Below are 55745 nucleotides of genomic sequence, written 5' to 3'. Positions count from 1 at the left end.
GCCGGATCCGCTGGAACCAGCCGGCCCCGGGTGTGTCCACCACGGCCTCCCAGGCGACCCCGGCGCTGAACGCCCTCTGGTACGACGGCCCGCACACCTCGGCCGGCGGGCGCTTCCTCTTCCTGTCCGACCACCTCTACGCGCTGGAGCCCGACACCGGCCAGGTGGCCTGGCAGTCCGCCGACACGACGCTCCACCAGGCCGTGGTGGCCGCCCCGGACGGTGCCACCGTCTACGCCGCCGGGTTCGACACCGCGAACCTGGGCATGAACCTGGACGTCCGCGCCTACGACGCCGCCACCGGTCGGCCGGGGTGGACCGCCCGGATGCCCCGGGAACCGACCGCGCTGAAGCCGCCCGCCCTGCACTGCGCGGACGGCAACGTCTACCTCTACATCGGCACCACGGTCTACGCGCTGGACGCGGCCACCGGCGCCACCCGGTGGACGTTCCGGTTCGGCGGTTCGCCGAGCGGCTTCGGCCCGGTCGCGCTCTGGGCGGGCGGCGGACTCCTGCTCGGCAACACCGATCAGGGCCTGGTCGCGATCCCCGCGGACGGGAAGCCCCGGGGTTGACCGAGCGTCAGGGATCCTCAGGGATCGCCCGGTGGTCCGCCGGCGGTCCGTCAGTGGTCCGTCAGTGGTCCGCCGGCGGTGCGTACGGGGCGTCGAGCACGGCCAGCAGGCGGGGGTGGACGAGTGCTCCGGGCAGGCGGGGGTGCGGGGCGAGGATCCCGGCGCTCCGCAGGCGGGCGAGGGCCGGGCGCGGGTCCTCCGGAAGCAGCTCGCGCAGGGACTCGGCCGAGACGGCGGGGGCGGCGCGGAGCGCGTCCAGCACCGCGACCGCCGCCGGATCGTCGGCGACGCGGGCGGTGGCGGCGGCGAGGATCCGCCGGTGCTCGGCGAGGGTCGCGGTCCGGTGTCGCGCGGTCTCGGTGACTGCGCGGGCGAACAGCGCCCCCCACAGCGGCAGATCGCCCTCGGCGGCCGCGACCACGGCCCGGTCGTGGGCGTCCCGGTTGGCGTCGACCCAGCCGTCCAGGTCGAGCAGCAGTCCGGGCAGCAGTCCGGCGCCCACCAGGTCGCACTGGGCCAGCAGTCGGGCGATCCGGCCGTTCCCGTCGGGGAAGGGGTGGACGGTGAACAACCGCAGCACCTGGAGGGCGGCCAGGTCCAGCGCGGGGGAGGTGGTGCGGGCGCCCCAGCGGTACCAGCGTTCCATCTGCCCGAGCAGGGGCCGGCCCGGGGCGACGGCGATGACGAAGCGCTGCCCGTCGGGCCAGCTGATCCTGGCGGTGGTGCGGCGGAATCCGCCGCCGCCGGGGATGTTGGGGTCGGCGGCGACCAGCAGCCGGTGCAGTTCGGCGATCGCGTCCGGGGTGAAGTGCGGGCGCTCGAGCGGTTGTTCGGCGAGTTCGGCGCGGACCGAACGGACGGCGAGCAGCCCTGCCGCGACCCGGTTCTCCGCCGCCGAGGCCAACTGTCCGGCGAGCAGCCGGGGATCGGTCGCCCCGACGTGGCGCAGGTGCAGCCGGGCGCGGGCCCGGGGCCGGTGGAAGAGGTCGGGGTCGCCGAGGTGCGCCGCGGCGGCGGTCAGCGCGGCCAGGGCCTCGAGCGCCCGGGCGCGGTCCTCGGCCGGTACCGCCCGGGCGCCGGGCGGCGGCACGACGGGCTTGATCCGTCGTGCCGCCACGGAGAGTGTGCCGGTCACTGGCAGGCGTGGTCGATGATGGTGTTGGTCGGCACCTGCACGTCGACCAGCTGGGTCTGACCACCGGGCAGGGTGATCGAGTAGGTGACCGTCTGGTACTGGGCGAACACCCCGAAGCTCTGGCCCGGCTGGAGCGTGACGTCCACGCTGTGGGTGGTCGTGACGGTGGAGTTGACCTCGGCGCCGATGGCGGCCTTGAGGGCGCCCAGCGCCTCGGCCGAGAGGCTCGCCGTCACCTTGTACCCGGTCGCCACCTGGACCGTGACGTTGAGCTTCTCCGGATTGGGGGTGCCGTTCCTCCGGCAGAACTGCTTGTCCTCGAACTTCTCGCCGTACGCCTGGACGTGCGCGGAGGCCGCGCCACCACCGCCGCCGTGCCAGGGGAAGGGCCAGCCCTCGCTGGGCGGCGGGGGGTTGTGGCCGATGACGACGATCGGGTCGTTGACGTAGTTCGGGTCGTCCCAGGGGTCGCAGCTGGTGTAGCAGTCGGCGGCGGCGGCCATCTGCGGCACCACCAGGGCGGGCACGGCGGTCAGGACGGTGACGCCGAGGGCGACGGCCCCGAGGGCCTTCTTGAGCTGCACGGTCTCTCCACGGTCGGGGGGTCGAGGGTGAGGGGAACGCGGGGCGTCCGGCGTGCGGTGTCCCGCCCCCGTCGCGGACGAGTCTCGCGGCCGCTCCCGTACCGGGGCATCGGTAGAACTGCGCAAGTTGCCTACCTAATCGGGTCCCGACCTGCCGGATCGCCGGGGCCGTGCAGCAGCCGGGCGAGGGCGGAGCGGGAGGAGACGCCGAGCTTGCGGTAGATGCTGCCGAGATGGGCGTCTACCGTGCGGGGGCTGAGCACCAGGCGCTCGGCGATCCGGCGGGACGGCAGGCCGTCGGCGGCGAGTTCGGCCACCTCGCGTTCCCGGGCGCTGAGCAGGGAGCCGAGCAGGGCGGCCGGCTCGGACGGGTCGGGGACCGGGTCGGCGGGGGAGCCGCCGGCGCCGCCGGACGTCAGGGCGGCCCGCACCCGGGCCCCGTCCTCGCACAACCGCAGCGCGCCGCAGGCACGGGCCGCGTCGAGTGCCTCGTCGAGCTCGCCCAGGGCGGCCGCGGGGCCGTGCGCCTGGGCGAGCACGGGGGCGGCGGCGATCACCGTCCAGGCGTACTGGACGGGCATCCGCAGCCCCCGGAGCACCCGGGCGGCCCCCAGGGCGAGTTCGGCCGCGCGCGCCGGGTCGCCGTCGACGAACGCCATCGCGGCGGCCGCGCGGTCGGCCTGCGACTGCTGGAACGGCAGCCGCCCGAGCCGCTCGGCGGCCGCGTCCGCCGCGCGGGCGCTGCGGCGGGCGGTGTCGAGGTCGCCGCACAGCAGTGCGGCCGTGGTCATCAGGGCGAACAGCGAGGGGTGGGCGGCCGGTTGGAGCAGGTGCAGGTCCTCGCCGCCGCTCTCCTCCAGCAGGGTGCGCAGGCAGGCGGCCGGGTCGCCGCCGACCAGCCGGGCCTGGGCGAGCAGTCCGACGGCGGAACCCGCCCACCAGCCGCTGCCGGGCACGGTGCGCCGCAGGCCCTGCTCGGCCAGCGCCACCACCTCGGCGGTCCGGCGCCGGGGCGCCGCCCACAGGAGCGCGCTGGCGCGCATCGCCATGGCCAGGCCGACGACGTCGGGGGCGCCGATCTCGGTGCCCAGCCGTTCGGCCTCGCGGGCGTGCCGCTGCGCCAGGTCGAGCCGGCCGGCCCACTGGTCCAGGATCGACAGGCCGAGCAGGTGGTTGACGGCGAGGTGTTTGTGGGCGCCGCCGCTGGCGGTGGCGAGGCCGCGGCTGAGGTGCCGGTGGGCGTCGGTGAAGCGCTCCACGTACAGCTCGGCGCAGCCGAGCAGGGCCAGGACGTCGGGGGCGCGTCCGGCGACGGTGTCCGGGCGGGCGTCGACGAGCCGGCCGCAGCGTTCGACCTCGGGGGCGGCGAGCGCGAAGTCGCCGGCGTAGCTGTCGCAGAAGGCGGCGAGGACGCGGAGCGCGGTGCGGCCGTCCTCGGCGCCGGGGGTGGCCGCGGCGGCGGCGGCGCCTTCGTGCGCGAGCGCGCGGACCTCGGCCGCCGTGCCGCGGACGGCGTGCAGCAGGCCGTAGTCGAGGACCAGGTCGGCGGTCGCGGCGGGCAGCGGGGCGGGCAGCGGGCGGGGCAGCCGGTCGACGACGGTGCGGGCCATCGCGTCGGCCTCGGCGTACCGGCCGAGCAGCCGTTCGACACCGACGCAGACCGCCAGGGCCTGGACGTCGAGCGGCTCCGGCAGGCCGCCGGGCGTGCGCAGGATCTCGTGGCCGAGCGCCCGGGCCTGCTCCAGCCGGCCGGCGGCGGTGAGGGCCCGGCAGCGGTCCAGGGCCAGGGCGACCCTGGTCCGGGCGTCGTGGGTGTCGGCGGGCGCGGACTCCAGCGCGGCCCGCAGCCAGCGGGCGGCGGTGGCGGGTGAGCGGACGACGACCTCGGCCGCGCCCTCGACGAGTACCGGCACGGCCTCGGCGGGGCCTCCGCCGAGCAGCAGTTGCTCGGCGTGCCGGGCGCGGGCGGCGGCCGGGGCGCCGCGTGCCTCGAGCAGGGCGAGGGCCCGGCGGTGGGCGTTCAGTCGCAGGCCGGGGTTGAGCCGGTGGTGGACCAGGCGGCCGAGTGCGGGGTGCCGGAAGGCCAGGTCGCGGCCCGGGCCGAGGGAGCGGACCAGGTCGGCCCGGCCGAGTTCGGCGAGCGCGTCGGCGGTGCGGTCGGTGTGCTCCCCGGCGACCCGGGCGACGTCGCCGAGCCGGAACGGTTCGCCGAGCACGGCGGCGGCCGCCAGGACGTCCGCGACCGCCGGGGGGAGGGTGTCGAGTTCGGCGATCAGGGGAGCGGCGGCGCGCAGCAGCGGTCCGGCGGCGGCGTCGGAGCGCTCGGGCCAGTGGTCGGGGTCGGGGCCGGCGGCCAGCAGCAGGTGCAGGATCCGGGGGTTGCCGCCGGAGGCCGCGTGCAGCCGCTCGGCGCGGTGCTCGTCGGCCGCCGGGAGCAGGGCGGCGACGGCGGCGGCGGTGAGCGGCGCGGGTTCGACGCGCAGGACGGCGCCCGCCTGTTTGGCGGCGTCGAGCGCGGCGAGCAGGGCGGGCGGGGTCTGCCGGGGGCGGTGGGCGAGGACCAGCAGCAGCCGGTCCGGCGGCGGTTCGCCGAGGAGGCGCTCGGTGAGCCGGGCGGAGGCCGGGTCGCAGTGGTGGAAGTCGTCGAGCAGGAGCACGGTGCCGGCCGGGTCCGCGCACCGGTCGCGCAGGGCGCGGAGGAGGTCGCGGTCGGCGCCGGTGTCCCAGGGGATGCCGTCGGCGCTGCCCGGCGGCGGGACGTCGCCGCCCAGGGCGTCGCGGTACACCTGGTACGGCTTGGCGTCGGGGCCCTCGGCGCGGGCCCGCAGGACGGTGGCGCCGCGGTCGGCGGCCAGCCGGGCGAGCAGGTGCAGCAGGCCGGTCTTGCCGAGGCCGGGATCGGCCGCGAGGTCGAGCACCGCGCCGTGCCCGGCGCACAGCCCGTCCACGGCCCGGGCCAGCAGGGCGCGCTCCTCGTCCCGTCCGGGTAACGCCGACAGCCCTGCCACGGTCCGCCCTTCTCCGGCGCTCCCCGGGGCCGCTCCACGAGGCCGCTCGGCGCATGTTAGCGATCTTCACAACCGGGCCACAAGGTTCCTCCGGCGGGCCGGTCCGGGCCGGGGTCAGACCGTGTCGCCGGCCCGGAGTTCCTTGGCGACCTGGCGGCGCCCGGCGATCAGGGCCTGCGCGAGCACCCCGACGGTGACCAGCGCGGTCAGCGCCAGCGCAGGGGGGAGGACCGCGCCCGGGCGCAGCGGCAGGCCCGGCGGCACGTCGGTGCCGAGCAGGGCGGACAGGTCGAGCGCCGGGCCGAGCAGGACGACGGCGGCGAGCGAGGCCAGCAGGCCGCCGGCCGCCGCGAGCAGCGTCTGCGGCAGGGTCTCGACCAGGATCAGCGCCAGCCCCTGACGGGGGCGCAGCCCCATGGTGCGCAGCCGGGCCAGCGCGGCGGACCGGTCGGGGGCGGCGCGGACGAGTGTGAGCAGGGCGGCGATCAGGGCGAACGCGCCGGCCCCGGCGGTCCCGACCCGGAACACCAGGACCGCGGCCTGCCGCAGCGGGTCCTCGGTGAGTTCGGCGGTGAGCGCGGCGCTGGTCTTCACCAGGTAGCCGTCCGGGATGTCGTCCGGGTCCGGGCCGACCACCGGGACGCCGGTCCGCCGCGCGGTGTCCGCGACGATCGGGTGCACGGGCAGGTCGCGGGTCAGCGAGCGGACGGCCGTCGCGTCGATGTCGCCGACGGCGAACCAGTGGCCGTGGTCCGCGAGTCCGGGCACCCGGGCGGTGGCGGGCCCGGCCGGGAGCACGACGAACGGGTGGGTGGAGTCGCGCAGCGCCGGGGTGGCGTCGATCGTGCCCGCGTACTGGGCGCGCAGTTCGCCGGTGCTGGTCAGGTAGATCCGCTCCGCCCCGGCCCGGCCGCCGAGCTGCTCGACCAGCCCGCGCGAGTACAGGGCGGGGACGGGGACCTCGCGCGCGTCCGGTCCGGTCGGGCCGTCGGGCGCGGCCAGCAGCGCCGGGTCGAAGGCGCCGCGTCCGAGGGAGCGGGAGATCTCCGCGTAGGCCGTCGGCTCGACGACCACCAGGCTGATGGTGAGGTGGGGCCGGTCCGGGCGCAGCACCGCCGCGTCGGTGAGCAGGGTGACCTCGGTGGCGGCCCGGACGCCGGGCAGCCGGCCGGCCCGCTCGGCGAAGGAACCGGCCAGGCCGAAGCCCTTGGGGGCGCTCACCATGACGTCGCCGCCGGTGGCGAGGCGGGCCTCGCGGGTCCGGCCGGAGTCGACCGCCCCGATCACGTCGGCGCCGAACCCGGCCGTGGTGACGGCGAGCAGCAGCGCGAGCGTCGGCAGCACGGCCGGGCGCGGTCGGCCGCCGGCGCCGCGCGCCGCGCCGGCCAGTCCGAGGAAGCCGACCGCGCCGCGCCGCCGGCCGACCGCCCGGGCCAGGGCACCGATCAGCGGCGGCTGGATCCGGGCCAGCAGCAGGCCGGTGCAGAGGGCGATCAGCAGCGGGGCGGCGACCAGCAGCGGGTCGATCCCGGCGCCGGGCGGGGCGGCGCCGCGCCGGCGGACCTCGACCACCGCGGCGGCCGTCAGCAGGAGCAGGCCGAGTTCCCCGACGAGCCGGCGCGCACCGCCGCGCCGGACGGCACGACGGGGGGTCAGCAGCACCAGGGCGCGGGCCGGGAAGGCCAGCAGCGCGCACAGGGTGGCCGCCACCGCGGCGGACAGCGCGGGGCCCCAGCGGGGGGTGGGCAGCAGCAGGAGGGCGAGCAGGGTCCCGAGGGCGGCGCCGGGCAGGACCACCGCGGCACCCTCGCCGAGCAGCCTCCGCAGCAGGCCCCGGCGGGAGCCGCCGCGGGCCTGGAGCAGCAGGAGTTCGGGGCCGCGCCGGTCGGCGGCCAGCGCGGCGGCCAGGCACAGGACGACGGTGACGACGCCGGCCAGCCCGGCCGGACCGAGCGCCGCCAGCGGGGCGGCGGCGTCCCGGCGGGCGGTGGCGAGCGCGAAGAGGTCCGGCAGCGTGGAGAAGGTGCGCAGGTCGGAGCGGCCGGTGGCGGCCGCCAGCTCGGCGCCGGTGGGGCCGCTCAGGTAGCTCGCGAGTTCGTGGGCGGCCTCGGGCAGCCGGTCGGCGCGCAGCGAGTCCGGGTCGACGGGCAGCCGCCAGGAGAGTTCACCGCCCTTGGCCCACTCCATCAGCCGGGGCAGGTCGTCGCCGCCGGTCAGGCCGACCGCCTTCCAGAGCCGGAGCCACTCGAAGGTCTCCGGGATCTCCAGACAGGGCCAGCGCAGGCAGTAGAGGTCGGTCCAGTACGGGTCGTGGTCGTCGTTCACCCGGAAGGTGCCGACCACCTCGGTGTCCGGCGACGGCCTGCCGCCGGGCAGGTGTTCCTCCGTCAGCACGTCGCCGACCCGGATGTTCAGCTTCTCGGCCGCCTGCTCCGCGATCACGATCGCCAGCGGCCGGCCGGGGGTGGCGCTCGGCCAGCGGCCCTCGACCAGGGTGGCGTGTTCGGCGAGCCCGGCCAGGTGGCGCAGTTCCAGGCGCGGGGACGGGCCGTCGGGCCGGGACAGCTGCGGATTGCCGAGGATCTTCGAGCTGATGCCGCGGACGCCGAACACCGGTCCGCTCGCCGAGACGCGGAACTCCCCGCCGGTGCGGGCGGTCAGGTGCGCGGCGACCGAGGCCAGGGTGGCGGAGTCGTCGTCGTGGCGGAGGTCGGAGCGGCTGACCAGGCTGGTCGCGCCGATGCCGCGGTCGCGCAGGAAGTCGTGCAGGGCGGCGTCCTCGCCCCGGTCGACACCCCGGGGGAGCCCGGCGCAGAGCAGCACCACCACGAACACCAGCACGCCGTTGAGCAGCGCCGTCCAGGGCGCGGCCCGCAGCCGGACGCGGACCCAGCGGGCGGGCCGGTGCCCGGTGCGCGCCCGGGGTGGGGTGGTCGCCGTCGCCGGGCTGCCCTGCATCCGCGTTCTCCCGCCCCCTGCGCCCGTCCCTGCGGGCGGGCGGTCGCCGATCCCGGCCCCTGGTGACCGGAGCGGACGATGCTGTCAGAGCGGGTGGCGCGGCGGAAGGTCCGTTCGGGCAGACCGCGGGGGGCGTCCGGGCGGTGCGGGGGCGGGTGGTTCGTCGCCGTCCGGTGCGGTCCGGCCCGCGCCGCCGACGGGGGCCCGGGACGGGGGAGGGGCCCGCGGGGGCCCTGTCGGTGCCGGGGGCTAGGTTCTGAGGTGTCGCCGGGCACCGCGCCCGCAGCGCCGAAGCAACCCGTCACGCCCGTGCCCGGAAGGGGCCCACGCCATGTCAGCCACTGCCACCGACACGCAGTCGACGTACCTGGAGCTGTCCGAGGACAGCGGCAGCGCGCACAAGTTCTACGAGGTCCTGGTGGCCGGCGTGGACGTCACCATCACCTACGGGCGGATCGGCGAGAGCGGCCAGACGAAGACCACCGCCTACCCCACGCCGGAGAAGGCCGCGGCGGCGGCCGCCAAGAAGATCGGCGAGAAGGTCCGCAAGGGCTACGCCCCGGCGGTGCGCGGCGTGCGCGAGCGGCGGGCGGTGACGCGGCGGGCGATCGTCAGCACCCGTTCGACGGCCCGGCAGGCGCCGGTGCTGTGGCGGTTCAGCTCCGGCGCGGCGGCGTTCGGCATCTTCGTCGGCGAGGAGCACGCCTGGGTGGGCAACGAGCGCGGCGACGTCTACACGCTGACCCACGACGGCGCGGTGACCGGCCGCTTCGGGCTGCCGGACGGCGTCAAGTGCATCGTCGCGGACGACTGGTGGATCTACGCGGGCTGTGACAACGGCAAGGTGTACGACCTGGGCGGCAAGGTGCCGCGGGTGGCGTACGAGATAGCCGAGGACGTCGACATCTACTGGCTGGACATCCACGACGGCGTGCTCGGCGTGGCCGACGCGCGCGGCGGGATCACCACCGTCGACCACGAGGACGAGTTCCAGTGGCGGCGCTCGGCCGAGGGCACCGACGGCTGGATGGTGCGCTGCGACAACGACGGCGTCTACCACGGCCATTCGCGCGGCGTGAGCCGGTACGCGGCGCGCGGCGGCGCCCCGGTCTGGCACACCCGCACCGAGGGTGAGGTGCTGTTCGGCTGGCAGGAGCGGGAGGAGGTGTTCGCCGGTACGGGGCGCGGCTGGGTGCACCGGCTGCGCAAGGCGGACGGTTCGGAGGTGGCCCGCTACCGCTGCGACGCCGCGGTGTTCTCCTGCGCCGCCTCGCCCGACGGCCGGTACGTGTTCGCGGGGGACAACCACTCCTCGGTGTACTGCTTCGACGCCGACGGCACCCGGTTGTGGAAGCTCGGCACCGGCTCCGGCTCGGCGTACAGCATGCAGTACCGGGACGGCCGGCTGTACCTGGTGACCACGGACGGTTCGCTGGTCTGCCTGGACGCGAGCGAGGGGGCGGTGCGCGCGGCCGAGGAGGGCCGGCTGCCGGAGGCCGCCGAGGTGGACGGCAGCGGCTGGACGGCGGCGGTGGCCGGCGCGGAGATCGAGTCGGTGGCGGTCGGTTCGGTCGGCGCCGCGGGCGGCATCGAGGTGGAGTGCGTGCAGGACGGCACCCGGCTGCGGGTGCGGGTGGTCTCGCCGGGCTACGACGCGACCCGCCGGGTGCAGTTCCCGAAGGACATCCGGGTGCCCGGCGCGCGCTACCTGGTGGCCGAGGTGCTGGAGTCCGGCAGCGGCTCGTTCTACCGGGCGCGGGGGGACATCAAGCGGCTGCTCTGAGTTCTCCTGACGGACTTTCCGTCCCCGTCGGGAGACCGTTGACAGCCCGTCACGGGCCTCGGTGTAATGCGGGTGCAATACGCACGCACGGCACACCGACCGACCGTTTCGGGCTGTTCCCGGGGAAAGCAGGGCGTCATGAGCGTGGACACCGTGGCCGTCGAGGATTCGGCGGGGGCGGCGGATTCGGCGGGGGCGCCGGACTCGCCGGGTGCGGCCGGGGCCGCGGTGCCGAATTCCCGGATGGCCGCCCTGTACGAGCGCGACCTGGCCTGCCAGGGCCTGGGGATCACGCTCGAGGAGGTGTCCACCGGGCGGGCGTCGATGCGGATGACGGTGGCCCCGGCGATGGTGAACGGGCACGGCATCGCGCACGGCGGCTACCTGTTCCTGCTCGCCGACGCGGCCTTCTCCTACGCCTGCAACAGCTACGGCCCGGTGACGGTGGCGCAGGCCGCGCAGGTGACTTTCCTGGCACCGGCGGCGGTCGGGGACGAACTGGTGGCGGAGGCGGTGGAACGCACGCGTTCCGGGCGCACCGGCATTTACGACGTGACGGTGCGGAATGCGGCCGAAAAGGTGATCGCGGAATTCCGGGGCCAGAGCGTGATGCTGGCAGGACAGCCGCACACGGCCTGAGCGGCGGGGTGGGCCGGGGGAGCGGATTCCCCCCGGCCCACGGGCGCGTCACGCCGGCGGGCGCTCGTCCACGACCTGCTGGAGCTTGCCGGTGCGCGGGTTGGTGACCAGCTCCGCGCGGGGCACCCACTCCACCTCCAGGTCGTGGATCACCCCCGCCGCCACGTCGTCCGGGTAGAGCGGCCGGGCCCGGTACACCGCCTCGACCAGCGTCCCGGCCAGACCGGCCGGCGGCTCCTCGGTGTACCCGAGTCGCAGCACCAGCCCGTCCTTGCCGTCCCAGCGGCGCTGCACCATCTGCATCCCGGAGATCACCTGGTCCGGGTCGTGGGCGAGCAGGACGGCGCGGATCTCCTCGGTCGGCATCGCCACGGTGCCCACCCGGGCACCCTCGACCGACCGTCCGACCAGCCGGAACCGGCCGCGCTCCAGATCGACCCACTCGGCCCGGTCGCCGGTGGGGTAGCGCAGGATCGGCATCAGGGTGCGGAACAGATTGGTGACCACCACCCGGCCGGGCACGCCGAGTTCGGTGATCGGCTCGCCGGTGACGTCGTCGACCAGCTCCACCACCGTCCGGTTCGGGAAGGCCTCGTGCACCCGGACGTCGTCGCCGGGGACCGGCGCGCCGACCAGGCCGGCGTCCACCGAGGCGTAGCCGATCGAGGCGACGGCCGCGTTGGGGAACGCGCGGGAGAGGATCGGCCGCAGGTCGGCGAAGAGCAGGTCCCCGCCGAACAGCAGGAGTTCGATCCGCTCGGCCACCTGCCCGTGCTTGACCAGGTACTCGGCGACCGAGCTGAGCTTCATCGGCTCGCCGGCCAGCACGTCCACCCCGAAGTCGGAGATCAGCCCGGCGACGTAGGCGTCGGGCGCGGCGCCGACCGGCAGCCGGACGTTGTCCACGGGGGCGTGGTGCAGGGCGTTCTCGATGTACAGGAAGCCCCCGTACAGCTCGCCGGCCCAGAACAGGTTGGCGACCCGGTGACCGGGCTTGAGGCCGGCCTGGACCAGGCCCGCGCCGAAGGCGGTGACCGAGTCGGCGTGCTCGGTGCGCGACCAGGGGGAGAACTTGGGGACGCCGGTGGTGCCGCCGGTCTTGTAGACGCCGCCGTCGAGCAGCGGTCCGGTCAGCAGGCGGTTGTCCGGCCAGGAGTTGGCGGCCCAGAACGCGGTCTGCTCGATCAGCGGGAGCTGCGAGAGGTGTTCGACGCGCTCCGGCAGGTCCCGGTAGAGGTCGGCGTAGAAGGGGGAGTTGCGGCGGGCGAAGTCGATCAGTTCGGGCAGCGGTTTGGCGGGCATGCGCGGGACTCCTGACAGTGGGTCAGCGGCGGGTCAGCTGGGGTCGGGGCGGCCGATCCAGGTACGGGCGAGGGTCTGGACGGCCGAGCCGTCCGGGTCGGCGAGCTTCTGCGCCAGGTAGTCGGCGGCCCAGGCGTTGGTGGGCACCCGGAAGGCGGGCCGTTCGGCGCGCAGTGTGCGCACGACGACCTCGGCCACCTCCCGGGCGGGCTGTCCGGCGGCCTCCCAGCCCTGGCCGCCGACCCAGGCGAGGTAGTCCTCGAAGGTCGGCGCGTAGGGCCCGGAGGCCGCCGCGATGGTGCGGCGGTCGATGTCGGGGAAGATCCCGAACCGGGTGTCCGGCACGAAGCCGGGGACGACCACGGAGACCCGCACGCCGTGCGCGCCGGCCACCGGGGCGAGGCTCTCCATGAACCCCTCGACGGCGGCCTTGGCGGCGCAGTACGCCTCGTTGAACGGCTGGCCGACCACGCCGTGCACGCTGCCGATCGTGACCAGCCGGCCGCCGGAGGCGCGCAGCAGCGGCAGCGCGGCGCGGCTCACGGCGATCACGCCGAAGAAGTTCACCTCCAGATTGGCCCGCAGCGCGGCGTCGGTGGACATCTCCAGCGTGGGGTCGGAGTTGGAGACACCGGCGTTGTTGACCACCGCGTCCAGCCGCCCGTGGGTGGCGGCCACGCCGTCGACGCAGGCGGCGACGGAGGCGGCGTCGGTGACGTCGAGCCGGCGGACGTCCAGCTCCACCCCGGCCTCCCCGGCGGCCTTCCGCAGGTCGTCGGCGCGGTCCGGGTCGCGCAGGGTGGCCACGGTGGTGAACCCGGCCCGGGCGGCGGCCACGGCGGTGGCCAGGCCGATGCCGGATGAGCAGCCGGTGACGAGCAGGACGCCGTCGGCCGGTGCGGCGCTCACGGTGCGCTCTCCGTCAGCTCGGGCTCGGGCCGGGCGTCGGTGGGCCGCTGCTCCGCCTCGCGGGCGGCGGCGTCCATCCGGCCCTGGACGCCGAGAGCGGGCAGGAAGGAGCAGGCGGCGAGCAGGGTGCCGCCGGCCATCGTCCAGCGCGCCGCGTCCAGGACCCCGAGCGGGTCGGTGAGCGCGGACACGGCCAGGCCGCCGACCAGCGCGGCGAGCGGGATCACGCCCCAGGTGACGGTGCGGAACGCCGCGTGCATCACGCCCTGGTGCTCGGCGGACATCCGGGACTGGCGGGTGGGTGCGCTGCACACGTTGATGCAGGACATGAAGAAGCCGTAGCAGCCCATGGTCACCGCGATCACGAGCACGGAGGGCAGCGCGGGCGCGGCCAGCACGCCCAGCCCGACCAGGCAGTGCAGCAGCAGCGACCAGGCCAGGGTGCGGCCCAGGCCCAGCCGCCGGCTGATCCTGGGGGCGACCACGGCGCCGGTGAGCGCGCCGACCGCGCCGACCGACATGGCGGCGCCGAACTGGCCGACCGAGAGGTCCAGGCCCCGGTAGGCGAGCACGGGCAGCACCGTGACGAACACCGGCCCGCCGCAGTTGAGCGTGACCGCCGCCAGGACCACCCGGCGCAGCACCGGGTCGGCCCAGTTCATCCGGAACCCGATGGTCAGCCGCTCCCAGACGGTGCCCTCGACGACGGTGCGCTCGCCCCACGGCCGCATGTAGCGGAAGCAGGTGGCGGAGATCAGGTAGCTGGCGGCGTCGACCACGAGGGCACCGACGCCGAGCGCGCTGTAGAGGCCGGCGGCGATCGAGGGCCCGGCCACCTCGGCGACCGAGTTGCTGCCCTCCAGCCGGGAGTAGGCGCGCACCATCCGCTCCTCGGGGACCACCGCGGGGACGGCGATCAGGTACCCGACGTTGAAGAAGATGGTGGCGCCGCTGATCACGGCCACACAGCCGAACAGCAGCGGGGTGGAGAGCAGGTCCAGCCAGTACGCGAGCGGGATCACCAGGACGGCGGCCAGTCGGAGCAGGTCGCAGACCAGCATGGTGCGGCGCTTGTCCCAGCGGTCCACCAGCACTCCGGCGACCGGGCCCAGCAGCGGGATGCCGAGGTACTGGGCCATCGCCACCACGCCGACCTGGAGGGCGGAGGCGTGCAGCACGAAGATCATCAGGGTCGGGACGACGAACACGGTGATCCGGTCGCCGACCACGCTGACGGTCTGGCCGGTCCAGAACAGGTTGAAGCCGCGCCCGAGGTCCGCCGGCTTTCGCAGCTTCACGAGGCCTCCCCGCGGACCACCAGGGAGGCGGTCTTGCCGGTGCGGTCGTTGCTGACCAGCGCCTCGACGACCCGGACCGTCACGTGCTCGGGGTCGTGCTGGAACGCGGTGCTGAGGGTGAACGTCCCGGCCAGCAGCTCGGCCCGCAGCGCCGCCGGGTCCACCCCGGCGGCCGGGTCGGCCAGCAGCAGCACCTCGACGCCGGTGGCCCGGCCGCCGTCCTCGGTGACCACCACCTGGGCCCGGGAGACGCCGGGCTCCCGCTCGGCCCGGGCGACCAGCTCGTCCACGTGCAGGCCGAGGCCGCGCACCTGGACGACATTGTCCCGTCGCCCCAGCACCCGCATCGCGGCGCCGGGGCGGCCGCACGGGCAGGTGGTCAGCCCGCCCGCGTCCCCGGTGCGGTAGCGGAGCACCGGGTTGAGCATCTCCGGGTCGAGGGTGGTGAAGTCCAGCAGCCCGTCCGCTCCGGCGTGCACCAGCTGGGTGGGCAGCGGATGGAAGGTGTCGGCCGGGCAGTCGGGCGTGTTGGTGCCGACCACCCAGGTCTCGGTGGAGCCGAACATGCCCCAGCGGCGGGCCCCGGGCGCGACCACCGCGAGGTCCTCCTCCAGCTGCGGCTGCCAGGCCTCGCCCAGCCACAGCACCTTGCGCAGCGAGGGCAGCTTCAGCCCGGCCGCGCGGGCGTGCGCGAACCAGAGCCGCAGCACGCTGGGGGTGCCGCCGATCGCCGTCACCCCGCGGTCGGCGAGGAAGCCCAGCCAGTCCGGGTACTCCTCGCGGGTGATCGAGCCGAGCGCGATCACCCGGCAGCCGGCCCGGTCGGCCAGCGCGGCGGCCAGGAAGTGCGCGCCCCACATCCGGCCGGCGCCCCAGGCGTTGGCGAACACGTCCGCGCGGTCCAGCACCGGCCAGTGCTCGTGCACCCCGGCCATGTAGAACCCGGTCGGCGCGTAGCCGACCTTGGGCGCGCCGGTGGAACCGCCGCTCTGGAACAGCCAGGTGGCGGCCGTGTCGGAGCGCGGCTCCAGGTGGGCGAGGGCGGTGTTCAGGTCGTCCTTGAGCAGCGGCGGCAGCGCGGCCAGCTCGTCCAGGGTGCGGACGGCCGCCGGGCGGTCGGCGTAGCGGGGGGCGAGCGCGGGCACGGTGCGCAGCCGCTCCAGGGTGGCGGCGGCGACGGTCAGTCGTGGTTCGGCCGCGTCCGGCGGCAGGGAGAACGCGTCGGTCATCGGGTTTCCGATCGGGGGGCGGAGGTCGTCGGGGCGAGGGTCGTCGGGGTGGCGGTCGCGGGGGCGGGGGTCGGGGTGCGGTGCGGGAGGGGGGACATCAGGCCGACGGGGGCGGACGGCGTGCCGTCGGCGAGCCACTTGGCGTGGGCGTCCCGGTAGGCGGTGAACCGGGCCCGGACGATGTCGCGCTGCAGCGAGCGGTCCGGGTCGGTGAAGTCCGGGGCGATCACGCCGTCCGGCTCCAGCTCCGAGAACCAGTACTTCTCGCCGTCGTACAGGAAGTCCACGCAGAAGAACGGGATCCTCAGCTTCTCGGCGAAGTAGGCCGTGGCCTCGGCGAGTTCCGGCGGGACGGGCGGGAACTCCATCGTCCCGCCCCGGCTGGCGTTGGCCACCGGCGAACCGGCCTCCGGCACCCGTCGCATCACCGCGTACGGCTCGCCGTTCACCACGTACACCCGGTAGTCGACGGTGCCGTCGCCCAGGTACGGCTGGGCGACGAGCGTGGTGTCCCCGCCCTGGGCGAGGCTGGCCAGACCGCGGATGTCCTCCGGCCCGCGGGCGAGGTTGATCCCGCCGCCCCCGCACCAGCCGGCGGGCTTGACGATCGCCGGGTAGGTCAGCCGGTCGAGCGCCACCTCGTACTGGTGCTTGGCGACGTCCCGGCCGGAGCCGATCCGGATCGACGGGATCGGCGGTACCGGCGAGTCGGCCAGGTGCAGCACGGTGGCGACCTTGTCGTTGCCGATCAGCGAGACGTACGGCGGGAACGGCAGGTAGAACCCGGCCTGCTCCAGCACCGTGTACAGCGAGTACTGGTTGAAGATGTCCATCGACTGGTACGGCAGCGAGTACAGCGCGGTGACGAACAGGGTGTCCTGCGGGGTCACCGGCTCCTCGTCCACGTACACCACCGGGCGGGCGGGGTCACTGGCGTCCACCGTGACGGCGTCCGGGGAGTGCCGGCACCAGGAGAGGCCCAGCTCCTCGGCGATCTCCTCGTAGAGGTCCCAGAAGAAGTACCGCCACATCGCGGTGGTCCGGGTCGACTCGCGGTCGGGGAAGATCCAGCACATCCGGCGCAGCGGGGCGGCCTCCTGCGCGGCGGCCTCCTGCGGGCCGGCTTCCCGCGCGGCGGCTTCCTGCGAGCTGGTGCGGTCGGTCACCGTGCTGCTCCTTCCTGCGGGGCCGGTGCGGCGGCCGCGGCGCGCGCGGCCCGCTCCGTCCACCAGCGGCGGCCGGACTCGGGGAGGGTGTCCACCGGGTCGTAGTAGGGGTGGCGGCGCTCCAACGGGTCGTCGCCGGACGGCGCGGCGTCGCCCGAGCGGGCCTCGAGCGCGGTGCGGTAGTTCTTGGTCCAGTAGGAGATGCCGCGTTCGCGGTCGTACGCCACGGCCTGGTGCACCCAGCGCTTGCCGAGCCGCGGCACGTCGCAGACCAGGCGCGGGGTGGCGTAGCCGGGCAGGTAGCCCATGATCGCCTCCTGGAGGTACTGGGCCTGGTGGACGCTGGTGCGCCAGTGCTCGGCGTTGGGGATCATGTCGCAGAGGTAGAAGTAGTAGGGGAGGATGTTCGCCTCGCCCTGGAGCGCGAAGCAGAGGTCCAGCAGGTCCTCCGGGGTGTCGTTGACGCCCCGCATCAGCACGCCCTGGTTGCGCACGTCGCGCACGCCCGCGTCGAGCAGCGCCCGGGCCGCCTCGGCGACCAGCGGGGTCACCGAGCGCACGTGGTTGGCGTGGGTGTGCACGGCGAGGTTGACGGCGCGCCGGGCGGCGATCGTCGCGACCCGGTGCACGCCCTCCAGGACCTGCGGCTGCAGCCAGTGCTGCGGCAGGCCGACCACCGCCTTGCTGGCGAGCCGGATGTCGCGGACCGACTCCAGCTCCAGCAGCCGCAGCAGGAAGGACTCCAGCTGCGGCCACGGCACATTGGCGAGGTCGCCGCCGGACACCACCACGTCGCGCACGGCCGGGGTGCGCTTGAGGTAGTCGAGCATCTGCTCCTGCCGGTGGGCCGGCCGCAGCACCAGCCGGGCCTTGGTGACCTGGGGCGTGGAGGTGCCGACCAGGTCCATCCGGGTGCAGTGCCCGCAGTACTGCGGGCAGGTGGAGACCAGCTCGGCCAGCACCTTGGTGGGGTAACGGTGGGTGAGGCCCTCGACCACCCACATCTCGGCCTCGTGCAGCGAGTCGCGCTCGGCCTTCGGGTGGCTGGGCCAGCGCGGGTGCCGGTCGGCGAGCACCGGCAGCATGTAGCGACGCACCGGGTCGGCCAGGAACGCAGCGGTGAACGCCGCCGGGGTGGTGGGGGAGTGCGCGGCCATGGTGTTCAGCAGCTGCGGTGGCAGCAGGATCGGCATGGTCGCGAACTCGGCCTGATCGGCGGCGAGTTGCTCGTAGAACTCGGGCGTGAGCAGTTCGCCGACGACCGCCCGGAGCTGGCGGGCGTTCTTGACGCAGTGCGCGCGCTGCCACTGGGCGTCGCGCCACTGCGCCTCGGTGACGTCGCGCCAGCCGGGCAGCCGGCGCCAGTCCGGCTCCACCAGCCGGGCCCGGACGTACTGGTACGGCTGCCGGAGCGGGGGCGGTGCGGCGGTGGTGGTGACGGTGCTGGATGCGGCGGTCGGGAGCGCGGCGGCCGGGAGTGCGGGGGCCGGGAGTGCGGGGGTCGGGAGTGCGGGCGCGGTGGTCACCGGCGCGGCGGGGGTGCGCGCGGGGGACAGGAGGTGGTCGGTCATTCCGGTGCTACTGGGCGGTGAGGAGGGTGGCGAAGCGGGTGCGCAGTTCGCGCTTGAGCACCTTGCCGGTCGGCCCGAGCGGGAAGTCCGCCGCCGTGCGGGCGATCCGGACGGCGGCGAGCGCGGCCAGTCCGGCCCCGACCAGGGCCTTGTTGGCGGCCTCCAGGACCTCCTCGGCGGTCGCGGACTCCGCGTCCTGCTGCAACTGGACCACCGCGAGCGGCCGTTGCGCCTCACCGGTGGCACCGGGCACGCCCACCACCGAGCAGTCCCGGACCAGCTCGGCGCAGTCCGCCAGCAGTACCTCCTCGACCGGAAGGCTGTAGACCGGCCCGGCGGAGGTGTCGATGACGTCCACGGTGCGGTCCAGGTGGTAGAACCGGCCCTCGGCGTCGCGCCGGGCGAGGTCCCCGGTCAGCCAGTAGCCGGCCAGTTCGAAGCTCCCGGTCAGCCGCGCGTTGTTCCAGTAGCCCGGTGTCCGCGAGGGCGAGTCGATCCCGAGCAGCCCGACCGTGCCGTCCGGCAGTTCGTTGCCGTCCTGGTCCAGCACGGCAGCCCGGCGCACCACTTCGAGCGGCTTGCCGACACAGCGGTCGTTGCGGACGCTCTCCGGTGTGGTGACCTGGCCGAACAGTGCCATGCCCATCTCGGAGGAGCCCAGCCCGTCGACGAACTGCGAACCGGGCAGCGCGGGTTGCTCGGCCTTCTCCTGCGGCAGCAGCCAGGGCCGGATCAGCCCGGCCGGGCGCTCGCCCAGCTGCACCAGCCGGCGGATGTGCCCGTAGTGCGCGCTGTCGCCGGTGTTGAACCAGGAGTGCACCTTGGCCGCGCCCGCCACCGGCAGCTCGCCGGTGGCGAGTTCGACGAAGGTGCGCGGGAAGGAGGCGACCATGGTGGGCCGGAAGGCCTCCATCACCGGCTCGACCACCGAGCGGCGCCAGTCCGCCATCACCACGGTCGGCAGGCCGAGCAGGGTCGCGGTGAGGAAGTAGCTCAGACCGCCGGCGTGGGTGTGCGGCATCAGCGACATCAGCCGGTCCTCCGGCTCGGCCGGGAAGCGCACCATGCGCGGCTGCTTGCCGTCCCAGAACTGCCGGTGCGCCAGCATCGTCGACTTCGGCGTGCCGGTGGTGCCGGAGGAGTGGATCAGCGCGACCACATCGTCCGCCGCGTGCCGGTACGGGTACTCGGCGGGCAGGCCGCCGGAGGCGTCCGCGTCGAAGGCCTGGATCTCGGCGGCGAGCGCGATGAACCGGGGGCGGCGCTGCGGGTCCTGGCGGTAGGCGGCGGCGAGGCGGGTGGTGTCGTCGGCGACCACGCCGACCACGCCGACGTGGTTGAGGTAGCGGACCATCACGTCGTGCCGCATGGCGTCGTTCACCAGGGCCGGGACGGCGCCCAGCGCGGTGAGCGCCAGGAAGTGCAGCAGCGGCTCCAGGCCCTCGGCGATCACCACCGCCACCGGCTCGCCCGGGCGCACGCCGTTCGCGTGGTACCAGGCGGCGTAGCGGTCGCGCAGGTCGGCGAGGTCCTGGAGGCTGTGGCCGCGCAGCACCACCGCGCCGCGGTGGTCGAGGTGGTGGCTGTAGGCGAAGGGGACCGCGCGGTTGGGGTTCACGGCGAGGGCGTGGTCGAGGAAGTTGCCGGCCCCGAGCTCCGGTTCGGCCATCAGCCGCTCGCGAGCGGCGAGCGGTGCGACCGGGGAGGGGGCGGAGGGTGCGGCGGTGGCGGCGGACGCGCCGTTGTCCGGGGAGGAACTCTCGTCGCTCATGGCGGTCTCCTGAGGGGGGTGGCCCGCGGTTCTTGTGGAACGGAGCGCGGGTTGCGTGGTGAGGGAGAACTCGTGCGTGGGTGCTCGTGCCGGGGAGGTGGTGCCGGTGGTGCCGGTGGTGCTCGTGGTTCGGCGGAGCGGGGGTCAGCCCCCGGTGCGGAGGATCTCCGCGACGACCCGCCGGCCGGAGCGGATCGCGCCCTCCAGCAGGCCGAAGAACTCGGTACTGGTCTCGGTGCCGGCCCAGTGCACCCGGCCGTGCGGCGCGGTCAGCGCCGGGCCGAGCCGCGACCAGTCGCCGGGGCCGAAGAGGGCCGCGTAACACCCCTTGCTGTAGGGCTCGTTCACCCAGTCGGTGCAGTGGAAGCCGATCGGCTCGGGCAGCATCGGGAACAGCGAGCGGGCCTGCGCGACGGCGGCCGCGCGCTGCTCCTCCGGCTCCAGGGCCGCGTAGCGGTGCGCCTCCGCACCGGTGACGAAGCCGGTGAGCACGCCGACCCGGGAGCCGTCCGGCGCGTCGGCCGGCGAGTCGTCCACGGTGGAGAGCAGCGGGCCCCGGGCGTTGACCGACCAGCCGGAGAGCCCGTGCTCGCGCCAGACCGGCGCGGGATAGACCAGGTTGACCTTGACCGCGCAGCCGCGTCCGGTCCGTTCGCCCGCGCGCGGGGCCGGCCGTACGGGCCGGAAGTCGAGCGACTCCGCGAGCAGCGGCGGCAGCGCCACCACCGCGACGTCGGCCCGGTACGCCGCCCCGCCCTCGGTGTGCACGGTCACGCCCTCGCCGTCCTGGACGACGGACCGCACCGGTTCGCCGAGCCGTACCGAACCGGGCCGCCGGTCCGTCAGCCGGGCGGCGAGCCGTTCGCACAGCAGGTGCGCGCCGCCGGCGACCCGGTCCTCCTGGGCGCCGCCCTCGAAGGCGTTCAGATAGCGCAGTCCGCCGCCCGAACGCAGGTAGAAGGCCATGTGCAGGACCGAGACGTCGGCCGGGTCGGCGGCCATCATCTCGCCGAGGAAGAGCGGGAAGAACAGCCGGGCGTCCGGGTGGTCGAGCTCCTGCTCGGCCCACTCGGCGGCGGTGAGGGTGTCCAGCCGTTCGGCGTCCGGGGTGCGCCAGGGCGCCTCGGGGTCGAGCCGGGCGGTGAGTTCGGCGAGCCGGTCGAACAGTTCACCGAGCGCGACGGCGTTGAGCGGTGGGAACCGGCCGTCCCGGGTGGCGGGTTCGCCGTTCGCGTCGGGGACCGGAGTGGCGTCGGCGAGCGCGAACCGGCTCGCGCCGAGCATGGTGGTGGGCGTGGTGGCGAGGCCCAGCTCCTTGATCAGCGCCAGGAGTTCGGTGTGCTTGGCGCCGAGGTAGGCGGCGCCCGCGTCGATCCAGGCACCGGGTGCGACCTCGATCCCGTGCGTGCGCCCGCCGACCCGTGGGCGCGCCTCCAGCACGGTGACCCGCACCCCGCGCGCCGCCAGCTCCTCCGCGGCGGTCAGCCCGGCCAGGCCGGCGCCGATCACCACGGCGGAGGCGACCGGTGCGGGGCCGTTCGCGGCGGGGCCGCTCGTCGTGGAGCCGCTCGTGGTGGGGCCGCTGGTGGTGGGGCCGGTCATCCCGCGGCCGCGATCAGCTCGACCAGACCGGCCGGGGTCGGTGCGAGCACGAAGTCATCGAAGGTCAGCTCGACGCCGTAGTTCCGGGCGACCGCGCTCAGTACGCGGGTGGCGATGAGCGAGTCACCGCCGAGGAGGAAGAAGTCCGAGTCCGCCGCGACGTCGTCCGTCTCCAGGACGCGGCGGAAGATCGTCACCAGGCCGTCCGTGTCGGCGGGGGTGGTGTCTACGCTGCTCAACGAGGATCTCCTTTGACCGTCGGACTGCGGTGCGCCGGTGGGGCACCTGGTGCGGGGGCCGTACGGGTGGGCCCGAGGTGGTACGGCGAGTGGGTACGCCGGGCGGGTGGTGCGACGGACGGGCGCGGCTCCGGCTCCTGTCGGGCCGGGCGGCGGTGCCGGGTGCGGGGGTGCCGGCGCGGGTGGCACGGGTGCTGCCACTGATGCCGGTTGTGACGCCGGTGGCGCTAGTGGTGCGCGGGTTCGGGCAGTTGGGCGCCCTCGCGGGGGCCGCGCGCGGAGTGGAGGCGGTGCGAGCCGGCCCGGTCGACCTTGCCGCTCGCCGTGAGCACCAGCTCCGGCACGACGGTGATCCGGCTGGGCACCAGATGGCCGGGCACCCGGTCCCGCAGGTACGTCCGGAGTTCGGCGCCCAGGGTTCCGGTCGTCGCCGCGGCGCGCGGCACGACGTACGCGACCAGCGCCGACCGCCCGGCCAGGGTCGTCCCCGTGACCGCGACGGCGTGCACGCCCGGATGCCCGGCGAGGTGCGCCTCGACCTCGGCCGGGTCGACCCGGATCCCGCGCACCTTGAACTCGCCGTCCAGTCGCCCCTGGTGGGTCAGCACACCGTCCGGTGCCCGGCCCACCCGGTCGCCGGTGCGGTACCAGCGCACGCCCTCGGCGTCCTCGGTGAAGCGGTCCGCGGTGGCCTCGGGCAGTCCCAGGTAGCCGAGCGCGACCGCGGGGCCGCCGATCAGCAACTCGCCCCGCTCGCTGATCCGTTCGTGCACGTGGGGCAGGGCGCGCCCGATCGGCACCCGGTCGCCCGCCGCCCACGGCCGGTCCCGCGCGGCGGCCAGCGGCCCGTGCAGGTCGACGGCATGGGTGATCAGCGTGGTCTCGGTGGACCCGTAGGTGTTGAGCAGTCGGACCCGCCCGGTGTCCAGGGCGGCCCAGTCGGCGAGCCGGGCCGGGTTGGCGGCCTCCCCGCCGATCACCAGCAGCCGGACGCACTCGGGCAGCGCGAGGCGCTCCTCGGTGAGGTGGAGGACCAGTTCGTGCCAGAACGCGGTGGGCAGGTCCAGTACGCCGATCCGTTCCCGTTCCACCAGCCGCAGGAAGCGCGGGAACGAGCCGGAGTGGGCGTCGCGGTCGAGGACGAGCGCGGCACCGCCGGTGAGGGCCGGGAGGATCTCCTCGAAGCAGGTGTCCCAGTTCAGCGAGGCGAACTGCAGCACCCGGTCCTCGGCGGTGAGGCCGAACAGGGTGCGCAGGGAGTCCACCGTGGCGGAGATCGCCCGGCGCGGTGTGACCACGGGTTTCGGCTGCCCGGTCGAACCCGAGGTGAAGAGCAGGTACGCCGGTCGCTCCGGCTCGGTCCGCTCCGGACCGGTCCCCGTCGCGGCGGTCGTGCCCGCGGCTTCGTCGGGTAACCCGACGACGCGCAGGCCGGGTTGAGCGAGGCCGTCGCCGACCGCCGTGCGGCAGCCGACCGCGGCCAGCATGTCCTGCCGCCGCTGCGGCGGGAACGCCGGGTCGACCGGGCAGTACGTCCCACCTGCGGCGAGGATGCCGAGCAGGGCGACGACGGTGTCCGGCGTGTGGGTCGCCGGAACGGCCACCACGCCGGGCGCGGTACCCAGGCCGTCGGCCAAGGTACGTACCAACTCGCCGAGTTGGCGGTAAGTCAGCGCGTCCCCGTGGTGGACGATCGCCGGTCGTTCGGGATATCGGCGCACGGTTTCCGTGAACGCGTCAATCAAGTCGGAACTGGCCCCGTGGATGTTGCGGTTATTTGTCATGCCCGCCCCAAAGAATGCCGTGCGAGCACTTGTTCGGTGCTCGGCGGACCGGGACTCTACCCGCCGAGCCTGCGGAGCCACAATGGCTGTTGAGGATGTCGCTTCAAGGATGTGTGGTTGACATGTGAACGGGGCGAGGTCTGCCTCGGCGGTCTCCTGTGACCCGAGTGACTGCGCAGCGTACGCACTCTGTCACCCGGAGTGCCTGGGTGCGATTGCCGATTCGCGCGGGGATTCCCTCCCGTTCCGCTCCGCCGCGCATTCCGGAGTTCCGGCAATTCCCCGGCCCGCCCGATTGTCCCGCCACTGGTCCGGGGGGCCGTTCGTCGACGTTCCCGCTGCTCGCGGCCGCCTGTCGGACGGTTCCGGATTCGCGGAGAATTGACGTGGCGTCAGGCCGATCCGAATCGGTCGGACGCCGATGGATCGTCCACCTGTCAACCGCGTGCCGCATCCCGGACGGGACTCGACCCGAAGTACACGTCGTACCGTTCCTGTCGGCCCCGAAGCTCCTCGAACGGCAGCGGTCCCGCGGCCACGTCGGCCAGGGCGCGGAAGTACCCGAACCGCTCCACTCCGGGGGTCGCGACCCCCGGAAGGTCCGCGACCTCACCGCCCCCACCGTCCTCGCCACGCCTGCCGGCCCGACCTCGGCCCCGCGCCACCGGCTGGCGGCCTTCCAAGAGGCCTGTTCGCCCTGGGGAACGGTCGGGCCGCAGCAGGGCGTTGCCGGCCCGACCGAGTGCCGTCGGGTGCGGCACGGGAAGTCGGACCGGTCGACCTCCCGCGCCGCACCCACCTGGACAGGCCCTACTCCTGGGCGGCCATGCGGCAGCCGTCGGCCGCGATGACGGTGGGTACGCGGTCGTCGCGCAGCTTCCGGTAACAGGCCCGGGACGCCGCCTCGCCTCCGGGCCCGCCGGTCAGGCAGGCTTCCTCGATGAGCTGCTGGTCGGTGTCCGGGGCGTGCTCCAGCACGTAGTAGAAGCAGCCCGGCGGCGTCGCGTGCGCGGCCGGGGCCGGCGCGACGACACCACCGAGGGCGAGGGCGAGGGCGAGGGCGAGGGTGGAATGGCGGCGTCGATGCGTCGTTCCGAATTCATGGTGGTCCTTTCGGCGAGGAAGGAGCGCTTCGCCGCCGACCACCGTCGTTCCGTCGCTGTGCCTGTCCCGTCTCTCGCGACACTGCCGGTGTCCCACCCGACCTTGCGATCCGGCTCCGGTCCCGGGAACGTGGCCGCTCCTACGGCGAGGACGGCCGCACCGCGTTCGCGAGCGGCAGGCCCTCGAAGAAGGCCACCGCCTCCTCGCGCCAGTGCGGGCGCCAGGTCGCGGCCTCGGCGGCGGCCGTCTCGGCGCAGCGGCGCATGTCGGCGCGGAGCTTGCGGTCCACGCCCAGCCGGCGGGCCAGCTCGCGGATCCGTTCGACCGTCGCGGCCGGGCAGTGCGGGTCGCCGAGCGCGGACTCCACCACGGCCCGCTGCTCCTCGTCGGCGGCCGCGAGCAGGGCGCTCACGGCGTAGCTGCGGCGGCCCGCGCGGAGGTCGGCACTGGTGGACTTGCCGGTGCTGTCCTCGTCGCCGAACAGGTCGAGGTAGTCGTCCCGCAGCTGGCCGCCGATGCCGACCGGGATCGCGTAGCGGCGCAGCGCCGCGTCGTGGGCGGCGATGTCCTCGCCGGCGGCCAGCAGGCCCAGCCGCAGCGGCGCGAGCACGGAGTACCGGGTGGACTTGTACTCGCAGACGGTGTGCAGGAACTCCTCGTCCGGGACCGGCCGGAGGTCGCGTTCGAGGTCGATGATCTGGCCCGCCACGGTCTCGGCGCCGGCGTCCAGTTGCACCTCCAGCATCGCCTGCCGCAGTTCGGCGGGGGCGTCCGCCTCCAGCAGGACCCGGATCGACAGGAAGGCGGCGAGGTCCCCGGCCAGGACGGCCAGGCCGAGCGCGGTGCGGTCCGCCGCCGGGAACTCGCCGCGGTAGGCGTAGTAGGTGGACGGGCCGCCGCGCCGCAGGGGCGCGTCGTCGATGATGTCGTCGTGGACCAGGCCGTGCGTCTGCAGCAGTTCGATGCTCAGCGCGGCCTCCGTCAGGCCGGGCACCGGGTCCGTGGTCACCAGTCGGGCGGCCTCGTGCAGCAGGGCGACCCGCAGCCGTTTGCCGCCGCGCAGCGAGAGGTCCCGCAGCAGCTCCAGGCAGCGTGGGGTGAAGCGGCTGAGCGGGGGTGTGTCGAGGCGCTCCGGCAGGGTGTCGAAGTACGCCTCGAAGCTGCGGTCGAACCGCTGCCGGTGCCCGGTGGCCCGTTCGCGGGCGGCGGCCATGATCGTCTCGTTCACGCCCCCACCCTCGCATCCGCCCGTCCCGGGGCGACGGCCGCCCCGGCCGGTTCCGGTGCCCGCGCGGGCCGCCTCCCCCGGGGGCGGCCCGGCGCGGGTCACGGAGTGGCGGCCAGTTCCGCGACGGCGTAGGGCCGGTGGCCGAGGAGGAGGGGGCGGAGGGCGGCTGCGGCGATGCGCTGGGCCGGCCCGATGCGTTCCATGACGGGGTGTTCGGCGGTGGACGTCCAGCCCGGGGAGAGGGCGGCGAGGCCGGTGCTGCTGCGGGCGCCGGAGCGGAAGCGGGCGCCGGTGGCGCGGGAGATGGGATGGAGGCCGCTGAGGGCGATCCAGGGGTGGAAGAAGTCGGCGGCGAGGCGGGTGCCGGGTCCGAGGTGGCGGCGGACGTCGCCGAGGAAGCCGGTGACCTCGGCGGGGGAGAGGTACATCAGGACCCCTTCGGCGATGACCAGCGTGGGGCCGGTGCCCGCCTCCACCACCCCGGTCCACTCCGGTGCGGTGAGCGAGGCCGGGTGGACCAGGGCCCGGCTGTCGGGCAGCAGTCGGCGGCGCAGCTCCACCACCTCGGGGACGTCGACGCCGAGCCAGCGGATCCCGTCGGGCATGGTGCCGGCGAGCCGCTCGTCCCGGGTGCAGAGGCCGATGCCGGCGGACAGGACGGTGCCGGTGGGGTGGGCGCGGGCGAATCGCCGGGTGATCTCGTCGAGGACGATGGCCCGGTGGACGGAGCCGAGCGCGTTGGAGCGGTCGGTCAGTACCTCGGAGTCCTTGAAGCCGGTTTCCCGGAGCACCCGGGTGGCCTGCGGGTCGCTGAACTCGGTACCGGGGAGCAGCTGTTGCGCGTGGGCGCGGCCGTAGAGGGGGGTGAGCAGGGTCATCGCCACACCGCTCAGGCCGTGCACGGGGGAGTCGTCTGACATAAGGTTAGGCTTACCTAACTCTGAGCGGGGGTCAAGTGGCCCGTCCGGCTCCGTGGGGCGCGTGGGGGGCCGACGGCGCCGGCCCCCCACGTCCGTTCCGGCCGCGCCGCCCGGGCCACCTCCGCGCCATGGCATCGTGGACACGTCAAGTCTCTGTCCCTGCGATGCGGGAGCGCCCATGGAACGCGGCAGCGCAACACCGGACCTCGTCGACGGCGAGTGCGAGATGGCGTACGGCGCGGCCCGGCCGAGACTGCGCGAGTACGTGCTCGGCTACCGCGGCTACCGGCTGGATTCCGACCGGCCCCGCCGCCGGCTCGAAGTGCCCACCGACGTGGTGACGCTGACCGTCGGCTTCGACGGAGCGCTGCGGCTCACCGACGCCGTCGTCGGCCGCGACAGCGGCTCCTTCGGGTCCGTCCTGGCCGGGCTGCGGCGCACCGCGACGGTCGCCGAGCACAGCGGCCGGCTGCACGGCCTCGCCGTGTCGCTCACCCCGCAGGGCGCCTACCGCATCCTCGGCCCGGCGCTCGGCGACCTCGACGGCCGGTGGATCGAGGCGGGCGCCGCCTTCCCCGGCCGGGGCCCGCGCGAACTCGTCGACCGGCTGCGGGAGTCGCGGACCTGGTCGGGGCGGTTCGCCCTGCTCGACGCCTACTTCGACGCGCGGTTCGCGGAGGGGCGGATCTGGGACCCCTCGGTGAGCTGGGCCTGGGAACAGCTGCGTGCCTCGCACGGGCGGGCCTCGGTCCGGACGCTGGTGGACAGTACCGGCTGGAGCCGCCGGCGACTGGAGCAGCGCTTCCGCGAGCACCTCGGCCTGGCCCCGAAGCAGGCCGCCGACATCCTCCGCCTCCAGCGCGCCCTGCTGACCTACGAACGGCGGCCCGGCTGGGGCGGGGCCCGGATCGCCGACCACTGCGGCTTCTACGACCAGGCGCACCTGGTGCACTCCTTCCGCGCCATGGTGGGCTGCTCGCCGACCGCGTTCTTCGCCGCCCGCCGGGCCGCGCAGGCCCCCGAGCCGAGCGACCGCGTGTCCGGGCGGGTCACCACCGTGGTCGACTTCGTGGAGGCGGGCCCGGACCGCTGACCGGAGTGCGCATTTTTACAAGCCCGGCCCGCCGCCCGCGCGGCATCCTGATCCGACGGGGCGGCGACGGGGGAGCCGCCCCCGCACTCGTCCGCCGCCCGCTGCCCCGCAGCATCCCGGGCCCGCCGGGGGGCAGGAGTGGGAAGTCGGCCCGGTCGACCTCCCACTCCCGCTCCGGTTCCCGTGCCTGCTCCGGTTCCCGTGCCTGTTCCCGTCCCCGTCCCTGCTCCCGTTCCCGTGCCTGTTCCCGCCCCGACCCCGTCCCCGTTCCCATGCCGCACAGCCCCGCGCCGCGCCGCTCCGTGCTGCGGCGACCGGTCCGCGCACGGCACGCCCCACCGCGCCGTGCGGGAGCCCTCCGCGCAGCGGCCCCCCGACCGCAGACCCCGCGCCGAGGGCGACTCCACCGTCCGCGCAGGAAGTCGGCCCGCCCGACTCCCTGCGCGGACGGGACCTCAGGCCGGGGCGGGGGAACCGGCGGCGTACTCGACCAGCAGGTGGGCCCAGATCTCCTGGTGGACCAGGTCGGGATCGGTCGCCCGCACCCCGCCGGGCCCGCGCAGCGCCGCGCCCGTCCGCCCTGCCCCGGCCGACCGCCCCCACCACCGACGGTGGGCGTCCGCCGCCTCGGCGGCCGTCACCTCCTCCGGGTCCCTGAACGTGGTGATGAGGCGGCCCGCGTCGCCGTCCTCGACCACCCGCACCGGATGGGCGACGTACGGGTCGGGCTTCGCACCGGACCGTGCCTCGAGGAGCACCTCGGCCCGCTCGTGCGCGGGCAGGCCGGGGCGGACCAGGAGCGACAGGTACGACCCTTCCGGCAGCACCTCCAGGACCGGCAGCGGGATCCGGGGCGGGACCCGCCAGCACACCGCGGCCCCGGTCATGGCCGCGGCACCGAACGCCGCGAAGGAGTACCGGCTCGGATCGCCGAGCAGCGCCCACTCGCTGCCGGCAGTGGCCGGCAGCGAGGCCGCCATCGCGCCCTCGTCGCGGCCGCGCGGTCCGGCCTCGGCGTCGACGACGGTGCCCGAACCGCAGTCGACGACGGCCACCACCCGGGCTCCCGGGGCCGTCGCGAGGGCCTGCCCGGCGCCGTCGGTGCCGAACTCGGCCGCGTTCTCCGCCGAGTCGGGCACCTCGAGCCCGAACCCCTCGAAGGCCATCAGCCGTCGGCCGCCGAGCCAGGTGCCGGGGAAGGCGACCGGCTGCGCGACCCGGTAGAACGTCTCCCGCAGCACGTCCCGGCCCAGCCGCCGCCGGGCCCGGTCGATCCCTGCTTCCGTCAGCGGTCCCCGCGGCGGGCCATGGCCGCCGTCGAGCCGGAACAGCTCCGCGACGACCCTCCGCCCGACATCCTCGGCCGGCTCGTCGGGGAACAGGCACAGCGCCATCGTCAGGTAGGCGGTCAGGTGCGGCGGGAGGTCCCCGTCCGGGGCCGGCCCGCCCAGCCCCAGGGCGTCGGCGGCCTCCTCGATCAGCGACCGCGGCACCGCCGCCGGCAGGTCGCCCACCGACACCCCGCCCGGTCGCACGACCGGACCCTCCTGCTCGACGGATTCCGAAGCCATGACGAGGATCCTGGAGCGGACGGCGCGTCCTGGTCCCGGTCCGCGGCCGGGGCTGCGGAACGCGATCGACGCCGATCTGTCCGACTGGTAAGTTCCCGCGAAGGTACTTCCTCGTCCCGAGAGAGTGGGTTCTTTCCATGGCGTGCCGGATCAGTGAGATCGTGCTCCAGTGCCACGACCCGGAGGCGCTGGCCCGGTTCTGGTGCGAGGTCCTGGACTTCGTCGAGCTGGACCGGGAGGCCGAGGGCTGCATCGAGATCGGTCCGCGCGAGGGGTTCGGCGGCCCGCAGTCGACGATCTTCCTGATCCGCACCGACCTGCCGAGGCCCGGGAACAACCGGCTGCACATCGACGTCAACCCCACCGACCGCGACCAGGCCGCCGAGCTCGAGCGTCTGTTGGCCGCCGGGGCCGTGCCGGTCGACGTCGGCCAGCCGGAGGACGCGTCCTGGCACGTGCTCGCCGACCCGGAGGGAAATGAGTTCTGCCTGCTGAGCACCCGCCTCGCGCCCGTCTGAGCGGCACTCGCCGGAAATTGTGGTGCGGCGGACTCACGGGGCCTGGGAGGCTGCCGGGGCCGCTGTCGTCGATCGTGTCGAGGAGGAACCATGGGTTCCGCCACCGGGGTAACGCCGCTCGAAGGGCCCGTGCTCGAGGGCGAGTTCGTCCGCCTGGAACCGCTGGCCCACGCCCACGCGCCGGAGCTGGCCCTCGCCGCGGAGGAGGACCGGGGCGGCTACGGCTTCACCTGGGTGCCGCCGGCGAGCGACTTCGCCGCCTATGTGGAAACCCAACTGGCCAGGCGGGACGCCGGTTGGGCGGTCCCGTACGCCCAGGTGGACCGCGCCACCGGCCGGGCCGTCGGCGCGACGGCGTACCTGGACCCGCGCCGTCACCCGGCGGACGGCAGGCTGTTCGCGATCGAGGTCGGCTTCACCTGGCTGGCGGCCTCCGCCCAGGGCAGCGGGCTGAACACCGAGGCCAAGTACCTGCTCTTCCGGCATGCCTTCGAGGACTGGGACGTCTCCCGGCTGGACCTCAAGACCGATGCCCGCAACGGCCGTTCCCGCGCGGCGATCGCGAAGACGGGCGCCACCTTCGAGGGTGTGCTGCGGAACTGGTCCATTTCCTGGGCCCCTGGTGAGGACGGCCTGCTCCGGGACTCGGCCGTCTTCTCGATCACGGCGGCGGAGTGGCCCTCCTGCCGCGCCGCCCTGGAGCACCGGCTCGACGATCTGCGGGAGCGCCGGGCGGCCGCCGTGGGACCGTCGCGCCCGTGACCGAGGAACGGGAGTGGGAAGTCGCCGGGGTCGGACCGGTCGGACCGGGGGCGGCACTGGCGGAACTCCGGGCAATGGCGGCCGAGGGTGGGTTCGAGGCATGGCTGACCGGCGGATCCGGGCGGCAGTTGGCGATGGTCTCCAATCCACCGATCACCTGCGGGCGGTGTCCTCCTGCCCGCCGGATCACGCTGCTCCCCTGAGGCTCGGCCGCTCGGCCGTTTCCGGCCCGCCGCCGGCCCGCCGCCGGCCCGCCGCGGCGATCTGCGGCGGCCCGGCGGTCTCGGCGCAGGTGTCGGCGCAGGTGTCGGTGAGCGGCTTCAGCGCAGCAGCTTCAGCGGCGACCGGTCGGTGCCGGGCTTCGCCGCCGAGGCCGCCCCGGTGCCGTCCGGGCCGCAGGCCGCCTTGACGAGGAGCGCGTCGATCGCCGCGCCGGTCTCGTCCGTCTCGGCGCCCTCCAGGACGTTGAACGAGAGGGCGAACTGCCGCGAGCCGTCCCGCGCCCCGAGCATGATCGTGTTGTAGCCGGGGATGCCGCCGGTGTGGCCCCAGACCTCGCCGCACGGCAGGTCGTAGCGGATCAGACCGAGGCCGTAGTGCGCGGCGATCATCGGCGCCGGGACGGCCGTGGTCATCTCGGCCAGCCGGGCGGCGGTGAGCAGCTTGCCGCCGAACAGGGCCGCGTGGAAGCGGTCCAGGTCGGCCGTGGTGGAGATGCCGTTGCCGGCGGCGTCCGCGACGGTCGGGTTGATGCGGGTGACGTCCGCCGGGCCCTCCGGCAGCTGGACGTACCCGTGCGCGTGCGGGCCGGGGATCCGGGCGGAGGAGTTCGGGAACGTGGTGTCGTCGAGGTGCAGCGGTTCGACGATCCGCCGTTCCACCTCGCGCTGCCAGCTGCGCCCGGTGACCTTGCGGATGATCATCCCGGTGAGGATGTAGTTGGTGTTGGAGTAGTGCCAGCCCTGTCCGGGCGCGAAGTACGGGGCGTGGCCGACGCCGACGGAGACCAGATCCTCGGGCCGGAAGTCCGTCCACCGCCCCTCGGCCAGGTACGTGCGCAGGCTCGCCTCGTCGTGGTAGAGGAAACGCTGGTCCTCCAGGTAGTCGAACAGGCCGCTGGTGTGCTGGAGCAACTGGCGCAGGGTGATCGCGCCGCCGTCGGGGACGACACCCGGCAGGTACTTCTCCACCGGGTCGTCCAGCCGGAGCCGCCCCTCGTCGGCCAGTTGGAGCACGACGGTGGAGACGAAGGTCTTGGTCACGCTGCCGATCCGGAAGCGGCTTTCGGTGCGCACCGCCCGCCCGGAGTCCAGATCGGTGACCCCGGCGGCGTCGCGCCACGTCCGGCGCCCGGTCTCGCGCGACTCGCCCAGCGCGGCCGTCGCCCCGCCGCGCTGGACCAGGGCCCGCAGCTCCGGGCCCAGGTCGACGGCCGGCCGGGGCCGCTCGGCCTCCGCCACGGCGGCGGGCACCCCGACCCCTGCCGCGACCGCGGCGGTCGGGGCGAGCGTGGCGACCGTGGCCCCGGCCACCGCGACGGCGGCGAGCCGCAGGCCGAGCCGCTCCCGACGACGCGGCCCGGCCCAGTGGTTGGTGTTCATGGTGTTCCCTCCCGGACCCGACCCCCGGGCCCCACGGCCACGTTCGCACCCGTACCGCGCCGCCCGCGTCGTCCTGCGGAAGGTCGTCGGCTGCCTCCCGGCGACGAGCGGAGGTCGGCCCGGAGAGGTGTCGGCCGTCAGCCGAAATCCCCATCAGGGGGCTTGACTTGGCTTCGTGCGCAGGTGGTGGGGCCGGGGTCGGGAGCGGGGGCGGCCTGCTCCGGGTACTGCGGGGGGAGCAGTTCGGGGGGTGGGAGGGAGCAGTGCCACCGCGCGACCCGTGGGGGGCCGTCGGTGCCCACGGGTCGGTCCCCGTGCGGGTCGAGCAGGTACGGGTCGTGCGGCAGATCGAGGTGCAGGGCGTCGCCCGCCGCCTTGTAGTCGAAGTTCCAGCTCAGCTGCAGCGGTCCGCGCCCGTAGTACGCGGACTGCCCGGCCGGGCAGCCGTAGGGCTGTGAAGTGTTCCAGTAGTGGGGGTAGTTGGCGGTGTTCTGTTCCACCACGTACATGGGGCCGCCGGTCTCGTGGCTGACGTTGGCGAGCAGCGCGGCGGCCTCGCGCCGCTTGGTGGCAGGGCGCATCATCGGGGTCGAATCCGGGGAATCCCGTCGCGTGAGGCCCCGAACCGCTCGTTGGGGTTGTTTCCCGTCAACCGCCTCCGGCTCTGCCGCTCGCTGTCGGGACGCCCGGTCGGGCTGGACCGGGCCGGGCGTGACGGTCGGCCGGTGCCGCCCGGTCAGTCGGCGGCGTCGCCCGGTCGGTCCGTGCGGTGCAGGGCGACCACGATGTCGGTGACGGTCGCCGTCCGGCCGCCGGGCCCGGTGGCGGTCCGCTGCGGGGTGTGGCAGCGCTCGGTGAGCCAGTCCGAGCCGAGGTCCAGTGCGGCCCTGACCTCCTCCGGTGCGGGGAAGCGCACCTCCGTCCCGTTCTGCCAGGACCACGGGGCCACCGAGCCGTGCTCCACCACGACCAGTAGTCCGCCCGGGGCCACCGCCGCGGCGGCCCGCCGCAGCACCTGGGCGCGGGGGATCTCGACGGGGGTGTGGAAGTAGGTCGCGCAGACGAGGTCGAAGCGCCCGTCCGGGAAGGTCAGTGCGAGGTCGTGGCGGACCGGGTGCACGCGCTCGGCGACGCCCGCGGCCCGCGCGCCGGCCGCGACCCGGTCCAGCGCCGTCCGGGCGACGTCGACGGCGGTGACGTCCCAGCCGCGCCCGGCCAGCCACAGGGCGTCGCCGCCGTGGCCGCAGCCCAGGTCGAGTGCCGTGCCGGGGGTGGGGGCGAGGTCGGTGACCAGTCCGGCCAGGACGGCGTTGGGCGAGGTGCCCCAGTGTGCGTCGAGTCCGGCGTAGTGCCGCTCCCAGAAGGCGCCGGACTCGGAGTCGGCGGGAGTGCCGGGGGCAGTGCGGGGCGCGGTGCCGGGGGTGGCGGCGAAGGGAGCGGCGGTGTCGGGAGCAGCGGTGTCGGGGGTGTGCACGAGGGGTGTCCTCTCGATCGGGGCGGGCCGTCACGACGACGGTGCAGCCCCGGCTGCCGGAGTTGCAAGGAATCATGCCGTTTCGGCAACCTGGGCCCATGGTGAACGCGAGGAAGGACGTCCTGGACGCGGTCGGCCCCCGCCTGCGCGAGCTGCGGCGGCGGCGCGGGATGACACTGGCGGAGCTGGCCGACCGGACCGGGATCAACGAGAGCACCCTCTCCCGCCTGGAGGGCGGCAGCCGCAAGCCGACCCTGGAACTGCTGCTGGCGCTCGCCGAGGTCCACGCCGTCCCGCTGGACGAGCTGGTCGGCGCGCCCCGCACCGGGGACCCGCGGATCCACCTGCGACCGGTGGCCAGGGACGGCATGACCTACGTGCCGCTCAGCCGTCCCGGCGGCGTCCAGGCCCACAAGCTGATCGTCCCACCGGTCCCGGACGCCGAGCCCGAGCTCAGGACGCACGAGGGGTTCGAGTGGGTCTACGTGCTCGCCGGGCGGTTGCGCCTGCTGCTGGGCGACCGGGTGGTGGTCCTCGGCCCCGGCGAGGCGGCCGAGTTCGACACCAGGGTGCCGCACTGGCTGGGGTCCGACGACGAGCGGGCGGTCGAACTCCTCATCCTGTTCGGGCACCAGGGCGAGCGCGCCCACCTCAGGGCCCGCGCGGACTGAGCCCGGCCGTGCCGTGCGGTGCCGGCGCCGTCCGTGCGGCGCGGGCCCCGCCCCGGCGGTCCCCCGTCGACCGACCCCGGGCCGGGGACGCCCCCGGACCGTCAGGGGTGAGCGGGAGTGGGGCCGAACAGCGCGACGTCCGGGCCGAAGGCGACCAGCAGCCGGCCGTCCGGGGTGAACAGGAGGGCCGTCACCCGGGCGGGCAGGGTGAGTTCGGAGAGCAGGGCGAGGCCGGGGGACGCCGCGTGGACGCGCACGTGCCGCCCGTCGGCGACCGCGACCGCCGGGCGGCCGTGCACCGTGCCGGTGGTCACCGCGGTGAGGTCCCCGGTGGCGCCGAGCGCGCTGTGCGGGACGGCCTCGCCGGTGGCGGTGTCGTGGACGGCGACCTCGTGCCGGTGGGTGGTGACGGTCAGCGAGCCGCCGTCCCCGCCCGCGTTGAGAGTGTGGGTGCGGAACGGGCGCGGCGGCGGTGCGTCGAGGCCGAGTTCGGCACGGCGGTCGAGGTCCCAGGCGCGGACGGCGGTGTTCTCGTACCGGTCGACGTGCTCCGTCACCAGCCTGCCGGGACCGTCCGCGACCATGGCGACGACACCCTCCCAGTCGTCCGGCGGCCGGACCGTGGAGATCGGCTCGGCGAGCGGTTCGCCGGTGGCGAGGTCGCGCAGCAGCAGCGTCTGGTCGTCGCCGCCGGTCACCACCGCCTCCCGGCCGTCCAGCACGGTCACGGCGAGGGCGCGCACGGCCTCCCGGTGCCCGGGCGTACGGCGCACGGGCGGCAGGTCGCAGAAGTCCCAGTACTGACCGGTGCCGGTGCGGACGAACTCGCGGCCGCCGGCCGTGACCCGGCCCACCTCGTGGTTGTCGATCAGCAGCCGGTCCACCGGGCGCAGCGGGTCGAGGCTCCACAGCTCGGCGCGGTCCACCGGCTCGCCCACGTAGCGGTCGCAGCCGGCCACCAGGGCGTGCGGGCGGCCGTCGACCGTGAGCGGGACGAGAAGGCGCAGCTCCTCCTCGTCGGCGCGGGCGCTGGCGTGCGGCGCGCCGGAGGGGAGGTGGTGCAGGGCGAGGGTGCCGCCGAAGCTACCGGCCAGCAGGTGAGGCTCACCGTCGAGCAGGGCGACCGTCCAGCCGGTGAGGTCGTCGGCGGTGCCGAAGGGATCGAGCTCCAGCACCACCCGGCGGGTCGTCAGGTCCCAGAGTGCGAGGTGCCGCTCGTCGGCGCCGCCGAGCGCGTGCGGCCGCCCGTCGAGGGTGAGCGCCAGGACTTCGTCGGGGTGGAGGCCGGGCAGCGGCTCCCCGTCGAGGAGGAGACCCGCCGCCGGGTCGCAGCGGAGCTCCGCGGCCCGGCCGTCGACGGTGACGGTGGCGGCCGGCGCGGGGGCGGTCGGGTCCAGCGGGGTGACCGGGGCGGGCGGAGTGACGGGGTCGAGCGGGGTGACCGGGGCCGGCGGTGCGGCCCCGGCTGCCTCGGGCCCGGTCCGTCCGGGGTGGACGGCGCTTCCGGTCGCCCACACCGGGCGCCACGCCGCCACCGGGGCGCCGGGCACGGGGACCGCGGTGATCCGGTCCGCCAGCCCGTGCGCCCCGAACCGGGCCGCGTCCAGCGCCAGCAGCAGGCGCCGGGCGGCCGGGTCCGCCCCGCCGTGCACGGCGGCCGAGGCCCGGTACACGGCGGCGGCCACCCGCGCCCCGGACCCGGCGGCCGCCCGTGCCCCGGACCCGGCGGCCGCGGACAGCAGGGCCGCGACCTCGGCCGGAGGGGCGGTCACCAGGAAGGCGACGTCCGTCAAGTCCCCTTCCGGGGAGCGGGTTTCGAAGGCCGGACGGTCGCGTCCGTGGTCAGTGGTCACGCCCGGCACAGTAGCGGGCCGCCCCGACAGCGCCCGTCCGGAGCCCCGCTGCACGCCCGCCGCGCCGCGTTGTACGCCCGCCGCGCCGCGCCGCGCCGCACTGCACGCCCGCCGCGCCGCACGCTCCCGGCCGTGCAGTGCGACCCCCACCCCGGTGGTCCCCCGATCGCAGAACCCGTCCCACGACGGCCTGCGGGACCACCGGACGGAGCGCCTCGAGGGCCGCACCGGTCCGGGCTATCGGTCCCGGGCGCCCAGCAGGAACTCCGGGAACAGGTTCACCGTTTGATCGACCAGCCCGTGCAGCCCCGCGACGTACTCGCCCACCCCGCCGGCCTCGTCGATACTCGCGTGCAGTCCGTCGATCAGCGGCCGGACGACCGCCGCGAACGCCCGCAGCCGGCCCGGCTCGGTCAGCTGCGCCGCGAACTCCTCCCGGGCCGTCGCGGAGTCCGCGCACCCGATGAGCAGCTTCTCCGCCACCGCGCGTTCCGGCTCGGGCAGCGAGTTCAGGTACTGCACCACCATGAAGGTGGCAGTCCCGTTGCGAAGGTCCTCGTACCGTCCCGAGGTGATGTCCCGCTGGTCGTTGACCAATTGCCGCAGGACGCCGAACCGAGCACCGAAATCGCGCCACGCGTCCACGCGCGCCCCGTCGCACCCGGCCAGCACCGCGCCGATCGCCGCGGCCATGGCGTACGGCGCACCGGTCTTTCCCAGATAGCCGGCCATGACCTCGTCGGTGCTCGCCGTCGCGGCGGTCGCCGTGAGGTCCGTGATCTGCCCGGCTATCGCCCGGTGCCAGCTGCGGGACAGCTCCTGGCGCAGCCTCAGCGCCCGCGCCGGGTCGTCCCGGCACGCCTCGTCGAGCACCTCGGCCGCCAGGTGGCAGGCGATCCCCAGCACGGCGAGCAGATCCTGGTCCGCGCTGTCCGTGTCGGTGGCGGAGGACGGCCGGGGCCCGGCGTCGGACAGGTCGTCCAGGTAGCGTGCCGAGACCCACCACAGCACGTGCACCACCGCCGCGGGCTCGGCCGCCGCCGGGTCGCCGGAGTGCGTCCCGTGCACCAGGAACGGCAGCGCGACGATCCCGTCCACGGCCGGCCCCGAGCCACGCCCGGCGATCCGGTCCAGGAAGCCGGTCAGGGCCCGTCCCATCGCGCGGTCGGCGGCCGCGCCGGGACCGGTCGAGGCGGTCAGCGCCTCGCCCGTGCCGCGCAGCCGCCGCAGCACGGCGTCCGAACTCCAGGTGGGTCGACTTGCCGTCATGGTGTCCTCCGTGTGAATGCCCGGGCGCTTGAATTCGTTCGAAGATTCGAGAATCGAGGTACGGAGACACTAGTACGGCGACCGAACCCTCGTGACGACCGGTCAGTTCTTCGGAGTCTCCGTCAGGCGGTCCGGCGGTGGACGAGCGCCCGGATCTCCTCCGGCAGGGCGTCGGCGGCCGGCAGGAGCGGCAGCAGCTCCGGTTCGAGTGTCAGCGCGCGGAAGGCGAGGGCCACCGTGACCTCGTGCCCGGGCCGGTGCACGACGTCGATCCGGTCGGCGGCGCGGACGTCCCCCGGCTCGACCACGCGCAGATAGGCGCCGGGCACGGCGGCCTGCGTGAACCGCTTGATCCAGCCCTCCTGTTCCAGCCGGCCCTGGAACGTGGCGCACGGCACCCGGGGGGCCGAGACCTCCAGCACGACGTCCGGCCCGATCCGCCAGCGCTCGCCGATCAGCGCGCCGTTGACGTCGAGGCCGAGGGTGGTGAGGTTCTCCCCGAACACCCCGTTCGCGAGCGGTCGGCCCAGCTCCTCCTGCCAGGCGTCCAGGTCCTCCCGGGCGTAGGCGTAGACGGCCTGATCGGGGCCGCCGTGGTGCTTGACGTCGTAGACCCGGTCGCCCGCGAGACCGACCTCGCCGGTGCCCTTGGGTCCGGGAGCGGCGACGCGCACCGGTCCGTCGACGGGCCGCTTGTCGATGCCCGTGGCGTCGAGCCCCTTCCACGGGTTGGGACGTGGCCTGCCGATGTTGACCGTGAGCAGCTTCATGCCTTCGACGGTACGGGCCGGGCGCTCCGGGGGCGAACCGTTTCCCGTCACCGGCCCGGCGTGGCCCGGTGCGGCCCGGTATCGAGGCCGTGTCGCCACCGTGCTGCGGACCGGGCACGGTTCTGCCACACCGGCCTCTGCCGGGCGGTTGCCGCGTAGCCTCGCTGCCATGGCCGAGACGGATGGCGGGGACCCCTCGCCGACACCGGAACCCGTACCTGCACCCGAACCCGTACCCGTACCCGTACCTGCACCCGAACCCGTACCCGTACCCGTACCTGCACCCGAACCCGTACCCGCCCCTGCGCCCGTACCCGTACCCGCCCCTGCGCCCGAGCCCACCGGAGCCGGGACCACCTTCACGATCGTCGACCTCGGCAAGCTCCTGGTCGGGGCCATGACGTTCGTCGCCGCCCTGGCGGGGCTGATCCTCGGCCTCCGGGCCGAGAGCCGGGCGAGCGAGGACCACGGGCGCGCGGTGAAGGAGGACCAGCGCGTCACCGAGGATCGCCGGCGGGCCGCCGTCGAGCGCACCTACTTCTACGAGACCGACACCGCGGCGGTCGTCGTCAACAGCAGCGACCGGGTGATGTCCATGCGCCTGGTCCTCCCGCAGAAGGGCGTCTGGTGGGGTGGCGTCCAGCCGGCCCCGTGCCGCCAGGTCGTCATCCCCTTCGGCGAGCTCCTGGCGTCGATGAAGACGGCGGCGTCGTCGGTCGAGCTGGGTCCGGCGGATCTGGCGCAGCTCCAGTTGGAGGTCACCGACCCGGACGGACAGGTGTGGCGCCGGGACAGTGCGGGGGTCGTGACTCCCGCCCCTGCGGACACGCGGTCGTCGCGCGGGAACCGTGTCGACAACGGCGAGAAGTGGATGGCGGAGGACAGGAGTTCGCCGGTCTGCGGCGGATCCTGACGAGGTGGCCGTCGAACTGGCGCGAACGGAGTGGGAAGTTGGCATCGTCGACTTCCCACTCCGTGATCTTCGACGGCGCCCCCGGCGTGGGGGCCGTCCTCGATGGGCCGGCAGCTTTCGCTCAGTACCGCCGACCTCGCGCGCGCAGGCGGCGGTTGCGCGCAGCCCGTCGTCGGGCTTCCTCCTCGCGGGCCCGCTCGGCTGCCGCCCGCGCTCGCTCGGCTGCCGCCCGGGCCCGTTCGGCGTCCGCCCGTTGCCGCGCCTCGGCGTCCGGGTCCTGCGGAGCGGACGGAGCCTCCGGGGCAGATGGATCCTCCGGGGCGGACGGAGCCTCCGGGGCGTGCGGGGCCCGGAAGTGCCACTGCTCGTCGTACCGCGGCGGAGGCGTGGTGTCCTGCTCGGCCCGAGGGGGCCAGGGCGGGGGCGGTCCGCCCGGGCTCCCGGCCCGGCCCACCGCGATCCACCGGCGCAGTACGAGGCAGGCGACCAGCGGTCCGAGGAGCACGGCGAGCAGCCACAGCGGAACGACCGAGGAGGAGAGGACACCACGGGCCGAGCCGCCCGGCAGCAGCGCACCCAGCAGGACCACCAGCACCATCAGCGCGACCAGCGCCAGCCAGGTCACGAGGACCACGGCCACCGCCCGAGCGACGACCACCACCCACCGCATCGCGCCCCCTCCCGCCAGGACCGGCACCGCCGCGTCGGCGCCCACAACTGCGCGCCCACCCATGGTTATTACCCCTGGTCCGGCGGACCGCACAACGTCTTTCGCCGCCGTACGGCCGGAGCCCGTGGCGCGGGTGACGGCTGCCGTCGCTTCGGGGCGGACGGACCGGCTCCCGACCGCACCGATACCCGCACGGTATCGGCGCAGCCAGAACGGGTCTTGGACGCCGGCGGCCGCCCGGCGGTGCACTTCTCACCATGGACATCGCCTACTGGACCGTCGCGGGACCGCTCGCGCTCTTCTACCTCTACGCGGGCACGCTGAAAGCGATCCGCAGCCCCGAGCAGCTGCGGCCGATGATGGCCTGGGTCGACCGCATCCCCGTGCCCGCCCTCAGGGCGTTGGGGACGGTGGAGGTCCTCGCCGCGGCCGGCCTGGTACTGCCCCCGCTGACAGGCGTCGCGGTCCCGCTGGCGGGTGCCGCGGCCGCCGGTCTGGTCGTGCTCCAGGCCGGCGCGATCGCCGTCCACCTGACCGGCGGCGACCGCCGGATCGCACTCAACATCGGCCTCGTCGCCGCCGCTGCCGCGGCCGTCCGGCTCGCGGCCGGGCTGTGACAGGCGGTGCCCCCGGTGGGGCCGGGGGCACCGCCGGATCCTGGCTGCCACGCCGCACGGCGCCCCGGTCGTACGTCCGTGGTGCCTCACCGCAGCCGCACGGGCCGACCCGCCGACCGCCTTGTGGGAGTGGGGAGTCGACGCCGCCGACTTCCCACTCCCACGCGCGGGGGCGATTCGGCACGCCGCTGCGGTACGTCGCGGGGAGGCCGGTCGGGGGAGTCCGGCCGGTCCGCCGGGCGTGTCGGTGGCCCCGTGCGGCGGCAGTGCGGTGTGGTGCGCGAACGACCCTTTCGAAAGCCGGAGACCTCGTGCGCCTTCGCCCTGCGACAACTGCCCTGCTGGCCGGACTCGCCCTGGTCCTGACCGCACCGGCGGCCGGCTGTGCGGCCGCCGTTGTCGGGCAGATCGACATCGACGGCTCCCGGTCCGGTGCCGTCGCCGTTCCCGGGCACGACCTCGTGAGCCCAGGGGTGCTCACCCGGGGCGGGAGTGCCGACGGCTCCGTCACCGTGGGTGCTGGGGGCTGACCCGGCGGGGATCCGGGCCGGCCGCGGGGGCCGGGCACTGTTCCGCGTGCGCCCGAACTCCTCCTCGTAGCCGACCGCCAGGAACGTGGCGGTCTCGGGCGAGCAACTGTAGGAGACGACGGCCGTCACGTTGTCCGGCGTCGAGAAGGTCAGGCTTTCCAGGGAGACCGTGCCCTCGGGGTCGTTCGGGTCGGGTTCTGCGACGGCGGACGGGCTCAGCGGCCCGGCGACGGCGGCCAGCATCAGGACGGAGGCGGCGACATGGGTCAGGAATCGGCGGACGGCCACGGTTTCGGAGTCCCTCGGTGTCTGGAGCAGGATGTCCGGACCGGGGCCACGGCTCACCACCGTCGCCCCGGTCCGCACGAACGATCGGTCGTTCGGTGGTGGGACCCAGGGCGGCGATGGCCCACTGGGAGCGGAAGACCCCCATCAGGTTCGTCGAGCGTGCCGTCGGGAACGCGAGGAAGTACCCGGACTACGTGGCGTTCCAGCCCAGCAAGGACGGCGGCTGTGGCTCCGTCGTCGGCCGCACCGGCGGGCAGCAGGGCGTCTACGTCCCCGACTGGTGCGGCGCCACCGACCTCATCCACGAGATCGGACACACGGTCGGCCTGATGCACGAGCACAGCCGCCCGGACCGGGACAAGTACGTCACGGTCTCGTTCGAGAACATGGCGGCGTCCGCCAAGCCGAACTTCCAGATCCGCAAGGAGAGTACGTTCGGCACGGCCTACGATTTCGCGTCGATCATGCACTACGGCGCGACGGCGGCTTCGAAGAACGGCAAGAACACGATCACGCCGAAGCAGAAGCTCCCCGCCGGGGTCGTCATGGGTGCGGCCAAGGAACTGTCCGCGGGCGACATCGCGGGCGTCAAGGCGATGTACGAGTAGGCCGGTCCTCGCACCCCACGGCCGCGTGGTGCCCGGGTCTCCCGGCCGCCGCCCGCGCGCGGGGCACGCCCGACGGTCCTCCGTGCCCGCGTGCGGCGCGGAGGACCGTCGGACGCCAGCCTCAGTTACCGCCGCAGAAGGCCGCGTCGAGGAGCTTGAACTCCGCTGCCGACTGGGCGGCCTGGGCGGTGGCGTCGCCGCCCGGCGCGTAGGAGAGGGCGAGCTGCCGGTCCGCGGTGCCCCACAAGTCGCTCTTGAAGCCCAGGACTTCGCCGTTGTGCCCGAGCACGGTGGTGCAGGACAGCCGGACACCGGCCAGGCCCATGCCGTAGCTGGGGGCGGTCCCGGTGGCGAGCATCGTCGTCATCTCGCGCTGCTGCTCGGGCGGCAGCAGCCTGCCCTGGAGCAGGGCCCGGCCGAAGCGCAGCAGGTCGCCGGTGGTGGAGATCATCTCGCCCGCGGCGCCGATCCACGAGGGGTTCTGCTCGGTGACGTCGACGCCGTCGGTGTACCCGTGGGCGTGCGGGCCGGGGATGCCGGAGGAAGTCCCGGGCAGGAAGCTCCGGTTCATGCCGAGCGGCCGCAGGATGCGGCGGGTGATCTCCTCGCCGTACGGGCGGCCGGTGACCTTCTCCACGAGCATGCCGAGCACGTCGAAGTTGGTGTTGGAGTAGTCCCAGCGCTCGCCCGGGGCGAACAGCGGTCCGTGGAGGACGGAGGCCGCCACCTTCCCGGCCGGGGTGTAGGTCCGGTTCAGCCCGCCGAGCGCGGCCCAGGTCCGGAAGGCCAACTCGTTGCCCGGGTCGGGAATGACGGAGACACCGTCGTTGGTGGGGTCGAAGAGACCGGTGCGCTGGTTGAGCAACTGCCTGACCGTGATGGTGCTCTGCTCCTCGGGCAGCAGCCCCGGCAGGTGCCGGGCCACCGGGTCGTCCAGGCCGAGGCGGTGCTCGCCGACCAGTTGCAGCACGGTGGTGGCGACGAAGGTCTTGGTGACGCTGGCGATCCGGAACCGTCCCTCGGGGTCGACGGGCGCCCGGCGGCCCTGCTCGGCGACACCCGAACCGCCGGTCCAGACCTGGCGGCCGTCGGTGACCTTGGCGATGACGGAGACCGCTCCGGCGTCCGTCATGCCCTTCAGCAGCGGCTGGAGCGGCCCGCCGACGACGGCGGTCGCGGAGGTGTCGGCCGGGGCGGAGGCGGAGACGGAGGTGTCGGCGGAGGCCGGCACGGCGGCGCCGAGGAAGAGCGCCGCGACCGCGGCGGCGGCCAGCGAACGGGACAGGCGACGTGACGTGCGAGGTGACGTGCGAGGTGACGTGCGAGGTGACGTGCGAGGTGACGTGCGAGGTGACGTGCGAGGTGACGTGCGAGGTGACAAGGGGCTTCCTCCCGATCCGGCGGACGTGCGTCCGCTTCGGGAAAAGCCTGTCAGCGAACCATCGGCGATCAGTCGCTCCGAACGACGAACCGACGGTCCTTCAGGAGGACTACGGCGCGGGCGATCAGCCCCGACGGCACGGAGGGGTGCCCCCTAGGGGCAGGCGGGCCGGGTGCCGGATCCCCGGCGCCGGTCGGCGACCTGCGGGTTCCTGGGGCCGCAGGTCCGCGAACTCGAGGCCGGCCCCCGGGCGCGCGATCGGCGACCGAGGTCGGTCGCTGTGGAAGCGTGACTGTGTCAGAACGCGGAGCCCGAGAGATCGGTGGCGACCTCGACGGCCTGGTAGCCGTAGGTGTCGGCCGCGTCGACGCGCAGCATGAGACAGAATCGGTCGAGGGACTCGACCTCCCTGACGAGGCGCTTGTGGTCGTGTTTGAGCAGGTGTACCGCCGCACGGTTGGCGATCGCCGACTGTCCCATGATCATGAGAACGGGCTGTGCGGACTGCGGTGGGGTGAACTTCGCCACCAACGCGTGGTCCGTCCGACCGTATTCGTGAGGGAAGTGCTCACCGCCGGCGCTGAAGTCGCCACTTCGATCGACCGTCACACCGGGCAAGTGCCGCGCCAGGTACTCGACGTTGCGCCGGTTCGATCCCAGGCCACCGATACTGAGTTCGGTGCGGTCCCCGTTCAGCTCCGGAGCGTCCGCGGCAACGAGAGAGAACGCGCACCCGGACTCCTCCGCGAGCATCGCGAGGTCGATGATCGCGTAGACGTCACTGTGCTCGGTGACGGCGGGAATCTGCCAGTGGCTGTTCAGGACGATGACGCACGGCACGCCGGGCCGCAGACCGAGCAGCGCCTGCCTCTGATGCAGGACGCGAGCCGTGCTGACACGCCTCCAGGCCCAGACGGACACTCCGCTGACGACGCTCGTGATGAGCCCGATCATGACATTCAGCACTGCATCCGACACGGAGCCCCCGCCTCGTCGTAGCAACACGACCTGATAGTCGGCTGGCCAGCCTACTGATCAACAACCCGTCACGCGTGATGAACCGGCCTTTCCCGGAAGGAGGTGGTGGGTCCGCGCGACCGGGTGCTGTCTGCCGAGCCTGCACAAGGCCGCGTACAGCTGCGTTCTGTCGGGACGGGCGGTGAGTACCGGCGGCGCGCACCGTCGTTCAGTGCCCGGCCGCGTTCCCCGCCGGGCGGAGGTCGCGGGCCCAGGCGAGCAGGGCGAGCAGGCTGAACGCGGCGCCGAGCAGGCAGACGGCGGACCAGCCGGCTGCCGCGTAGGCCGCCGTGGAGGTGATCGCGCCGAGGGCGCTGCCGAGGGAGTAGAACACCATGTAGCCGCCGATCAGCCGCCCGCCGGCGGCCGGGTCCAGGGCGAGCACGGTGCTCTGGTTGGTGACGTGGACCGCCTGGACGGCGAAGTCCAGCAGGACCGCGCCGAGGGCGAGGGCCCAGAGCGACTGCCGGGTGAGCGCGAGCGGCAGCCAGGAGAGGACGAGCAGGGCGAGGCCCCCGCCCGCCGTCCACCGGCCGAGGCCGCGGTCGAAGAGCCGGCCCGCCGGAGCCGCGGCCGCCGCCCCGGCCGCGCCGGCCAGGCCGAAGGCCCCGACGGCGGAGGGGGTGAGCGAGAGCGGGGCCTCGCTCAGGGGGAGGGCGACGCTGCTCCAGAGGGTGCTGAAGGCGGCGAACACCAGGAGGGTGATCAGCCCGCGCCGCCGGAAGACCGGTTCCCGCAGCGGCAGCCGGGCGAGTTCGCGCAGCGCGCGGCGGTACTCGGCGGCCACCGCCCGCGCCGGGGAGCGCGGAGCGGCGCGGGGAGCCGTCCGGGGGAGGGCGCGGCGCAGGGCGGCGGCGAGGGCGAGGGTGAGGACGGCGGAGAGCGCGTACACGGCGCGCCACCCGGCGAGGTCGGCGACCGCCCCGGCGACGGTCCGGGCGAGCAGGATGCCGAGCACGACTCCGCTGGTCACGGTGCCGACGACCCGCCCGCGCTCGCCGTCCGGGGCGAGCGCCGAGGCGAAGGCCACCAGGGCCTGGGTGAGCACGGCGAGCAGGCCCACGCCCATCAGCCCGGCCAGCAGCGCCGCCGCGCTGCCCGCAGTGGCCACGGCGGTCAGGGCGAGGGCGAGCAGTACGGCCTGCACGGTGACCAGGCGCCGACGTTCGAGCAGGTCGCCGAGCGGGACCAGCAGGACGAGGCCCAGCCCGTAGCCGATCTGCGTACAGGTCACCACCGCGCCGACGGCGGCCCGGCCGATGTGGAGTTCGTCGGCGATGGCGACCAGCAGGGGTTGGGCCGCGTACACGTTGGCCACGGCGGCCCCGGCGGCGAGCGCGAACAGCAGGGTGAGGGGGCGGGTCAGGACCCGCGGTGGATTCTGGTTGCATGATGCTACCGACATGGTCGCACCATAGGCCGGAGGGGTAGCATGTTGCAACCAGGTGTGAATGGTGGTCGGTGCCGAGGAGGCCGGAGATGGTGAAGCGGACCAGGTTCGACGACAACCCGTGCCCCGTGGCGCGCTCGGTGGACGCGATCGGCGACTGGTGGTCACTGCTGATCGTCCGCGACGCCTTCGACGGCAGCCGCCGGTTCGGCGAGTTCCAGCGCAGCCTGGGTGTCGCCAAGAACATCCTCAGTGCCCGGCTGCGCGCGCTGGTCGAGGCCGGGATCCTCGCAGTGGAACCCGCCGCCGACGGCAGCGCCTACCAGGCGTACGTGCTCACCCCGAAGGGCGAGGACCTCTTTCCGGTGGTCGTCGCGCTCCGCCAGTGGGGCGAGCGGCACTTCTTCGACCCCGACGAGCCCCACTCCGAACTCCTGGACCGCCGCGACGACCGGCCCCTGCGCGAGCTGACCGTGCTGGCGGCCGACGGCCGCCCGGTCGGCTCGGCGGACACCGCCGTGCACAAGGTGGCGGAGCCGAGGAGGACCTGACGAGCCGTCGTCCGGTCGTACAGGTGGAATTTGTCGGGGTGCGCTATATCAGACGTCGGCGTTCGCGGCGAAGTCGATGAACGCCTTCCATGCGGCCGGTTCGAAGGTCAGTTGCGGGCCGGTCTTGTCCTTGGAGTCACGGACGTGGACGGTGCCGGGCGTCTCGGCGATCTCGACGCACTGTGCGCCTTCGTTGCTGCTGTACGTGCTCTTGCGCCAGGCGACTTCGACGCACGCGGCGCCCTCGTTGCTGCTGTGGCTGCTCTTGAACCATGTCAGCTCGGTCATGGGACCAGGATGCGCCGACGGCCCGCCGCGGGGAAGCGGCGGGCCGTCGAGGGTGTGCTGTTTCAGACGGTGGCGTTCGCGGCGAAGTCGACGAATGCCTTCCATGCGGCCGGCTCGAAGGCCAGCTGGGGGCCGGTCTTGTCCTTGGAGTCACGGACGTGGACGGTGCCGGGCGTCTCGGCGATCTCGACGCACGCAGCATCCTCATTGGTGCTGTGGCTGCTCTTGAACCATGCCAATTCGGCCATGCCTACCGCTCTCCCAGAATCTGCTCGATCAGGGCCAGGGACTCCCTCAGGCTCAGGGCCTGGGCCCGGATGCTGCTGTACCGTGCGGCCATATTACGTACCTCGACTGGGTCCGTGACCAACCGATTGACGTGCTGTGCCGCGACATATCCCATCTGCGAGCGTCCGGCAGGCGTGAGCAGGATGAAGGAACCGCCCATCCCGGCGTGCGTCAGTCGGTCGAGTGGCATCACCTGGAGCTCGGGGCCACGCATCTGGCCCATCTTGAGGAGGTGCTGGAGCTGCTCGGTGTGAACGTCCAGGCCACCCAAGGGGCGACGAAGGACGCTCTCATCAATCACCCATGTCACTACCGGCAGAGGCCAGCGGGTCAGGATCTCCTGCCTGGCCAATCGTGCTTCCACCCATTCGTCGATCTTCTGGGGAGCGAGCAGCGGCCGACGCATCTCGTACAGCGCCCGGATGTAAGCCTCGGTCTGCAGCAGCCCCGGGATCACCATTGTGCTGTAGTCGTGGATCTCGATCGCCTTGGCTTCCTCCGCCGTGAAAGCCTTCGAGAAGGCCGGGTGACGCTCACTCACCCGCACCTTCGCCTTCATCACGTCGTCCGCGACGACCGTCAGCGCCCCGCCCGCGTCGACGATGGGGTCCACCACCGTCAGGAACTCGATTCTCGGCGTGCGCTTGCCCCGCTCGATGAGGCCGACCATGTCCTCGCTGTACCCGATCCGCTCCGCGAGTTCGCGCTGCGTCAGCCCAGCCCGCTCGCGGAACAGCTTGACCAGCTTTCCCACGGCGCTGTAGAACTCCGCGATCCCGTCCGAGTTCTCCGCCGTCTCGCCGTCGTCGGAGACCGTGCGCTCGACGCCACTCACCATGGGAACCACCCCTGCTCACACGAGTTTGCGACCTGATGATCCGGGTGCCGCCAACAAGCGGACCCTCCGCGTCCGTACAAGCACGCTCCGTGCCCGCCGGATTCGTGGTCAGCGTACGTCCGCGCCGTCAGGCTTTTCCCCATGACGACCGAAATTCCGCTCGACAACCCCCGCCGCCACACTGTCGTCCTCGCCGCGACGCCGAAGGGCGCGTGCCTCTGCCGACGCATCGTCAGACGCCAACTCGTCCACTGGGGAGTGGATTCCGCTCTCGGCGAGCCGTTCCATTCCGCGCTGCTGATTGTCGCGGAGCTGGCGGCGAACGCCATCACGCACGGGCGCGTTCCGGGGCGCGGGTTCGAACTCTGCCTGTGCCTCACCACCACCGTGCGCCGGGGCGCCACCCTCAGGATCGAGGTCTCCGACTGCCGGGGCGACCGCCTGCCCGTCCTTCCGTCGGCCCGGATCTCCGACGGCCAGTCCGGTCGGGGGCTGGTCCTGATCGACGCCCTCGCCGACCGCTGGGGCACGGAGCTGCGCGAGCCGAACGCCAAGACCGTGTGGGCCGAACTCGACCTCGCCGACGCCCGCTGCCTCGCCGATGCCCGCTGAGTCCCGCCGTGCCGCGACTGCCGCCGGCAGCGCCGCGCTCGGTACCCTGCTCCCGTTCGTCCTCCTGCTCGCCCTCCTCGCCTGGGCATACCCCCTCACCACCCGTCACCACGCCAGCCCCCGCCCGGCCCCGACCCCCACCGCGTCCGTCACGGCCCGGTGACCGCCGTCAGTGTGCCGGCGGTCCGCCCGCCTCCAGGGCGACGAGGTGGTAGAGCGGGTCGGCGATCGGGGTGTCCTGGTCCGGGAGTTCCGCCAGCCGCCGGACCGCCTCGGCCACCTCCCTGGCGTCGGCACGCGTGCACCAGGGCACCCGGCCCGCCTCGATCACCTCCCGCCACTTCCGGGCCCCGCGCCCCTGCCCGAGGCCGGGGAAGACCGCTTCCCCGGAGGGGCGCAGGCCGAGGCCCGCCGCCCAGTCCCGGATCCGGGCGTGGCGGTCGGGGGCGTGCGGGGCGTAGCGGGCGCGCAAATCAGCGGTGGCCCGGCCCACTTCGCTCTCCTGGGCGAAGTGGGCCGCCTCCTTGTCGACCGTGGTCACCAGCCTCCCGCCGGGCCGCAGCACCCGGGCGGCCTCGGCCAGGACGGCGTCCGCCGCGTCCTCCGGCAGCAGGTGCAGCAGCCAGACCATCACCACCGCGTCCACGCTCCCCGAGGCGAACGGCAGCCGGGTCGCGTCGCCGCACACCGCGCCACCGGGTATCCGCCGGGCGGCCGCGGCGAGCATCCCGGGCGAGCGGTCGACGCCCAGCACGACACGGCCGGGCCGTTGCAGCCGCCGCGTCACGATCCCGGTCCCGCAGGCGATGTCCAGCACCGTGCCGGGCCCCTGCGGGAGCAGCCGCTCCAGCGCCTCCGCCGCCGCCCGCGCCCGCGGTTCGCCGCCCCGGGTGGCGTCGTACGCCCGGGCCTCGCCGTCGTAGTCGATCATGCGGGCCATGCTTCCGGGGGCGGGTTGCCCGGCACAAGGGGAGTGGGAAGTCGACGGCGCCGACTTCCCACTCCGCCGCGGCCGGCCGTGTCAGCCCGGAGGAGGAACGCGGACCAGACTTCGGGATCATGGTCGGCCGCCTCCGGTCCTCCGGCGAGCTGACGACCGTTCGAACGGTCGCGTGATCATGTGGAACCGCACCGAGCACACGCACCCTCGACGAGAGGCAGTTCATGAGCCGCTGGAGGACCGCGACCCTGGGCGTCACCGCCGCCGTCCTGGCCGCCGCGGCCGCCGCCCCGGCGACGGCCGCCCCCGGCCCCCGGCCGGACGCCGTCCAGCAGCGGCTGGACGCGCTGCTCACGGAGACGGGCGCACCGGGTGCGCTGGGCACCGTCCGCTACCTGGACGGGCGCACCCGCGGCTACACCGCCGGGGTCGGCGACGTGGCGACCGGTGCGAAGGTGCCGAAGGACGGGCGGGTGCGGGTCGGCAGCAACACCAAGACCTTCACGTCCGTGGTCGTGCTCCAACTCGTCGCCGAGGGCGGGCTCGACCTGGACGCGCCGGTGGAACGCTACCTGCCGGGCGTCGTCCGGGGCGACGGGATCGACGGCAACCGGATCCTCCTCCGGCAGTTGCTCCAACAGACCAGCGGGCTGCCGAACTACACCCTCCACCTCGGCGACGACGTCCGCCGCTACGAGCCGCGCGAACTGCTCGACATCGCCCTCCGGTACCCGGCCGACGCCGCGCCGGAGGATCACAAATGGGCCTACAGCAACACGAATTACGTGCTGGCCGGGCTGGTCGTGGAGGCGGTGACGCGGCACAGCCTCGCCCAGGAGATCGAGCGGCGGATCGTGCGGCCGCTCGGCCTGCGCCGCACCTACTTCCCCGCTCCGGGGGACGCGACGGTCCGCGGGGCCCATCCGCACGGCTACTACCGCGAGTCGGCGGACGGGCCGCTGGTCGACATCACCGACATGGACCCGTCCTGGGCCTGGGCGGCCGGCCAGCTCGTCTCCACCCCCTCCGAGCTGAACCGCTTCTTCGCGGCACTGCTGGACGGTGAACTCCTCCCGCCCGAGCAGCTCGCCGAGATGCGCACCACCACCCCGGCCGGGGACCCGTTCGCGCCGGGGTCGGCGTACGGGCTGGGGCTGGTGAGCACACCGCTGTCCTGCGGCGGCGAGTACTGGGGGCACGGCGGCAGCATCCCCGGCTACGAGACCCGGGTCGGCGTCACGGCGGACGGCCGCGCGGCCACCGTGACGATGACGGTCCAGGCACCGGACAAGGCGGCCGCCCGGAAGCTGGAGGGCGTGGTCGACGCGGCCCTCTGCCAGTGAGGGAGGGCGGGCGACGCGAGGTTTTACCAAACGGTCGACCAACGGGTCCGGCTGCTCGGATAGCGTCCAGCACGTCCCCTTCGAACGAACACAGCGCGGTCCGGCCCTGCCTCCATGGCGGGTCCGGTCCGCCGTGGAGGTATGCCGTGAACCCCGTCGCCGTGAATCCGATCGACCTGTCCGCCGCCGCGTCGGCCCTGCCCGCGCCGTGGGCGTCGCAGCTGCTGGAGCAGGTGGGCACGGCCGCCGTGAAGGTGCTGCGGATGGACGGGCGGCCGCTGCCCGTGGAGTCGCACGACAACGCCGAGGTGCTGGTCGTGCTCGACGGCCGGCTCGAACTGCTGCTGGAAGGGGCCGAGGTGACGGTCGGGCCGGGGGAGCTGCACCGGATCCCGGCGCGCGCGGAGCACGCCGTGCGGCCCGGGAGCCGGGGGACGCTGCTGATCGTGGAGGTCCCGGAGGCGGAATGACGGCCGCGGGCCGGTCAGTCCGTGACCCGCTCGGCCGCCTCCCGGGCGACGTCGGTGTAGTGGCGGAAGAGCACCGGGCGGGCCTCGGCCCCGCCCCGCTCGTGGGCGTCGAGGCCGGCCCAGCAGCGGGCGACCTGTTCCCTGGCCGTGGCGCCGGGCCACGGCTGCGGCAGCAGTTCGGGCGGCAGCAGCGGGTCGGGGTCCATGGCGCGGGTGAGTTCGGCGGCCAACTCGACCGCAATGGTCAGGAGTTCGGCGGAGGAAAGGGCGCCGGGGCCGGTGAGCCGGGCGAGTCGCGGTCCGGCGACGCGGTCGAGCCGGTGGTAGCGCTCGGCGATCTCCGCCAAGGGCCAGAGCTCCCGGGCGAGTTCGGCAGGCTCGCGGGTGTCGCCCCGGCGCAGGTCGGTCGTGGTGAGCAGGGTCAGCGCGTCGTGCGCGCCCAGGCGGTGGGCCGCTTCCTCGACGTACGGTTCCCAGGCGTTGGCGCTGACGTACAGCCCGCCCTGGAGCGGGGCGCCGCCGAGGTGGACGAGCGTCTCGCGCAGGGTGTCCCGGGCGGTGCGCGCGGATTCGGGCACCGCGAAGGCGGCCAGGTGCCAGACGCCGTCCCAGGGTGCGCCCCCGGTGTCCTGGCGGAAGGCGTGCCGCAGGAAGTCCACGTCGGGGGCCAGGGCCCGGACGGTGTCCGGGGTCGCGCGCAGTACCGCCTTGCGGCCCCGCCCCTCGTGGGTGAACCGGTCCTCGGCCACCAGGCGTTTGACGCACAGGCGCACCTGCTGGTCGGTCATGCCCAGGGTGGTGGCGACGTCGTACAGCTCGCCTGCGGCGACGGTGCCGTCCTCGCGGACCAGCGCGTGGACGAGCATCCGGGTGGGGACCTCGACGCGGTCGGTTCCGGTGTTCATCGTGGAGCCTCCGTTCCGGGGTTGACGGGGTTGACGGGGTTGACGGGGTTGACGGGGTCGACGGGGTCGACGGGGCGGCGCATGGCGGTGACGGCGCCGAAGCCGAGCAGCCCGCGCAGGTACGGCGTCCGCTCGGTCCGTACGGCCGTGAAGCCGAGCCGCTCGTAGAGGGCCCGGGCGCGCGGGTTGGTGTCGATCACGTCGAGCGCGATCTCACGGTAGCCGTGTTCCGCCGCGACCGCGGCCACCTCCTCGATGAGCAGGCTCCCGATGCCGCGGCCCCGTAGGCCCGGACCCACGGCGATCCCGTCCATGAGCAGCCGGCCCGGGGCGGGCCTGCGCTCGAACAGGGCCAGCAGCGGGAGCCGGTGCAGCCCGCGCAGGTGGCCGTACGCGCGCAGCACGGCGCGGGCCGAGCCGCCGGTGAGGCCGCGCCCCTGGTGCCGGTACCCGGCGAGGCCGACGAGCCGCCCGTCGAGCAGGGCGCAGACGGCCCGGTCGGCGTCGAGATGGGCGGCGATGAAGGGTACGGCCTTGTCCGGCGGGTTCAGGGCGGGGCCGAGCTTGCGGCCGAAGGCCTCCCAGTAGAGCTCCGCCGCCCGCCGTTCGGTGCCCGCGGGCAGGCCCCGCCGTACGGTCACCGCTCCGGCGCCGGGGTCGGGTGTGTTCCGGCTCATGCCGTGCCCCCTCGTCGTCTTGTGCCCAGGGCTCAAATCTATCAGACTCGCTACGATCGTTCTCGCTGCGATAGTTATTCGGCCTGTTCGAACCCGAGCGGAGGTGCCGTTCCGTGCGCCCGAAGACCCGCCCCCGGCGGAGGGGGATCCGCATCGCCGTGTGGTCGCTCGTCGCCGCCGTCCTCGTGGCCGCCGGCCTCGCCGGCACGGTGCTGTGGCAGCACTCCTACGACCTGGACGAGCGGCGGGTCACGATCCGCCACGGCGGCCACGTCCTCAACGCCGTGCTCGCCGTCCCCAGGGACGGGCGCGAGCGCCACGGCCTCGTCGTGTACGTGCACGGCGACGGTCCCGTCGACGCGACCCACGACGACGGCTACAGGCCGATCTGGGAGGCGAACGCCGCCGCCGGGTACGCGTCCCTCTCCTGGGACAAGCCCGGGGTGGCGGGTGCCCCCGGCAACTGGCTCGACCAGTCCATGGACGACCGGGCCGACGAGGTGGCCGCCGCGATCGCCTGGGCCCGCGCCCGCCCGGACGTCGACGGCGACCGGATCGGGCTCTGGGGTGCCAGTCAGGCCGGCTGGGTGCTGCCGAAGGTCGCGGCCAGGACGCCGGTGGGATTCGTGGTCGCCGTCTCGCCCGCGATCGACTGGCTCCGGCAGGGTCGCTACAACCTTCTCGCCGAACTGCGCGCCGACGGTGCCTCGCCCGCCCGGATCGAGGCCGAGACCGCCAGGAGCGACACCGTCCGGGCGCTGCTCGCACGCCACGCGGGCTTCGAGGAGTACGTCGCGGCCATGGGCGGCGACGCGCACGGCATGACCGCCGACCGCTGGGGCTTCGTCTCCCGGAACCACACCGCCGACGCCACCCGGGACCTCCCCGCCCTGCGCGGCGTCCCGGTGCTGCTGGTCCTCGCCGGCCAGGACACCAACGTGGACACCGCCGACACGGAGCGCGGCTACCGCGAGGCGCTGGACGCGGGCGGCGCGCTGACGGTGGAGCACTACCCGGACGCGGCCCACTCACTGGTCAAGCGGTCCGTCGAGCGGTCGGACCTCCGGCTCGCGCTCACCGCGCTGTTCTCGCCCCGTTCGCTGTTCGCGGACGGCTTCCTGGACGGCCAGCGGCGGTTCCTCGACCGATCGGGCCGGGCCCCGGTTCAGGGACGGGCCCTCAGCTCCCGGTGACCGCCTCGGCCGCCGCCCGGGCCACCGACTCCACCAGGTCCACGCCGTCGGTGTCGGTCGTGTTCCCGTCCGAGACCACGGCGATCAGCAGCTCGTGCCCGTCCCGCTCGACCCGGCCGATGCTGTTGATCACCCACAGTCCGTCCGAGTCCCTCGGCAGCCAGCCGTTCTTCACCGCGAACCCGCCGTCGCTCGCCGCCGCGCCGACACCCCAGCGCTGGTCCTCCTCCACCTGGTCCAGCAGTTCCCGGATGTAGTCGCGGGAGGTGGCGGAGAGCAGCGAATCGCCGGTGAATACCTGGCGCAGCAGCCGCAGTTGGTCGTCGGCGGTGGTCGTGGTGAGGCCCCAGTAGCCGTCCTGGCCGGCCTCGGTGGCGGTCAGGCCGAAGCGCGCGTTGGCGGCGTCCAGACCCGGGTCCGCGCCGATCTCCTCCCACAGGCCGGTGGCGGAGTCGTTGTCGCTGTTCTCGATCATCGTGGTGGCCAGGTCGCGCTGGGCGGCGGTCGGGGCGGCGCCCGCGTCCTGGGTCCGCAGCAGCAGCGTGGCCAGTATGTCGAGTTTGACGATGCTGGCGGTGGCGAAGCCGTGGCCGGGGCCGCCGTAACTGAGCGACTGCCCGGTGCCCAGATCGGTGACCGCCACCGAGACCGCGCCCTCCGCCCGGTCGACGGCGCTGTGCAGGGCCGCGACGGCGTCTCCGGGCGAGGCGGTGGGGGCGGCTGCTGCCGTGGTGGTGGATGGGGCGGTGGTGGGTGCGGCCGGGGCGGTGGGCGTGACCGCAGGGCCGTTCCCGGGGGCGGCCGGGGTGACCGCTGGCGGAGCGGTCGAGGTCGTGTCGGCCACGACGGACATCTGCGGCCCGCTGCCCACACCGTCGGACGGCCCCTGCAGCGCCGCGGCCACCGCCCCCGCCGCCACGAGGAGGCCGACCGGCACCAGCACTCTTGCCCGGGGGACGCTTCGTATCGCCATGATCGATGAGAGTAGGGCGCGCGGCTTTGAACATCATGAGGACGGCATGGACATTTTCTCAGGACCCGCCGGCCGCCCGACCGTCCGGATGTGCGACTGCTCCTTCACGGTACTCCTCGCCGGATCCCCGGGGCGCGGGCCGGAGTCGCCGCAGCATCACCGTGTACGCGGGGCTGCCGGCGACGGGCCGGGTCGGGCCCACCGGGCGGTAGCCCCACGCCTCGGAGCGGGCCCGCACGCGCGGCTGGCCGGACTCGGTCAGCAGGCACACCAAGTCCTCGGGCCGGTCCTCCAGCAGGGCGTCGTGCAGCCGCCCGGCGAGGCCCTGTCCGCGCCAGGCGGGGCGGACCATCAGCTCGGACAGGCCGAAGGTCACGGCGGGGTCCGGCGCGGGAGCGAGCAGCCCGCGCCACCACTCACGGCCGGCCGCCAGCGGTGCGCCGTAGGCGAAGCCGGTCGGTTCGCGGCCGTCGTAGGAGACGACGCAGGAGAAGCCGGGGCGGGCCGTCCAGTGGCCGACGACCTGGTGGAACCGGTGGGTGAACGGGTCGAGCATCCGGTCGGAGCGGACGTCGGCGTGGATGCCGAGCAGCAACTGATCGAAGTCGACCGGCAACTCGGGGTGGTAGTGGATGATCTTGGCGACGGTCACGGGCGGCTCCATCGGTCGCGGCAGCGGTCGGGCCACTCTCGCGCACCACGTGCCTCCGGGGCCAGGCCCCGCCAGGCCCCGCCGGGTGCCGCCGGGTGCTGCCGGGTAGGAGGGCCGGTTTTCGGGTCCGGGAACGGCGAAGGCCCGGAGGATGTTTCCTCCGGGCCTTCGGTGCTACTGAGTAGCGGGGACAGGATTTGAACCTGCGACCTCT

Annotated in this window: 51 protein-coding genes and 1 pseudogene (1 of these 52 running past the window's edge); 16 read left to right on the top strand and 36 right to left on the bottom strand. The window is 74.6% G+C overall.

Going from position 1 to position 55745, the window contains the following annotated elements:
- Nucleotides 1-575: the 3' end of a PQQ-binding-like beta-propeller repeat protein gene (locus ACIPYS_RS15065; RefSeq protein WP_400746336.1), read on the top strand. The gene continues 1852 nt to the left of window position 1, outside the view; only the last 575 of its 2427 coding nucleotides appear in the window; its start codon lies beyond the left edge, outside the window; its stop codon occupies nt 573-575.
- A gap of 61 nt (nt 576-636) precedes the next feature.
- Here ACIPYS_RS15065 and ACIPYS_RS15060 read toward each other — a convergent pair whose 3' ends face one another.
- From ACIPYS_RS15060 to ACIPYS_RS15045, 4 genes are all read right to left on the bottom strand, one after another.
- On the bottom strand, nt 637-1710 hold the full coding sequence (locus ACIPYS_RS15060) for a Fic family protein (protein WP_400746334.1): 1074 nt from the start codon (nt 1708-1710) through the stop codon (nt 637-639).
- Nucleotides 1707-2294: a DUF6426 family protein gene (locus ACIPYS_RS15055; protein ID WP_400746332.1), complete on the bottom strand. Its 588-nt coding sequence runs from the start codon at nt 2292-2294 to the stop codon at nt 1707-1709. Before ACIPYS_RS15055 ends, ACIPYS_RS15060 begins: the two co-directional genes overlap by 4 nt.
- 131 nt (nt 2295-2425) lie before the next feature.
- Nucleotides 2426-5302: a LuxR C-terminal-related transcriptional regulator gene (locus tag ACIPYS_RS15050; RefSeq protein ID WP_400746330.1), complete on the bottom strand. Its 2877-nt coding sequence runs from the start codon at nt 5300-5302 to the stop codon at nt 2426-2428.
- A gap of 114 nt (nt 5303-5416) precedes the next feature.
- Entirely contained in the window at nt 5417-8260 is a 2844-nt protein-coding gene (locus ACIPYS_RS15045; RefSeq protein ID WP_400746329.1) for a hypothetical protein, read from the bottom strand.
- Nucleotides 8261-8591: 331 nt separating this feature from the next.
- Between ACIPYS_RS15045 and ACIPYS_RS15040 the strand changes: the two genes are divergently transcribed.
- Nucleotides 8592-10043, top strand: coding sequence for a WGR domain-containing protein (locus ACIPYS_RS15040; protein WP_093862948.1), 1452 nt, complete (start codon nt 8592-8594; stop codon nt 10041-10043).
- Between the two features lie 138 nt (nt 10044-10181).
- Nucleotides 10182-10682: a hydroxyphenylacetyl-CoA thioesterase PaaI gene (gene paaI, locus ACIPYS_RS15035; RefSeq protein ID WP_400746327.1), complete on the top strand. Its 501-nt coding sequence runs from the start codon at nt 10182-10184 to the stop codon at nt 10680-10682.
- A 48-nt stretch (nt 10683-10730) separates the two neighbouring features.
- Here paaI and ACIPYS_RS15030 read toward each other — a convergent pair whose 3' ends face one another.
- The 13 genes from ACIPYS_RS15030 to ACIPYS_RS14970 form a co-directional block, all read right to left on the bottom strand.
- Complete coding sequence (locus ACIPYS_RS15030; protein WP_400746325.1) at nt 10731-11984, bottom strand: phenylacetate--CoA ligase family protein; 1254 nt, start codon at nt 11982-11984, stop codon at nt 10731-10733.
- A 33-nt stretch (nt 11985-12017) separates the two neighbouring features.
- Nucleotides 12018-12893, bottom strand: a complete 876-nt coding sequence (locus ACIPYS_RS15025; RefSeq protein WP_093862950.1) for an SDR family NAD(P)-dependent oxidoreductase — start codon at nt 12891-12893, stop codon at nt 12018-12020.
- Nucleotides 12890-14191, bottom strand: coding sequence for an MFS transporter (locus ACIPYS_RS15020; RefSeq protein ID WP_107452618.1), 1302 nt, complete (start codon nt 14189-14191; stop codon nt 12890-12892). The genes ACIPYS_RS15025 and ACIPYS_RS15020 overlap by 4 nt, the downstream gene beginning before the upstream one ends.
- Nucleotides 14188-15420 carry a phenylacetate--CoA ligase family protein gene (locus ACIPYS_RS15015; protein ID WP_093862951.1) on the bottom strand — a complete coding sequence of 411 codons (1233 nt, stop codon included), beginning with the start codon at nt 15418-15420 and terminating at the stop codon, nt 14188-14190. The genes ACIPYS_RS15020 and ACIPYS_RS15015 overlap by 4 nt, the downstream gene beginning before the upstream one ends.
- Nucleotides 15417-16586 (bottom strand): RimK family alpha-L-glutamate ligase, encoded by a 1170-nt coding sequence (locus ACIPYS_RS15010; RefSeq protein WP_400746323.1) that lies wholly within the window; start codon nt 16584-16586, stop codon nt 15417-15419. The genes ACIPYS_RS15015 and ACIPYS_RS15010 overlap by 4 nt, the downstream gene beginning before the upstream one ends.
- Nucleotides 16583-18157 carry a KamA family radical SAM protein gene (locus ACIPYS_RS15005; protein WP_400746322.1) on the bottom strand — a complete coding sequence of 525 codons (1575 nt, stop codon included), beginning with the start codon at nt 18155-18157 and terminating at the stop codon, nt 16583-16585. The genes ACIPYS_RS15010 and ACIPYS_RS15005 overlap by 4 nt, the downstream gene beginning before the upstream one ends.
- Nucleotides 18158-18164: 7 nt before the next feature.
- Nucleotides 18165-19928, bottom strand: coding sequence for a class I adenylate-forming enzyme family protein (locus tag ACIPYS_RS15000; protein ID WP_400746320.1), 1764 nt, complete (start codon nt 19926-19928; stop codon nt 18165-18167).
- A gap of 144 nt (nt 19929-20072) precedes the next feature.
- The gene (locus ACIPYS_RS14995) at nt 20073-21530 is read right to left on the bottom strand and encodes a flavin monoamine oxidase family protein (RefSeq protein WP_400746318.1); all 1458 of its coding nucleotides are present in this window, start codon (nt 21528-21530) and stop codon (nt 20073-20075) included.
- Nucleotides 21527-21769, bottom strand: a complete 243-nt coding sequence (locus ACIPYS_RS14990; protein ID WP_400746316.1) for a phosphopantetheine-binding protein — start codon at nt 21767-21769, stop codon at nt 21527-21529. Before ACIPYS_RS14990 ends, ACIPYS_RS14995 begins: the two co-directional genes overlap by 4 nt.
- Before the next feature lie 227 nt (nt 21770-21996).
- Nucleotides 21997-23490, bottom strand: coding sequence for an amino acid adenylation domain-containing protein (locus ACIPYS_RS14985; protein ID WP_400746314.1), 1494 nt, complete (start codon nt 23488-23490; stop codon nt 21997-21999).
- An 873-nt stretch (nt 23491-24363) separates the two neighbouring features.
- Complete coding sequence (locus tag ACIPYS_RS14980; RefSeq protein ID WP_400746312.1) at nt 24364-24699, bottom strand: hypothetical protein; 336 nt, start codon at nt 24697-24699, stop codon at nt 24364-24366.
- A gap of 97 nt (nt 24700-24796) precedes the next feature.
- A complete protein-coding gene (locus ACIPYS_RS14975; RefSeq protein WP_400746645.1) occupies nt 24797-25870 on the bottom strand; it encodes a polyprenyl synthetase family protein in 1074 nt (357 codons plus the stop codon).
- A gap of 113 nt (nt 25871-25983) precedes the next feature.
- Nucleotides 25984-26805 (bottom strand): class I SAM-dependent methyltransferase, encoded by an 822-nt coding sequence (locus ACIPYS_RS14970; protein ID WP_400746310.1) that lies wholly within the window; start codon nt 26803-26805, stop codon nt 25984-25986.
- 178 nt (nt 26806-26983) lie between these two features.
- Here ACIPYS_RS14970 and ACIPYS_RS14965 point away from each other — a divergent pair, with 178 nt between their 5' ends.
- Nucleotides 26984-27898, top strand: a complete 915-nt coding sequence (locus ACIPYS_RS14965; RefSeq protein ID WP_400746308.1) for a helix-turn-helix domain-containing protein — start codon at nt 26984-26986, stop codon at nt 27896-27898.
- A 455-nt stretch (nt 27899-28353) separates the two neighbouring features.
- On the opposite strand, the gene ACIPYS_RS14960 is transcribed toward ACIPYS_RS14965, so the two are convergent.
- On the bottom strand, nt 28354-29469 hold the full coding sequence (locus ACIPYS_RS14960) for a transposase domain-containing protein (RefSeq protein WP_400746306.1): 1116 nt from the start codon (nt 29467-29469) through the stop codon (nt 28354-28356).
- 137 nt (nt 29470-29606) lie between these two features.
- Between ACIPYS_RS14960 and ACIPYS_RS14955 the strand changes: the two genes are divergently transcribed.
- A complete protein-coding gene (locus ACIPYS_RS14955; protein ID WP_093862960.1) occupies nt 29607-29987 on the top strand; it encodes a VOC family protein in 381 nt (126 codons plus the stop codon).
- Between the two features lie 90 nt (nt 29988-30077).
- Nucleotides 30078-30749 (top strand): GNAT family N-acetyltransferase, encoded by a 672-nt coding sequence (locus ACIPYS_RS14950; protein ID WP_400746303.1) that lies wholly within the window; start codon nt 30078-30080, stop codon nt 30747-30749.
- A 320-nt stretch (nt 30750-31069) separates the two neighbouring features.
- Here the strand turns inward: ACIPYS_RS14950 and ACIPYS_RS14945 are convergent, their stop codons facing one another.
- From ACIPYS_RS14945 to ACIPYS_RS14935, 3 genes and pseudogenes are all read right to left on the bottom strand, one after another.
- On the bottom strand, nt 31070-32350 hold the full coding sequence (locus ACIPYS_RS14945) for a serine hydrolase (RefSeq protein WP_093862963.1): 1281 nt from the start codon (nt 32348-32350) through the stop codon (nt 31070-31072).
- 323 nt (nt 32351-32673) lie between these two features.
- Nucleotides 32674-32919, bottom strand: a pseudogene (locus tag ACIPYS_RS14940) (glycoside hydrolase family 19 protein); the annotation flags it as partial.
- A 167-nt stretch (nt 32920-33086) separates the two neighbouring features.
- Nucleotides 33087-33824, bottom strand: a complete 738-nt coding sequence (locus tag ACIPYS_RS14935) for a class I SAM-dependent methyltransferase (RefSeq protein WP_400746302.1) — start codon at nt 33822-33824, stop codon at nt 33087-33089.
- A 98-nt stretch (nt 33825-33922) separates the two neighbouring features.
- Between ACIPYS_RS14935 and ACIPYS_RS14930 the strand changes: the two genes are divergently transcribed.
- Entirely contained in the window at nt 33923-34495 is a 573-nt protein-coding gene (locus ACIPYS_RS14930) for a helix-turn-helix domain-containing protein (RefSeq protein WP_093862965.1), read from the top strand.
- Between the two features lie 101 nt (nt 34496-34596).
- Here the strand turns inward: ACIPYS_RS14930 and ACIPYS_RS14925 are convergent, their stop codons facing one another.
- The 3 genes from ACIPYS_RS14925 to ACIPYS_RS14915 form a co-directional block, all read right to left on the bottom strand.
- Nucleotides 34597-36348, bottom strand: a complete 1752-nt coding sequence (locus ACIPYS_RS14925; RefSeq protein ID WP_400746300.1) for a WD40 repeat domain-containing protein — start codon at nt 36346-36348, stop codon at nt 34597-34599.
- Nucleotides 36349-36585: 237 nt separating this feature from the next.
- Nucleotides 36586-37617, bottom strand: a complete 1032-nt coding sequence (locus ACIPYS_RS14920) for a polyprenyl synthetase family protein (RefSeq protein WP_400746298.1) — start codon at nt 37615-37617, stop codon at nt 36586-36588.
- Nucleotides 37618-37739: 122 nt separating this feature from the next.
- Nucleotides 37740-38387, bottom strand: a complete 648-nt coding sequence (locus ACIPYS_RS14915; protein WP_400746296.1) for an MOSC domain-containing protein — start codon at nt 38385-38387, stop codon at nt 37740-37742.
- 397 nt (nt 38388-38784) lie between these two features.
- Here ACIPYS_RS14915 and ACIPYS_RS14910 point away from each other — a divergent pair, with 397 nt between their 5' ends.
- Nucleotides 38785-39300 (top strand): hypothetical protein, encoded by a 516-nt coding sequence (locus ACIPYS_RS14910; protein ID WP_400746294.1) that lies wholly within the window; start codon nt 38785-38787, stop codon nt 39298-39300.
- 121 nt (nt 39301-39421) lie between these two features.
- Here the strand turns inward: ACIPYS_RS14910 and ACIPYS_RS14905 are convergent, their stop codons facing one another.
- Nucleotides 39422-40033, bottom strand: a complete 612-nt coding sequence (locus ACIPYS_RS14905; protein WP_400746292.1) for a hypothetical protein — start codon at nt 40031-40033, stop codon at nt 39422-39424.
- A 194-nt stretch (nt 40034-40227) separates the two neighbouring features.
- On the opposite strand from ACIPYS_RS14905, the gene ACIPYS_RS14900 reads away from it, so the two are divergent.
- From ACIPYS_RS14900 to ACIPYS_RS14890, 3 genes are all read left to right on the top strand, one after another.
- Nucleotides 40228-40587 carry a DoxX family protein gene (locus tag ACIPYS_RS14900; RefSeq protein WP_400746290.1) on the top strand — a complete coding sequence of 120 codons (360 nt, stop codon included), beginning with the start codon at nt 40228-40230 and terminating at the stop codon, nt 40585-40587.
- 311 nt (nt 40588-40898) lie between these two features.
- Entirely contained in the window at nt 40899-41117 is a 219-nt protein-coding gene (locus ACIPYS_RS14895) for a hypothetical protein (RefSeq protein WP_400746288.1), read from the top strand.
- Nucleotides 41118-41500: 383 nt separating this feature from the next.
- Nucleotides 41501-42013, top strand: a complete 513-nt coding sequence (locus ACIPYS_RS14890; protein WP_400746286.1) for a M12 family metallopeptidase — start codon at nt 41501-41503, stop codon at nt 42011-42013.
- Between the two features lie 121 nt (nt 42014-42134).
- Here ACIPYS_RS14890 and ACIPYS_RS14885 read toward each other — a convergent pair whose 3' ends face one another.
- The 3 genes from ACIPYS_RS14885 to ACIPYS_RS14875 form a co-directional block, all read right to left on the bottom strand.
- The gene (locus tag ACIPYS_RS14885; protein WP_400746284.1) at nt 42135-43244 is read right to left on the bottom strand and encodes a serine hydrolase domain-containing protein; all 1110 of its coding nucleotides are present in this window, start codon (nt 43242-43244) and stop codon (nt 42135-42137) included.
- 447 nt (nt 43245-43691) lie between these two features.
- Nucleotides 43692-44372 carry a hypothetical protein gene (locus tag ACIPYS_RS14880; RefSeq protein WP_400746282.1) on the bottom strand — a complete coding sequence of 227 codons (681 nt, stop codon included), beginning with the start codon at nt 44370-44372 and terminating at the stop codon, nt 43692-43694.
- A 208-nt stretch (nt 44373-44580) separates the two neighbouring features.
- Nucleotides 44581-45816 (bottom strand): MFS transporter, encoded by a 1236-nt coding sequence (locus tag ACIPYS_RS14875; protein ID WP_400746280.1) that lies wholly within the window; start codon nt 45814-45816, stop codon nt 44581-44583.
- 74 nt (nt 45817-45890) lie between these two features.
- Between ACIPYS_RS14875 and ACIPYS_RS14870 the strand changes: the two genes are divergently transcribed.
- A complete protein-coding gene (locus ACIPYS_RS14870) occupies nt 45891-46352 on the top strand; it encodes a winged helix-turn-helix transcriptional regulator (protein ID WP_400746278.1) in 462 nt (153 codons plus the stop codon).
- Nucleotides 46353-46400: 48 nt separating this feature from the next.
- On the opposite strand, the gene ACIPYS_RS14865 is transcribed toward ACIPYS_RS14870, so the two are convergent.
- From ACIPYS_RS14865 to ACIPYS_RS14855, 3 genes are all read right to left on the bottom strand, one after another.
- On the bottom strand, nt 46401-46640 hold the full coding sequence (locus ACIPYS_RS14865; RefSeq protein WP_400746276.1) for a DUF397 domain-containing protein: 240 nt from the start codon (nt 46638-46640) through the stop codon (nt 46401-46403).
- 62 nt (nt 46641-46702) lie between these two features.
- Nucleotides 46703-46888 carry a DUF397 domain-containing protein gene (locus ACIPYS_RS14860; RefSeq protein WP_400746274.1) on the bottom strand — a complete coding sequence of 62 codons (186 nt, stop codon included), beginning with the start codon at nt 46886-46888 and terminating at the stop codon, nt 46703-46705.
- Between the two features lie 2 nt (nt 46889-46890).
- The gene (locus ACIPYS_RS14855; protein ID WP_400746272.1) at nt 46891-47766 is read right to left on the bottom strand and encodes a Scr1 family TA system antitoxin-like transcriptional regulator; all 876 of its coding nucleotides are present in this window, start codon (nt 47764-47766) and stop codon (nt 46891-46893) included.
- Nucleotides 47767-47907: 141 nt separating this feature from the next.
- Between ACIPYS_RS14855 and ACIPYS_RS14850 the strand changes: the two genes are divergently transcribed.
- The gene (locus tag ACIPYS_RS14850) at nt 47908-48378 is read left to right on the top strand and encodes an ATP-binding protein (protein WP_400746270.1); all 471 of its coding nucleotides are present in this window, start codon (nt 47908-47910) and stop codon (nt 48376-48378) included.
- 169 nt (nt 48379-48547) lie between these two features.
- Here ACIPYS_RS14850 and ACIPYS_RS14845 read toward each other — a convergent pair whose 3' ends face one another.
- Nucleotides 48548-49309: a class I SAM-dependent methyltransferase gene (locus tag ACIPYS_RS14845; protein ID WP_400746268.1), complete on the bottom strand. Its 762-nt coding sequence runs from the start codon at nt 49307-49309 to the stop codon at nt 48548-48550.
- A 233-nt stretch (nt 49310-49542) separates the two neighbouring features.
- Between ACIPYS_RS14845 and ACIPYS_RS14840 the strand changes: the two genes are divergently transcribed.
- Together ACIPYS_RS14840 and ACIPYS_RS14835 are read left to right on the top strand one after the other, a co-directional pair.
- Nucleotides 49543-50661: a serine hydrolase domain-containing protein gene (locus ACIPYS_RS14840; RefSeq protein WP_400746266.1), complete on the top strand. Its 1119-nt coding sequence runs from the start codon at nt 49543-49545 to the stop codon at nt 50659-50661.
- 146 nt (nt 50662-50807) lie between these two features.
- Nucleotides 50808-51131 carry a cupin domain-containing protein gene (locus ACIPYS_RS14835; RefSeq protein ID WP_400746264.1) on the top strand — a complete coding sequence of 108 codons (324 nt, stop codon included), beginning with the start codon at nt 50808-50810 and terminating at the stop codon, nt 51129-51131.
- 14 nt (nt 51132-51145) lie between these two features.
- On the opposite strand, the gene ACIPYS_RS14830 is transcribed toward ACIPYS_RS14835, so the two are convergent.
- Both ACIPYS_RS14830 and ACIPYS_RS14825 read right to left on the bottom strand, forming a co-directional pair.
- Nucleotides 51146-52036, bottom strand: a complete 891-nt coding sequence (locus tag ACIPYS_RS14830; RefSeq protein ID WP_400746262.1) for a PaaX family transcriptional regulator C-terminal domain-containing protein — start codon at nt 52034-52036, stop codon at nt 51146-51148.
- A complete protein-coding gene (locus ACIPYS_RS14825) occupies nt 52033-52713 on the bottom strand; it encodes a GNAT family N-acetyltransferase (protein WP_400746260.1) in 681 nt (226 codons plus the stop codon). The genes ACIPYS_RS14830 and ACIPYS_RS14825 overlap by 4 nt, the downstream gene beginning before the upstream one ends.
- A gap of 113 nt (nt 52714-52826) precedes the next feature.
- On the opposite strand from ACIPYS_RS14825, the gene ACIPYS_RS14820 reads away from it, so the two are divergent.
- Complete coding sequence (locus ACIPYS_RS14820) at nt 52827-53906, top strand: alpha/beta hydrolase family protein (protein ID WP_400746258.1); 1080 nt, start codon at nt 52827-52829, stop codon at nt 53904-53906.
- Here ACIPYS_RS14820 and ACIPYS_RS14815 read toward each other — a convergent pair.
- Entirely contained in the window at nt 53893-54879 is a 987-nt protein-coding gene (locus ACIPYS_RS14815) for a serine hydrolase (protein ID WP_400746257.1), read from the bottom strand. The genes ACIPYS_RS14820 and ACIPYS_RS14815 overlap by 14 nt on opposite strands.
- A gap of 58 nt (nt 54880-54937) precedes the next feature.
- The gene (locus ACIPYS_RS14810) at nt 54938-55531 is read right to left on the bottom strand and encodes a GNAT family N-acetyltransferase (protein ID WP_400746255.1); all 594 of its coding nucleotides are present in this window, start codon (nt 55529-55531) and stop codon (nt 54938-54940) included.
- Between the last annotated feature and the right edge of the window lie 214 nt (nt 55532-55745).

It is taken from the genome of Kitasatospora sp. NPDC089913, assembly GCF_044748625.1.
In the GTDB taxonomy this organism is placed as follows: Bacteria; Actinomycetota; Actinomycetes; order Streptomycetales; family Streptomycetaceae; genus Kitasatospora.
Note: the sequence above shows the minus strand (reverse complement) of the source record. Positions and strands in the feature narration are given on the sequence as shown.

What these genes read in the sequence shown, in the direction of transcription:
- ACIPYS_RS14855 (WP_400746272.1), bottom strand. Translation starts at nt 47,766, where the DNA reads ATGGTGAGTGGCGTCGAGCGCACGGTCTCCGACGACGGCGAGACGGCG.
- ACIPYS_RS14875 (WP_400746280.1), bottom strand. Translation starts at nt 45,816, where the DNA reads ATGTCGGTAGCATCATGCAACCAGAATCCACCGCGGGTCCTGACCCGC.
- ACIPYS_RS14865 (WP_400746276.1), bottom strand. Translation starts at nt 46,640, where the DNA reads ATGACCGAGCTGACATGGTTCAAGAGCAGCCACAGCAGCAACGAGGGC.
- ACIPYS_RS14915 (WP_400746296.1), bottom strand. Translation starts at nt 38,387, where the DNA reads ATGAAGCTGCTCACGGTCAACATCGGCAGGCCACGTCCCAACCCGTGG.
- ACIPYS_RS14860 (WP_400746274.1), bottom strand. Translation starts at nt 46,888, where the DNA reads ATGGCCGAATTGGCATGGTTCAAGAGCAGCCACAGCACCAATGAGGAT.
- ACIPYS_RS15030 (WP_400746325.1), bottom strand. Translation starts at nt 11,984, where the DNA reads ATGCCCGCCAAACCGCTGCCCGAACTGATCGACTTCGCCCGCCGCAAC.
- ACIPYS_RS14955 (WP_093862960.1), top strand. Translation starts at nt 29,607, where the DNA reads ATGGCGTGCCGGATCAGTGAGATCGTGCTCCAGTGCCACGACCCGGAG.
- ACIPYS_RS14960 (WP_400746306.1), bottom strand. Translation starts at nt 29,469, where the DNA reads ATGGCTTCGGAATCCGTCGAGCAGGAGGGTCCGGTCGTGCGACCGGGC.
- ACIPYS_RS14825 (WP_400746260.1), bottom strand. Translation starts at nt 52,713, where the DNA reads ATGAGCCGGAACACACCCGACCCCGGCGCCGGAGCGGTGACCGTACGG.
- ACIPYS_RS14830 (WP_400746262.1), bottom strand. Translation starts at nt 52,036, where the DNA reads ATGAACACCGGAACCGACCGCGTCGAGGTCCCCACCCGGATGCTCGTC.
- ACIPYS_RS14910 (WP_400746294.1), top strand. Translation starts at nt 38,785, where the DNA reads ATGACGTTCGTCGCCGCCCTGGCGGGGCTGATCCTCGGCCTCCGGGCC.
- ACIPYS_RS14850 (WP_400746270.1), top strand. Translation starts at nt 47,908, where the DNA reads ATGACGACCGAAATTCCGCTCGACAACCCCCGCCGCCACACTGTCGTC.
- ACIPYS_RS14975 (WP_400746645.1), bottom strand. Translation starts at nt 25,870, where the DNA reads ATGGCCGCCGCCCGCGAACGGGCCACCGGGCACCGGCAGCGGTTCGAC.
- ACIPYS_RS15040 (WP_093862948.1), top strand. Translation starts at nt 8,592, where the DNA reads ATGTCAGCCACTGCCACCGACACGCAGTCGACGTACCTGGAGCTGTCC.
- ACIPYS_RS14965 (WP_400746308.1), top strand. Translation starts at nt 26,984, where the DNA reads ATGGAACGCGGCAGCGCAACACCGGACCTCGTCGACGGCGAGTGCGAG.
- ACIPYS_RS14900 (WP_400746290.1), top strand. Translation starts at nt 40,228, where the DNA reads ATGGACATCGCCTACTGGACCGTCGCGGGACCGCTCGCGCTCTTCTAC.
- ACIPYS_RS14840 (WP_400746266.1), top strand. Translation starts at nt 49,543, where the DNA reads ATGAGCCGCTGGAGGACCGCGACCCTGGGCGTCACCGCCGCCGTCCTG.
- ACIPYS_RS15045 (WP_400746329.1), bottom strand. Translation starts at nt 8,260, where the DNA reads ATGCAGGGCAGCCCGGCGACGGCGACCACCCCACCCCGGGCGCGCACC.
- ACIPYS_RS15000 (WP_400746320.1), bottom strand. Translation starts at nt 19,928, where the DNA reads ATGAGCGACGAGAGTTCCTCCCCGGACAACGGCGCGTCCGCCGCCACC.
- ACIPYS_RS14870 (WP_400746278.1), top strand. Translation starts at nt 45,891, where the DNA reads ATGGTGAAGCGGACCAGGTTCGACGACAACCCGTGCCCCGTGGCGCGC.
- ACIPYS_RS15015 (WP_093862951.1), bottom strand. Translation starts at nt 15,420, where the DNA reads ATGACCGACGCGTTCTCCCTGCCGCCGGACGCGGCCGAACCACGACTG.
- paaI (WP_400746327.1), top strand. Translation starts at nt 10,182, where the DNA reads ATGAGCGTGGACACCGTGGCCGTCGAGGATTCGGCGGGGGCGGCGGAT.
- ACIPYS_RS15005 (WP_400746322.1), bottom strand. Translation starts at nt 18,157, where the DNA reads ATGACCGACCACCTCCTGTCCCCCGCGCGCACCCCCGCCGCGCCGGTG.
- ACIPYS_RS14945 (WP_093862963.1), bottom strand. Translation starts at nt 32,350, where the DNA reads ATGAACACCAACCACTGGGCCGGGCCGCGTCGTCGGGAGCGGCTCGGC.
- ACIPYS_RS14815 (WP_400746257.1), bottom strand. Translation starts at nt 54,879, where the DNA reads ATGGCGATACGAAGCGTCCCCCGGGCAAGAGTGCTGGTGCCGGTCGGC.
- ACIPYS_RS14995 (WP_400746318.1), bottom strand. Translation starts at nt 21,530, where the DNA reads ATGACCGGCCCCACCACCAGCGGCCCCACCACGAGCGGCTCCACGACG.
- ACIPYS_RS14920 (WP_400746298.1), bottom strand. Translation starts at nt 37,617, where the DNA reads ATGACGGCAAGTCGACCCACCTGGAGTTCGGACGCCGTGCTGCGGCGG.
- ACIPYS_RS14930 (WP_093862965.1), top strand. Translation starts at nt 33,923, where the DNA reads ATGGTGAACGCGAGGAAGGACGTCCTGGACGCGGTCGGCCCCCGCCTG.
- ACIPYS_RS14950 (WP_400746303.1), top strand. Translation starts at nt 30,078, where the DNA reads ATGGGTTCCGCCACCGGGGTAACGCCGCTCGAAGGGCCCGTGCTCGAG.
- ACIPYS_RS14845 (WP_400746268.1), bottom strand. Translation starts at nt 49,309, where the DNA reads ATGATCGACTACGACGGCGAGGCCCGGGCGTACGACGCCACCCGGGGC.
- ACIPYS_RS14905 (WP_400746292.1), bottom strand. Translation starts at nt 40,033, where the DNA reads ATGGGTGGGCGCGCAGTTGTGGGCGCCGACGCGGCGGTGCCGGTCCTG.
- ACIPYS_RS14970 (WP_400746310.1), bottom strand. Translation starts at nt 26,805, where the DNA reads ATGTCAGACGACTCCCCCGTGCACGGCCTGAGCGGTGTGGCGATGACC.